Source organism: Achromobacter sp., assembly GCF_032113835.1.
GTDB lineage: Bacteria > Pseudomonadota > Gammaproteobacteria > Burkholderiales > Burkholderiaceae_B > Achromobacter.
In genome coordinates this window covers 1-49,937 of record NZ_DAMCTG010000034.1, presented here as the reverse complement: position 1 = coordinate 49,937, position 49,937 = coordinate 1, and the positions used below count along the sequence as shown (strand labels likewise).

39 protein-coding genes are annotated in these 49,937 nt (G+C 65.9%); 18 read left to right on the top strand and 21 right to left on the bottom strand.

Features of this window, described 5'->3' with window-relative positions:
• The 4 genes from RT697_RS14005 to RT697_RS13990 form a co-directional block, all read left to right on the top strand.
• Positions 1 to 874, top strand: an 874-nt coding sequence (locus tag RT697_RS14005) for an iron ABC transporter permease (protein ID WP_313699625.1), incomplete at its 5' end; no start/stop codon positions are given.
• Positions 875 to 904: 30 nt separating this feature from the next.
• Positions 905 to 1,357 carry an azurin gene (azu, locus tag RT697_RS14000; protein ID WP_279971035.1) on the top strand — a complete coding sequence of 151 codons (453 nt, stop codon included), beginning with the start codon at positions 905 to 907 and terminating at the stop codon, positions 1,355 to 1,357.
• A gap of 2 nt (positions 1,358 to 1,359) precedes the next feature.
• Positions 1,360 to 2,151, top strand: coding sequence for an ABC transporter ATP-binding protein (locus tag RT697_RS13995; RefSeq protein ID WP_313699623.1), 792 nt, complete (start codon positions 1,360 to 1,362; stop codon positions 2,149 to 2,151).
• 286 nt (positions 2,152 to 2,437) lie between these two features.
• Positions 2,438 to 3,382 carry a hypothetical protein gene (locus tag RT697_RS13990; protein WP_313699621.1) on the top strand — a complete coding sequence of 315 codons (945 nt, stop codon included), beginning with the start codon at positions 2,438 to 2,440 and terminating at the stop codon, positions 3,380 to 3,382.
• A 134-nt stretch (positions 3,383 to 3,516) separates the two neighbouring features.
• Here the strand turns inward: RT697_RS13990 and ilvA are convergent, their stop codons facing one another.
• Complete coding sequence (gene ilvA / locus RT697_RS13985) at positions 3,517 to 5,088, bottom strand: threonine ammonia-lyase, biosynthetic (RefSeq protein WP_313699619.1); 1,572 nt, start codon at positions 5,086 to 5,088, stop codon at positions 3,517 to 3,519.
• A 555-nt stretch (positions 5,089 to 5,643) separates the two neighbouring features.
• Here ilvA and RT697_RS13980 point away from each other — a divergent pair.
• Positions 5,644 to 7,872 carry an NADP-dependent isocitrate dehydrogenase gene (locus RT697_RS13980; protein ID WP_313699617.1) on the top strand — a complete coding sequence of 743 codons (2,229 nt, stop codon included), beginning with the start codon at positions 5,644 to 5,646 and terminating at the stop codon, positions 7,870 to 7,872.
• A gap of 327 nt (positions 7,873 to 8,199) precedes the next feature.
• On the opposite strand, the gene RT697_RS13975 is transcribed toward RT697_RS13980, so the two are convergent.
• From RT697_RS13975 to pgi, 8 genes are all read right to left on the bottom strand, one after another.
• Entirely contained in the window at positions 8,200 to 9,012 is an 813-nt protein-coding gene (locus RT697_RS13975) for an ABC transporter permease (protein WP_313699616.1), read from the bottom strand.
• Positions 9,003 to 9,647, bottom strand: a complete 645-nt coding sequence (locus RT697_RS13970) for an ABC transporter ATP-binding protein (RefSeq protein ID WP_313699615.1) — start codon at positions 9,645 to 9,647, stop codon at positions 9,003 to 9,005. Before RT697_RS13970 ends, RT697_RS13975 begins: the two co-directional genes overlap by 10 nt.
• A gap of 65 nt (positions 9,648 to 9,712) precedes the next feature.
• Positions 9,713 to 10,465 carry an amino acid ABC transporter ATP-binding protein gene (locus RT697_RS13965; protein WP_175185461.1) on the bottom strand — a complete coding sequence of 251 codons (753 nt, stop codon included), beginning with the start codon at positions 10,463 to 10,465 and terminating at the stop codon, positions 9,713 to 9,715.
• Between the two features lie 31 nt (positions 10,466 to 10,496).
• Positions 10,497 to 11,150, bottom strand: a complete 654-nt coding sequence (locus RT697_RS13960) for an amino acid ABC transporter permease (protein ID WP_175121427.1) — start codon at positions 11,148 to 11,150, stop codon at positions 10,497 to 10,499.
• Positions 11,151 to 11,280: 130 nt separating this feature from the next.
• Complete coding sequence (locus tag RT697_RS13955) at positions 11,281 to 12,072, bottom strand: amino acid ABC transporter substrate-binding protein (protein ID WP_056561484.1); 792 nt, start codon at positions 12,070 to 12,072, stop codon at positions 11,281 to 11,283.
• Positions 12,073 to 12,908: 836 nt separating this feature from the next.
• Complete coding sequence (locus RT697_RS13950; protein WP_313699614.1) at positions 12,909 to 13,625, bottom strand: Crp/Fnr family transcriptional regulator; 717 nt, start codon at positions 13,623 to 13,625, stop codon at positions 12,909 to 12,911.
• A 20-nt stretch (positions 13,626 to 13,645) separates the two neighbouring features.
• The gene (locus RT697_RS13945) at positions 13,646 to 14,374 is read right to left on the bottom strand and encodes a Crp/Fnr family transcriptional regulator (RefSeq protein WP_313699613.1); all 729 of its coding nucleotides are present in this window, start codon (positions 14,372 to 14,374) and stop codon (positions 13,646 to 13,648) included.
• A gap of 186 nt (positions 14,375 to 14,560) precedes the next feature.
• The gene (pgi, locus tag RT697_RS13940; protein WP_313699612.1) at positions 14,561 to 16,237 is read right to left on the bottom strand and encodes a glucose-6-phosphate isomerase; all 1,677 of its coding nucleotides are present in this window, start codon (positions 16,235 to 16,237) and stop codon (positions 14,561 to 14,563) included.
• 132 nt (positions 16,238 to 16,369) lie between these two features.
• On the opposite strand from pgi, the gene RT697_RS13935 reads away from it, so the two are divergent.
• On the top strand, positions 16,370 to 25,096 hold the full coding sequence (locus RT697_RS13935) for a GH36-type glycosyl hydrolase domain-containing protein (protein ID WP_313699610.1): 8,727 nt from the start codon (positions 16,370 to 16,372) through the stop codon (positions 25,094 to 25,096).
• 251 nt (positions 25,097 to 25,347) lie between these two features.
• On the opposite strand, the gene RT697_RS13930 is transcribed toward RT697_RS13935, so the two are convergent.
• The 4 genes from RT697_RS13930 to RT697_RS13915 all read right to left on the bottom strand — a co-directional run bounded on the left by RT697_RS13930 (position 25,348) and on the right by RT697_RS13915 (position 28,929).
• Positions 25,348 to 25,956, bottom strand: a complete 609-nt coding sequence (locus tag RT697_RS13930; RefSeq protein WP_175183540.1) for a hypothetical protein — start codon at positions 25,954 to 25,956, stop codon at positions 25,348 to 25,350.
• A gap of 46 nt (positions 25,957 to 26,002) precedes the next feature.
• Complete coding sequence (locus RT697_RS13925; protein ID WP_175183541.1) at positions 26,003 to 26,665, bottom strand: hypothetical protein; 663 nt, start codon at positions 26,663 to 26,665, stop codon at positions 26,003 to 26,005.
• Position 26,666: 1 nt separating this feature from the next.
• Entirely contained in the window at positions 26,667 to 27,599 is a 933-nt protein-coding gene (locus RT697_RS13920) for a hypothetical protein (protein ID WP_313699607.1), read from the bottom strand.
• 142 nt (positions 27,600 to 27,741) lie between these two features.
• Positions 27,742 to 28,929 (bottom strand): alpha-hydroxy acid oxidase, encoded by a 1,188-nt coding sequence (locus RT697_RS13915; protein WP_313699605.1) that lies wholly within the window; start codon positions 28,927 to 28,929, stop codon positions 27,742 to 27,744.
• Positions 28,930 to 29,087: 158 nt separating this feature from the next.
• On the opposite strand from RT697_RS13915, the gene RT697_RS13910 reads away from it, so the two are divergent.
• The 4 genes from RT697_RS13910 to RT697_RS13895 all read left to right on the top strand — a co-directional run bounded on the left by RT697_RS13910 (position 29,088) and on the right by RT697_RS13895 (position 32,890).
• Entirely contained in the window at positions 29,088 to 29,987 is a 900-nt protein-coding gene (locus RT697_RS13910; RefSeq protein ID WP_313699603.1) for a LysR family transcriptional regulator, read from the top strand.
• Between the two features lie 132 nt (positions 29,988 to 30,119).
• Complete coding sequence (locus RT697_RS13905) at positions 30,120 to 30,788, top strand: RraA family protein (protein ID WP_313699602.1); 669 nt, start codon at positions 30,120 to 30,122, stop codon at positions 30,786 to 30,788.
• A complete protein-coding gene (locus tag RT697_RS13900) occupies positions 30,788 to 31,828 on the top strand; it encodes a hydroxyacid dehydrogenase (RefSeq protein ID WP_313699600.1) in 1,041 nt (346 codons plus the stop codon). Before RT697_RS13905 ends, RT697_RS13900 begins: the two co-directional genes overlap by 1 nt.
• Positions 31,829 to 31,900: 72 nt before the next feature.
• Complete coding sequence (locus tag RT697_RS13895; protein WP_313699599.1) at positions 31,901 to 32,890, top strand: tripartite tricarboxylate transporter substrate binding protein; 990 nt, start codon at positions 31,901 to 31,903, stop codon at positions 32,888 to 32,890.
• 63 nt (positions 32,891 to 32,953) lie between these two features.
• Here RT697_RS13895 and argC read toward each other — a convergent pair whose 3' ends face one another.
• Positions 32,954 to 33,886 (bottom strand): N-acetyl-gamma-glutamyl-phosphate reductase, encoded by a 933-nt coding sequence (argC, locus tag RT697_RS13890; protein ID WP_313699597.1) that lies wholly within the window; start codon positions 33,884 to 33,886, stop codon positions 32,954 to 32,956.
• A 190-nt stretch (positions 33,887 to 34,076) separates the two neighbouring features.
• Between argC and RT697_RS13885 the strand changes: the two genes are divergently transcribed.
• Positions 34,077 to 34,985 carry a LysR family transcriptional regulator gene (locus RT697_RS13885; RefSeq protein WP_313699595.1) on the top strand — a complete coding sequence of 303 codons (909 nt, stop codon included), beginning with the start codon at positions 34,077 to 34,079 and terminating at the stop codon, positions 34,983 to 34,985.
• On the opposite strand, the gene RT697_RS13880 is transcribed toward RT697_RS13885, so the two are convergent.
• Entirely contained in the window at positions 34,986 to 36,770 is a 1,785-nt protein-coding gene (locus RT697_RS13880) for a chloride channel protein (RefSeq protein WP_313699594.1), read from the bottom strand. It lies immediately after the preceding gene.
• Between the two features lie 83 nt (positions 36,771 to 36,853).
• On the opposite strand from RT697_RS13880, the gene RT697_RS13875 reads away from it, so the two are divergent.
• The 5 genes from RT697_RS13875 to RT697_RS13855 all read left to right on the top strand — a co-directional run bounded on the left by RT697_RS13875 (position 36,854) and on the right by RT697_RS13855 (position 41,299).
• Complete coding sequence (locus RT697_RS13875) at positions 36,854 to 37,306, top strand: helix-turn-helix domain-containing protein (protein ID WP_313699592.1); 453 nt, start codon at positions 36,854 to 36,856, stop codon at positions 37,304 to 37,306.
• Positions 37,307 to 37,423: 117 nt separating this feature from the next.
• Positions 37,424 to 38,587 (top strand): HPP family protein, encoded by a 1,164-nt coding sequence (locus RT697_RS13870; protein ID WP_313699590.1) that lies wholly within the window; start codon positions 37,424 to 37,426, stop codon positions 38,585 to 38,587.
• A gap of 56 nt (positions 38,588 to 38,643) precedes the next feature.
• Positions 38,644 to 40,083, top strand: coding sequence for an ATP-binding protein (locus tag RT697_RS13865; RefSeq protein WP_313699588.1), 1,440 nt, complete (start codon positions 38,644 to 38,646; stop codon positions 40,081 to 40,083).
• A complete protein-coding gene (locus tag RT697_RS13860) occupies positions 40,080 to 40,694 on the top strand; it encodes a response regulator transcription factor (protein WP_105239080.1) in 615 nt (204 codons plus the stop codon). Before RT697_RS13865 ends, RT697_RS13860 begins: the two co-directional genes overlap by 4 nt.
• A gap of 116 nt (positions 40,695 to 40,810) precedes the next feature.
• Positions 40,811 to 41,299, top strand: coding sequence for a heme-binding protein (locus RT697_RS13855; protein WP_313699586.1), 489 nt, complete (start codon positions 40,811 to 40,813; stop codon positions 41,297 to 41,299).
• On the opposite strand, the gene RT697_RS13850 is transcribed toward RT697_RS13855, so the two are convergent.
• From RT697_RS13850 to RT697_RS13825, 6 genes are all read right to left on the bottom strand, one after another.
• Positions 41,292 to 42,467 carry a YeeE/YedE family protein gene (locus RT697_RS13850; RefSeq protein WP_409517438.1) on the bottom strand — a complete coding sequence of 392 codons (1,176 nt, stop codon included), beginning with the start codon at positions 42,465 to 42,467 and terminating at the stop codon, positions 41,292 to 41,294. The two genes, RT697_RS13855 and RT697_RS13850, sit on opposite strands and share 8 nt — an antisense overlap.
• Before the next feature lie 36 nt (positions 42,468 to 42,503).
• Positions 42,504 to 43,430: a sulfurtransferase gene (locus tag RT697_RS13845; protein WP_313699583.1), complete on the bottom strand. Its 927-nt coding sequence runs from the start codon at positions 43,428 to 43,430 to the stop codon at positions 42,504 to 42,506.
• A 163-nt stretch (positions 43,431 to 43,593) separates the two neighbouring features.
• On the bottom strand, positions 43,594 to 45,159 hold the full coding sequence (locus RT697_RS13840) for a hypothetical protein (RefSeq protein WP_313699582.1): 1,566 nt from the start codon (positions 45,157 to 45,159) through the stop codon (positions 43,594 to 43,596).
• Positions 45,160 to 45,296: 137 nt separating this feature from the next.
• Positions 45,297 to 45,836, bottom strand: a complete 540-nt coding sequence (locus tag RT697_RS13835; protein WP_313699581.1) for a DsbA family protein — start codon at positions 45,834 to 45,836, stop codon at positions 45,297 to 45,299.
• The gene (locus RT697_RS13830; protein ID WP_313699580.1) at positions 45,833 to 46,336 is read right to left on the bottom strand and encodes a redoxin domain-containing protein; all 504 of its coding nucleotides are present in this window, start codon (positions 46,334 to 46,336) and stop codon (positions 45,833 to 45,835) included. The genes RT697_RS13835 and RT697_RS13830 overlap by 4 nt, the downstream gene beginning before the upstream one ends.
• A gap of 64 nt (positions 46,337 to 46,400) precedes the next feature.
• Positions 46,401 to 46,919, bottom strand: a complete 519-nt coding sequence (locus RT697_RS13825; protein WP_313699578.1) for a DNA starvation/stationary phase protection protein — start codon at positions 46,917 to 46,919, stop codon at positions 46,401 to 46,403.
• Positions 46,920 to 47,159: 240 nt separating this feature from the next.
• On the opposite strand from RT697_RS13825, the gene RT697_RS13820 reads away from it, so the two are divergent.
• On the top strand, positions 47,160 to 49,124 hold the full coding sequence (locus RT697_RS13820; protein WP_313699577.1) for an ATP-binding protein: 1,965 nt from the start codon (positions 47,160 to 47,162) through the stop codon (positions 49,122 to 49,124).
• Positions 49,121 to 49,771 (top strand): response regulator transcription factor, encoded by a 651-nt coding sequence (locus tag RT697_RS13815; protein WP_313699575.1) that lies wholly within the window; start codon positions 49,121 to 49,123, stop codon positions 49,769 to 49,771. Before RT697_RS13820 ends, RT697_RS13815 begins: the two co-directional genes overlap by 4 nt.
• Positions 49,772 to 49,937: the final 166 nt, after the last annotated feature.

The window sequence follows — 49,937 nt, the reverse complement described above, 5'->3', positions numbered from 1 at the left end:
GCCGGCCGTCGCCATCGTGGGCGGGCACCGGATGGCCTTCAAGAGCGTGGTGCTACGCGTGTTCCCGCACGGCGTGGCGCTGGGCCTGGGCGGCGCCGAGATGCAGACCATGCTGGACAATCCGCTCGCCAGCCCCTACACGCTGGGCGTCTCCGCCGCGGCGGCGTTTGGCGCGTCGCTTGCCATCACACTCGACTGGCATCTGCCCGCGCTGCCGGCCGGCATGACCGTTTCCGTATCGGCCTTCGCCTGCACCCTGCTGTCCGTGCTGGTGCTGGAACGCGTGGCGCGCTGGCGCGGCGGATCGACGCTGGGCGTGGTGCTGTTCGGCATCGCCCTGGTGTATTCGTTCCAGGCGCTGGTGATGCTGCTGCAGTTCGTCGCCAGCGAGGAGGCCCTGCAGGGCATCGTGTTCTGGACGATGGGCAGTTTGGCGCGGGCCAACTGGACCACCGTCGGCGTGATGGCAGCGGCGCTGGTCCTGGCCATTCCGTTTTCGATGCGTGACGCCTGGAAGCTCACCGCCGTGCGGCTGGGCGAGGAACGCGCGGCCAGTTTCGGCATCGACGTCAAGCGGCTGCGCCTGGTCAGCCTGCTGCGCGTCAGCGCGCTGGCGGCGCTGGCCGTGTCGTTCGTCGGCACGATCGGATTCGTCGGCCTGGTCGCACCGCACATCGCCCGGCTGCTCCTGGGCGAAGACCACCGCTACTACTTGCCGGGCAGCGCGCTAGCCGGCGCGCTGATCCTGTCGCTGGCGTCCGTGGCGTCCAAGACCGTGCTGCCCGGCGCGCTTATCCCGGTCGGCATCGTGACCTCGCTGGTCGGCATTCCCTTCTTTCTCACCATCGTCGTGCGCGCCCTCAAGCGCGCGTGACGGCACTTTCCGCAACAAGGAGACACCCCGATGAAATTCCGCCTGACGCTGACGCTCGCGGCCCTGACGATTGCCGGCACGGCCCATGCCGCCCCCGCTTGCTCCATCGACGTCGAAGGCCGTCCCGGCAAGCAATTCGGCCCCGACCACATCGTTGTGCCCGCGACCTGCCAGGAATTCACCGTGCGCCTCATCCACACGGGCAAGAACAGCAAGGAAAAGGCGGGCCACAACTGGGTGCTGACCAAGACGGAAGACATCGACGCCGTGATGGTCGACGGCATTAAGGCCGGCGCGAGCAGCGACTTCCTGGCGCCGGGCGATGCCCGCATCCTTGCCAAGACGCCCATGCTGGGCGGCGGCGAGACGGCCACCGTCACCTTCCCCGTCAGCCGCCTGCGCGCGGGCCAGTCGTACACCTACTACTGCTCGTTCCCCGCGCACGCGCAGCACATGCGCGGCACGCTGGTGCTGCAACCCTGACGATGACGCAGCTCCGCATCCAGGCCCTGTCCGCCGGCTACGGCGGGCGGCCGGTGCTGCGCAACGCCAGCGCCGGCCCCATGCCCGAAGGCGCCGTCACCGCGCTGCTGGGGCCGAACGGCAGCGGCAAATCGACGCTGCTCAAGACGCTGGCGGGTCTGCATCCCGTGATGCAAGGCGCCATCTGGCTGGACGGCGAGGACCTCGCAATCGCCAGCCCGGCCCGCCGCGCCGAATGCGCGATGTACATGCCGCAGGCCCTGCCCAAGGGCGTGCACATGACCGTCTTCGAATCCGTGCTGGTGGCGGCGCGATCCGGCCGCCACGGACAGCCTGGCCATGCGCTGATGGAAGACGCCATGGCGGTCATCACCGAGCTGGGCATCGCATCGCTCGCCAGCCGCCATCTGGACGAACTGTCCGGCGGGCAGAAGCAGCTGGCCTCGCTGGCGCAGGCGCTGGTGCGCCGTCCACGCCTGCTGCTGCTCGACGAGCCCTTGTCGGCGTTGGACCTGAACTACCAATTCCACGTCATGGACGTGCTGCGCCGCCAGACGCGTATGCACCGCCTGATCACGTTGGTGGTGCTGCACGACCTGAACATCGCGCTGCGTCACGCCGACCACGCGCTGCTGCTGCACGCCGGCGCGATCGAAGCCGAGGGGCTGCCGGGCGACGTCGTAACGCCCGACACGCTGCGCCGCGTGTACCGCGTGCGGGCGCGCGTCGAACATTGCCCCCAGGGCCAGGCGCAGATCCACGTGGATGGCCTGGCCGAACAGTCAGCAACGTAGGTGTCTCAGCACCATAGGTGTCTGACACCCTTGCCGCAGCCCTCCAGTGCGCAGACCATCTCACACGGGTGTCAGACACCGGGCAACATGCGCCGGCCTTCACCATAGGTGTCTGACACCCCTGCCGCAGCCCTCCAGTGCGCAGACCGTCTCACACGGGTGTCAGACAATGCGCAAACATACGCCGGCCTTCACCGCAGGTGTCAGACACCGGGGCGGCACCTCGAACCGAGCGGCGTACTCAACGGTATATATTCACCGGTCAAGCCATTCCGAGAGTTCGCCCATGCCGACCCGTCGCGCCCTCGCGTTTCTGTTGACCGTGCTTGCCGCGCCCTCCGGCGCCGCCATTGTCTACGACAATCACGGCCTCGTCGTCGACGTGGCAACCGGCAGCCGCAGCGACTGGAACACGGGTCAGCGCCAGACCACGCGCGCCACCACCATCACCTTCCAAGGCAAGCCCCTGTGCGGCGCCGACGTCGGCGCGCTGCTCTATCCCGGCAGCAATGCGCCGCAGGCTCGCGCGTTCTTCTGCCCCGGTCCGGTCGCCATGCTGGAAACCGATGCGGTGCTGGCGTTCTTCACCAGTTCCAGCGCCAGCACCGTGCTCGCGCATCTGCAGGTCGTCAACGGCGCTCTGCGCGTGCAGCGCTTGCCGCTTTCCGACAAGCCGGACCGCGACAGCATCCACGGCACGCGGTTCGAGGACGCGCGCCTGCCCGGCTGGACGCGCGTGAACTCGGCCTGGAACGAAACCGTGATGATCCGCCATGCGCCGCTCAAGGCACAAAACCTCGGCCCCGGAAAGCTGCTGGACATTGCCGGCGACGTGGCCTATCTGGCTATCCCGCCGGGCCGTAAGGTCGTCGTGCTGCAGCCGGCCACCCGCGTGAAGGACGCGCATGGCGACCTGCAATACGTGCCCGAGATCACCAAATTCGTGGATGCGCCCCTGGCGTTCCGCGCGGTGCGCCTGACCGATAGGCGCGAACTGGCGCGGCTGGATTTCGACGACACGTGCGTAGGCCTGCCGCCCCTGCAATTCGAAAGGCCCGATGCGAAAGCCGCTTTCAGCGCCACGCCCGCCATCGCGTTCGACGACGTGCCGGCGTGGCGCGCAAGCGCCTTGGAACTGACCCAGACGCAGGGCCGCGCGACGCTGCGCTTGAAACCGGGCGTGCAATTACCGCGCAAGCCCGGCTGCCACGCCGGCGGAACGCCCGGTTAGAGGCTCGGCTGGCCGCTCTTAGACGCCAGGCTGAACGCTCGGTTAGAAGCCTGGTTGAAAGCCTGGTTGAAACGCCGGTTCAGGCTCCGGTCGAAACTCCCGATTGAAACTCCGGTGGGTCGCTCGGCCGGACTTCAGATCAGAAACTGCCGGTAAGCCTCGTTACCCGTTTCCTCGGCGTGCGCATAACCGAGCTGCCGCAAGAACCCATCCAGCGCCGCATCGTCCGCCACCGGCGCCTGAATGCCCACCAACGCCGAGCTGAAATCCGTGCCCTGATTGCGGTAATGGAACAGGCTGATGTTCCAGTTGGGCGCCATCGCCGACAGAAACTTCATCAGCGCGCCCGGCCGCTCGGGAAACTCGAACCGGAACAGGCGCTCGCCACCCGCCAGCGGCGAACGCCCGCCAACCATGTAGCGAATGTGCTGCTTGGACACCTCATTATTCGTCAGGTCGGACGCCGAAAACCCCTCCGCCAACAACGCCGCCAGGATATCGGCGGACTCGCCGCGCCGCGCAATCTGCACGCTCACAAAGATGTGGGCGGTGCGCGCGTCGGCGATGCGGTAATTGAATTCCGTCACACTGCGCTGCCCGATCACGCGGCAGAACCGGCGGAAGCTGCCGCGCTCTTCGGGGATGGTCACCGCGAACACCGCCTCGCGCGCCTCGCCCACCTCGGCGCGGTCCGCCACGAAACGCATGCGGTCAAAGTTCATGTTCGCGCCCGACGTGATCGCCACCAGCGACTGCCCGCGCGCACCTTCGCGCTCCACGTACTTCTTCAGCCCGGCCACAGCCAGCGCACCCGCGGGTTCCAGCACGCTGCGCGTATCCAGGAACACGTCCTTGATCGCCGCGCAGACCGCGTCCGTGTCCACCAGGATCACTTCGTCCAGATACTCGCGGCACAGGCGGAACGTCTCCTCGCCCACCAGCTTGACGGCCGTGCCGTCCGAGAACAGGCCGACATCAGCCAGGATCACCCGCTCGCCCACCCGCAACGATTGCGCCATCGCGCAGGAATCCTCGGTCTGCACGCCGATGACCTTCACGCCGGGATGCACCGCCTTCACATACGTCGACACGCCCGCCGCCAGACTGCCGCCGCCGATCGGCACGAAAATGGCGTGCAGCGGCTCGGGGTGCTGCCGCAGAATCTCCATGCCCACCGTTCCCTGCCCCGCGATCACGTAGGGATCGTCGAACGCGGGAACGAAGGTCAGCCCCTGCTCCTGTGCCAGCGTCTGCGCATGGGCGTATGCGTCGTTGTACGAATCGCCGGCCTGCACCACCGTCACGGTCGGTCCGCCGTGGGCGCGCACCGCGTCCACCTTCACCTGAGGCGCCGTCTGCGGCACGACGATGATGGCCCGCACACCCAGCTTGGCCGCCGAAATCGCGACGCCCTGCGCATGGTTGCCGGCCGACGCCGTGATGACCCCGCGCTCCAGCGCGGCGCGCGGCGTGTTGCGCATCTTGTTGTAGGCGCCGCGCACCTTGAACGAGAACACCGGCTGGTTGTCTTCGCGCTTGAAATGAACGGTGTTGCCCAGCCGGGTGGACAGCCCACGCGCCAGGTCCAGCTCGGTTTCACGGGCAATGTCGTACACCCGGGCGGTCAGGATCTGCCGCAGGTACTCCATCGGCGTGGCGGCGCCGGCCTGGAATTCCGAGGGTGCGTGGGAGGATGAATCGGACATGGTTTCTCTGCTTTGGGTTGCTTGCCCGACAGAGGCGGCCACAAAAAACCCGCCTCGTGGGGCGGGTGGCTTGTGACTGTTGCGGTCGCGCGCTAACCCACCATTCCAGGAATGATGGTAATAATCAGCGAAATGCGGACGGCGCGGAAATTCATGGGGCGTACTGTCCTCTCATCGCGCGGCTTTGTCAAACGGGGCGGCTGGCCGTTTCGATGCCGGTTTCCGCCCGCCTTCCGCAATGCGTCCCCCAAAATTCCGCATAAGCATATTGCGGCGCCATCAAGAAATAGAACCATTTCCCGGCGCAATGCGTAGCACGGTATTACAATGGAAGGTTCGTGGCGGTCGCACCTTCCAAGGCGGACCCGGATACGGCCCTTTCATCGGCCGGCCGGTCCAGCCAGACAATAGGACGGGCGGCGGTCATGTTGGTGGGACAGCTTGCCTCGCGCGTCCCTCCATACGAACCCACTCTCGACAACATCTACCGGCGTACGCCGCATAGCATGTTCGGGTTTGCGCGTTAATCGCCTGAGCCGAACAGATTCAAGGATCATGTCTCTTACTCCGAAGATTATCTATACCCTCACCGACGAAGCTCCGGCACTGGCAACCCGTTCGCTGCTGCCCATCGTCCAGGCATTCGCCAAACCCGCAGGCATCACGGTCGAGACCCGCGACATTTCGCTGGCAGGCCGCATCATCGCCCTGTTCCCGGATTACCTCGAAGACAGCCAGAAGCTGTCCGACGCCCTGGCTGAGCTGGGCGCCCTCGCGGTCAAGCCCGAAGCCAACATCATCAAGCTGCCCAACATCAGCGCCTCGATGCCCCAACTGAAGGCGGCCATCAAGGAACTGCAAGACCAGGGCTACAAGCTGCCGGACTACCCGGACGCCCCCGCCAACGACACCGAGCGCGACGTCAAGGCGCGCTACGACAAGGTCAAGGGCAGCGCCGTCAACCCGGTCCTGCGCGAAGGCAACTCCGACCGCCGCGCCCCGCTGTCGGTCAAGAACTACGCCCGCAAGCACCCGCACAAGATGGGCGCCTGGTCGTCCGACTCCAAGTCGCACGTCGCCCACATGAGCGAAGGCGATTTCTACGGCACCGAAAAGTCGGCCCTCATCGCCGACGCCGGCGACGTCAAGATCGAACTGACCGCTGCTGACGGCACCAAGACCGTCCTGAAGGAAAAGACCCCGGTCAAGGCCGGCGAGATCATCGACGCCGCCGTGCTGTCGACCGCCAAGCTCAAGTCCTTCCTGCAGGCCCAGATCGACGACGCGCGCGCCAACGGCGTGCTGTTCTCGGTCCACCTGAAGGCCACCATGATGAAGGTCTCCGACCCCGTCATCTTCGGCCACGTGGTCTCCGTGTTCTACAAGGACGTCCTGGCCAAGCACGCCGACGCCCTCAAGCAGGCCGGCTTCGACCCCAACAACGGCATTGGCGATCTGTACGCCAAGATCCAGTCGCTGCCCGCCGACCAGCAGGCCGCGATCACGGCCGACATCGACGCCGCCTACAAGACGCTGCCGCAACTGGCCATGGTGAACTCCGACAAGGGCATCACCAACCTGCACGTGCCCAGCGACGTCATCGTCGACGCGTCCATGCCCGCCATGATCCGCGACTCCGGCAAGATGTGGAACGCCGAAGGCAAGCTGCAGGACACCAAGGCCGTCATCCCCGACCGCAGCTACGCCGGCGTCTACCAGGCCGTCATCGACGACTGCAAGCGCAACGGCGCCTTCAATCCGGTCACGATGGGCAGCGTGCCCAACGTCGGCCTGATGGCCCAGGCTGCCGAAGAATACGGTTCGCACAACAAGACCTTCGTCATCCCGGCCGCCGGCACCGTGCGCGTCACCGACGCCTCTGGCGCCGTGCTGCTCGAGCAGGCCGTCGAAGCCGGCGACCTCTGGCGCATGTGCCAGACCAAGGACGCCGCGATCCAGGACTGGGTCAAGCTGGCCGTCTCCCGCGCCCGCGCCACCAAGACGCCCGCCGTCTTCTGGCTGGACGAAAAGCGCGCCCACGACGCCCAGGTCATCGCCAAGGTCAAGCAGTACCTCAAGGACCACGACACCAGCGGCCTGGACCTGCGCATCCTCGACCCGGTCGAAGCCACCAAGTTCTCGGTCAAGCGCATCCGCGAAGGCCTGGACACCATCTCGGTCACCGGCAACGTGCTGCGCGACTACCTGACCGACCTGTTCCCCATCATGGAACTGGGCACCAGCGCCAAGATGCTGTCGATCGTCCCGCTGGTCGCCGGCGGCGGCCTGTTTGAAACGGGCGCGGGCGGTTCGGCCCCCAAGCACGTGCAACAGTTCCTGGAAGAAGGCTTCCTGCGCTGGGATTCGCTGGGCGAATTCATGGCGCTGGCCGAGTCCCTCGACCACCTGGGCCGCACGTACAAGAACCCCACCGCCCAGATCCTGGCCAAAACGCTGGATCAGGCCACGGCCAAGTTCCTGGACGAAAACAAGTCGCCCGAGCGCAAGGTCGGCGGCCTCGACAACCGCGGCAGCCACTTCTACCTGGCGATGTACTGGGCCCAAGCCCTGGCCGCCCAGACCGAAGACCGCGCCCTGGCCGCCCAGTTCGCACCGGCCGCGATCGCATTCTCCGAAGGCGAGAACAAGATCCTGGACGAACTGAAGGCCGCCCAAGGCAAGCCTCTGGACATCGGCGGCTACTACCAGCCGAACGAAGCCAAGGCCAGCCAGGCCATGCGCCCCAGCGCCACGCTGAACAAGGTGCTGGCCTCGATCGGCTAAGCCCCCTGCCCTTGCCGGCCAGTGTTTGCTGGCTGGCGGGCATGTGAAAAACCGGCAGTCCCGTTGGGGCTGCCGGTTTTTTTATGGGGCGCTCTCCGGATGCCTGCGTCCTCGGATGGGTGTCTGACACCCTATGAGATACCGCTACAAGTTGGCGGCTGTCTCCCGAGGGTGTCAGACACCATGCGGCGTTCGCTGACCCAAGCTTCGGCAAGGTGCGGCAAGGTGTCTGACACCCGCACGAGCCGCCCTTGGCATTTCCGCGCTAATTGTCGGGTGTCTGACACCGTCTGGGTAAATATCCAGGGACCTTACTCGGAAGTCACCTCACCGCTTCGCAACCGCTCCCGGCATCAGCCTGTCCAGCCGCAACCTCCCCCGCTCGTCCGTCAATCGGCGCATCGCGCCATAAGCCGCACCCATCGCCGCCATGGCGCTCGCGCCGCACAGCAGAAACATCAACAGGATCTGATACTTGGCCGCGTCAACAGGATCCATGCCCGCAATGATCTGCCCGGTCATGATGCCCGGCAACGTGATGATCCCTGCCGCCGACATCTGGTTGATGCTGGGCACGATGCCGCGCCGCACGGACTCGCGCAGCAACGACGAAAACGCCTGATGCACGGTCGCGCCCAGCGCCAGGCGCGCCTCGATGCCCAGCCTTTCGCGGCGCACGCCCGACAGCATTCCGTCCAATGCCAGACTGGCCGCATTCAATACGCTGCCCAGCACGATCCCGACCAACGCAATCGTGTAGCGCGGATCAAACCAAGGGTCCGGGCGCAGCGCCGTATTCAGGATGAACAACGCAGTCACGAGCGTCGTGCTGACCACCGCCAATGTCCCGACCCAGCCATTGCCATGCCCGATCAGGCGCGCCTTGGGCCGCGCCGCAACCTCACGCGCGGCCAGCGCCATCATCACCGCCACCACCAGCGCCGTCAGCCACGGCGCGGCATGGGCGAACACGATGCGCAGGATCTGACCCACGAGCAGCAGTTGCACCACCGTGCGTACCGCCGCCCACAGCACCTGCCGTTGCAGGTTCAGGCGCAGCGCAAAGGAAATGCCGGCGCTCAGCAGCACCAGCAACGACGCGATCACTAGATCCAGCGCCTGCAGCTTGATCACGTCCATAGCGGCTCCATGTGGCCTTGCGTCATCCGCCAACGCCGGCGCGCCAGGCGCTCGGCCTGCTCGTCGCTGTGCGTGACGAGCAGAATGCCTGCCCCGGCCGCCAGAAAGCGCGACAGTTCCGCCTCGACCAACGCCGTCGCTCCCTGATCCAGCGCGGCAGTCGGCTCATCCAGCAGCAGCACGCGCGGGTTCTGCATCAGCGCCCGCACCAAGCCCATCCGCTGGCGCTCGCCCGTGGACAGCTCATGGACCAACGCGTCGAACTTGGCCTCAGCCAGCCCAAGGCGCTCCATGATGGCGATCGCGCCGGCGCGGTCCGCGTAGTGCGCGGACACATGGTCATCCCACCATCCGGCCTCGGCCTGGCAATACACCGCCAGACGCCGCCACTCGAAACCGCGCATGGCCGACCGGCGGCGCCCGTCGAGTTCCGCTTCCCCATGCCCGGGGTCCAGATCCGCAATCTGCCGCAACAGCAACGACTTGCCCGATCCCGATGCGCCGACCACGGCCGCGCACTCGCCCGCGGCCAGATCCAGGCTCACGGGCGCGAGGCGCTCGCTGTACAGGCCTCGCAGCCTGAGCAGCGGCGGAGCGTCAGAAACAGCTTGCAGGGAAACCGGCGCGGATTGCATGGGTAGGCATCATATAGAAAAGCCCGCGGCAAGGCGGGCTTCACTGTGTGCGGCGGCGGCTCGGATCAGAGCATATGCGCCAGGAACTCGCGGCTGCGCGCATGCTGAGGCGCGGCAAAGAACTCGGCGGACGGCGCTTCCTCGACGATGCGGCCATCGTCCATGAAAATGACCCGATGCGCCACTTCTCGCGCAAACCCCATTTCATGGGTCACGACCAGCATCGTCATGCGCTCGTCGGCCAGCTGCTTCATGGTGCGCAGCACTTCGCCCGTCAGCTCCGGATCCAGCGCAGAGGTCGGCTCATCGAACAGCATGATGTCCGGCTCCATCGCCAACGCGCGCGCAATGGCCACACGCTGCTTCTGGCCGCCGGACAGCCGCGTCGGATAGTTGTCGCGCTTGTTCGACAGCCCCACCTTGCGCAGCAGCTCTTCCGCCTTGGGCACGATCTCGGCGCGCGACATGCCCTTCACGGTGATCGGCGCCTCGATGATGTTCTGCAGCACCGTCATGTGCGGGAACAGATTGAACGACTGAAACACCATCCCCATCTTGCGGCAGATACGGCGCACGTCCGCGTCGCTGGCGTACTGGCTGCGACCACCAGGCACGGCGGCGGCCATCGTCTCGCCTTCGATCTCGATGTTGCCTTCGTCGATGGTCTCAAGATGATTCAGGCAGCGCAGGAACGTGCTCTTGCCCGATCCCGACGGCCCGATCACCGCCACCACTTCGCCCTGCTCCAGGGTCAGGGACACATCATCCAGCACACGGTTGGCGCCAAAGGATTTGACGATATGGCGGGCTTCGATCATCACCGGACGCGCGCCGAGTCCGGCCGGAGAATTACTGGTCATATTTTGCATAGCGCTTTTCCATGTGCTGGAAGAACCACGTCAGGAGCAGCGTCATCAACAGATAGAAGGCAGCGGCGACGAGGAACGGCGTGGTCGTGAAATCGCGCTGCACGATGCCCCGCGCCGTGCGCAGGATGTCGTTGAGCGCCAGCACGTAAATCAGCGAGGTGTCCTTGACCAGCGTGATGGTCTCGTTGCTCATCGGCGGCAGCACGCGCTGCACCATCTGCGGCAGCACGATGCGGCGCAGGGTCTGCAGGTACGTCATGCCCAGCACCTTGCTGCCCTCGTATTGCCCCCGATCCACCGACTGGATACCGGCGCGGAAGATCTCGGCAAAATACGCCGCGTAGTTCAGCGCAAACGCCACCACCGCCGCCGGAAAATCCGGCAGCCGGATGCCGATCACCGGCACGAACGGCAGCGCGAAGTAGATGAACAGCATCTGGAGCATCAACGGCGTGCCGCGCATCAGCCAGATATAGCCATTGACCGCGCGGCTCAGCAGCGGCCACTTCGAGATGCGCGCCAGAGCCAGCACCAGCCCCAGCGGCACGGCCAGCGCCAGCGTGATGAAGAACAGCGTCAAGGTCACTTTCGCGCCTTCCGCCAAGGGCCCCAGAAGGGAGAGTACGTAGTCCATGCAGTGGGTTCGCGCCGCGAGGGCAAGAGAGAATCATGGGCAAGCCCGCCTGGCCTTGCGGCGCTGCGGCGGGCTGCAAACTGCAACGGCAAAGGCGCCGCGGCCGGCTAGGCCGCAGGCGCCTTCGCGCTTACTTGATGATGTTGGCGCCGAACCACTGGGTGGCGATGCGGCCGGCGGTGCCGTCCTGCTTCATCGAATCCAGCGTCTTGTCCAGCTTGGCCAGCAACTCGGTGTCGTCCTTGCGCACGCCAACGCCGTAGTCTTCCGTGCCGAAATTCTCTTCCAGCACGCGGTACTCGCCCGCACGCTTGCTGATCAGGTAACGGCCCACGACCTCGTCCACGACGATGGCGTCCAGACGGCCGGCGGCCAGGTCCATCAACGCGGTCACGTTGTCGCCGAACTTCTTCACTTCCTTGATCTGCGCGGCAACCGGATCCTTCGCGATCGCGTCCGTGGCGCTGCTGCCGTCCTGCGCGCCGATGACCTTGCCAGCCAGATCGTTCTTGACCTTCACCGGCGACGTATTGCCCACGATGATGATCTGGTGGTTGGCCATGTAGGGCGCGGTGAAGCTGATGTTCTTCTTGCGCTCTTCCGTGATGGTCAGGCCGTTCCACAGCACGTCGACGCGCTTGCCGTTCAACTCGGCTTCCTTGGCGCTCCAGTCGATCGGCTTGAATTCCACTTCGATGCCCAGACGCTTGCTGGCTTCCTTGGCCATGTCGATGTCGAAGCCGACGATCTGGTTGCTGGCATCGCGAAAGCCCATGGGCGGGAAGTTGTCGTCCAGGCCAACAACGACCTTCTTGGGCGTGGCCGGCGCTTGGGCGCCAGCGGCGGGCGCGTTGTCGCTGGGACCGCAGGCCGTGAGCAGAGCGGTTGCGGACACAAGCAGTACAGCAGTCAGTTTTTTCATCGTTGTGAGGGCGCGAGGCGCAGGATTGAAGAAAGCCGGGAGGGCTGGCAGTCAGCCGCGAGGCGGTATTTTAGCGTTGTTGGGGGGAATTGCTGGCGGGGCGGAGTTCCCGAGCAGTCCCACTACTGGACGGGAGCTTGGTGCCGTAGGTGGACGACTTGCCTCCATCGGTGGAACAGCCAGATGCGGTCTGTCGTCGTAGCCGGCTCCAGACCAAGATCGGCCATCGCACGAGCGTCAAGCGACGGCCGTTGTAGGCTGAGTGCGGTGCGGCCGGTCAGCGGCATAATCCGCTATCCACCAGCCGACTTGGTCGAGTCGATCGACACAGTGCGGCCTCCTGCAGGTCCGCCCCTTCTCACGAGGCGTTTCGGTCGTATCCTGTGTCCGTACCTACACTGCGCCAGATTTGATCTGAGGATCCGTAGAGACTGCCGCCACCCCCAACTTTCAATCCCAGCCGCACAAGCGGAACGGCAAGCGGGATGATCTTTCTCGAACAAATATTCAACCTGGATGCACTTTATGGCTAGAAAACCAACATCCATGAACCGAGAGCCGGAACGATAGCCAAAACTCAGTCAAGGCTCGCCGGATCACCTTTTTGGGACCTCAGCTGCCGAAATCCGTTGCGGCCCGTATGAATTGGGCGTCTGCACATCCAGGCACCGTCAAAATCATTGAACCAAATTCTCAAGTTCAATGAACTTCGACATTTGAGCTATATGCCCCCTGCCCTGGCCCACTCGACAGTTGCCGCGCTGAGGTATCCGGACCACATCGCTTTTACGCGGGATTACCCGCTAATTGTGTAGAAATTTTCGTCCTACCGGGTCTTAGTTGGGGCCGCTCCTGAGTTGGCCGTAGCTGAGCTGGTCCGCGGCGTAGCAATCGCACGCCACCTGCTCAAGGCCTGGCCTGTTCAGGATCTCGATGTTTCCGCGGCGATACGCGATCAGCTTGCGGTGCTGAAGGGCCGAGGCCGCCACCGTTACGCCGACCCGCCGCACACCCAGCATATAAGCCAGGTATTCATGAGTGAGGTGAAAGCTGCCCGAATGCGCGCGGTCTTGCGTCATCAGCAACCAGCGCGCAAGCCTGCCCTCGAGGACATGGAAATGCATGCAGACCGCGGTCTGGGCGAGCTGCTGCAGGATTACTACGGTATAGCGGCTGATTAGGCCGCGCAACGCTGCACTGGCGTCCAATTCCTGCCGGAACAGATTCGCTTTCATGCGCAAGGCCGACCCGGCTCCCTGCACGACGGCGCGCAATTGCGAGGTATCGGCGCCCAATGAAACGTCGACGCTCCACATCCCTTCATTGCCGACCAGGCCCACCTCCAGGCAAGCACCGTGCTTCTGCGGCAGAATCAAGGAGATATAGCTCCCGCGCGGAAAGTAGACGTCGTTGATGCGGTCGCCGGGCTGAAGCAGGCATTGCCCGAAGTCCAGGTCAACGGACTCGAAGCGATCCAGCAAACGGGGCCGCTCCCGGCTGGGCAACGCGTCGAGCAGGCGGTTGGGAACATCGGCGATCGCGGGGCGCGGCAAATTCTGCTCCAGGTTCTATCTCAGGCGCGCACCGCGCCGCCAGTTTGACTCAACAGGCGCTGATACTCCTGCCGCACGACCATATAGCATTCGCAGACACGTGCCTCCAGCGCTGCGCGGTCCACCACGGTGATATGGCCGCGGCGATACCGGATCAGACCGGCCTCCTGCAGATGGCCGGCCGCCTCGGTGACGCCTTCGCGCCGCACACCCAGCATGTTGGCGATCAGTTCCTGCGTCATGGCGAGTTCGTCGGATTGCAGTCGGTCCAGGCTGAGCAGCAGCCAGCGGCAAAGCTGCTGGTCCAGCGAATGATGTCGGTTGCACACCGCTGTCTGGGCCATTTGCGTGAGCAGCGCCTGGGTGTATCGAAGCAGCAGGTGCTGCATGGTCCCACCACGGTCGAACTCGTCTTTCAGCGCCTGACCCTTCAACTGATAGGCCGACCCCGCGCTTTGGACTATCGCGCGGCTGGGCGTGGTTTCTCCGCCCATGAACAAGGAAATGCCAACGATGCCTTCATTGCCGACCACGGCAATTTCGGTGGAGGCGCCATCTTCCATGACACACAGCAGCGAGACAATGCAGTCGATCGGGAAGCAGACATGCCGCATTCGGCCGCCCGGTTCGTACAAGGCTTTTCCCAACGGCAGGGAGACGCGTTCCAGAAGCGGAAACAGTCGTTCCATATCCTGCAGGGGCAACGCCGCCAATAGTTGATTCTGGGGGGGATCGTGTGAATCAGGCATATGAGTCCCTCCAACAAGCCCAATTGCAACGGCCCTATCCGGGGCCGCAATCCGAAAATCCTCCGGCACACTTTGCCCACTCGGCAGGGGCAATCGCCACGCGCTATGTGCGGTGGCGAACGGAGTCCTGCCCAGAGTAGCGCACTATTGGGCGCTTACCCCTGTCACGCTATGGGAAGCCCAGACTCAAGTCCGTTCGCTGGCGCACATAGCGCCAACGGTCTTGGCATCCAGGTATTTCTGCACCAACGCGCGCGTGGAGCTGTCCAGCCCCTGCGCGCGGGCCTGCCCGGTCCCAATCGCTTGCGCGATATGCGCGGCTAGCGTCTTGCCAAGCTCCACGCCCCATTGATCGAAGCAATCGATGTCCCAGATAACGCCCTGGGTGAACGCGCTGTGCTCATAGAGCGCGACAAGCGCGCCCAATGTCCGGGGCGTGAGCTTCGCGGCCAGGAGCGTATTGCTGGGGCGGTTCCCCTCCACCCGCCGGTGCTTACCTCGAGCCTGCGCATCGCCTGGCCCGCCCCCCTCGTCCAGGGGGCGTCCGAAGGCCAGGGCCTGGGCCTGGGCGTACATGTTCGCCAGCAGTTCTTCATGGCCGCCCGCCGATGACGGCATCGGCGCAAGGAACCCGATGAAGTCGCAGGGCACGATCTGGGTGCCCTGATGCAACAACTGATGGAACGAATGCTGGCCATTGGTCCCGCAGGCGCCCCAGTAGACCGGACTGGTCATGCTGCCGACCGGGGCTCCGTCTTGGGTTACGGACTTGCCGTTGCTTTCCATCATCAATTGCTGGACATAGGAGGGGAATCGTCTCAGATCGTGGGCATAAGGCAGAATCGCAACGGATCGCGCCCCGAGAAAATTGTTGTTCCACACACCCATCAAACCAAGCAGGACGGGAAGATTCTGTTTCATCGGCGCGGACAGGAAATGGGTGTCCATGTCGTGGAAGCCGGCCAGCATCTCGCGGAACGCGGTGGACCCGATGGCGGTCAGCAGTGCCAGGCCCATGGCGGAACACAATGAATAGCGGCCGTTGACCCACTCCCAGACGTCGAACACATGCTCCGGCGCGAAACCAGCCTCAATGGCAGCGTCGCGATTGCCCGTAACAGCCACGAAATGCGCCCGCAGCGCGCCTTCGTCCTGGATGTCTTCCATGCACCAGGCCCGCGCGGCGGCCGCGTTTCGCAAGGTTTCGGGTGTGTGGAAGGTTTTCGAGCAGACGATGAACAGCGTTTCGCGCGGATCCAGATCACGCGTTGCCAGAAAGAAGTCGGCGCCGTCCATGTTGGACACGAAACGGAACTGCATGTCCCGCCGTCCGTAGTGCTGCAGGGCCGCGCAGGCCATTCCTACGCCGATCGCGGAGCCGCCTATGCCCAGGTTCACGATACTCCTGATCTTTTTGCCGGTCCCGCCGAACCAGGTGCCGCTGCGCACCTTGCCGGCGAAATCTTCCATGTGGCGCAATACGCGCTGAACGTCCGGCACCACATCCCTGCCATCCACCCGCACGCTGGCATCGGCCGGCATGCGCAATGCGACGTGCAATGCCGCGCGACCTTCGCTGGAATTGACCGGATCGCCATTGAACATGGCATCTATCTTCGCCGGCAGACGGCTCGCGCAGGCCAGGCGCAACAACAGCTCGAGCGTCCTGCCGGTGATCCGGTTCTTGGAGTAATCCAGGTACCAGCCGGCGGCCTCCTCGCTGAAGCGCTGCCCGCGCTCCGGGTCAAGCTGGAACAGGTCGCGAAGATGCCGCGGCCGCACTTCGTCCGAGTGCCCGGCCAGCGTCTGCCAAGTGTGGGTGAGCGACACGTTATTCGGGCCGCCCGTTGCTCGTCTGACCATTGCGCTATTCCTCCAAGCCGTTCGACCGGCCCCGCGGGAATGCGGAACTCGGGTCGCTTTTGCCACAGGCCGTGAACGGCGTCCGTGCGGTAGCGTACAGAGCCTGCGGTCGTGCTTGGTCAATCTATGGCCATGAAACCCATTGATTGGCCCTCGCTCGAAGCCGCGCCCGAATGGATAGACCTGTTTACCCGAAGCAAGGCCACGCCGCACTCCGCCGAAAGCGAGCCGCCGTTGCGCGCGGAGTTATTCAGCGCCCTACAGATGGAGCAGCACGGCCAGGCCTTGGCGGGCGCGCATCTGGTGGGCACATCGCGACCGCCGGACACTTTGCTGCCTCGGTTGACTGAAAACCAGACGTTGCTGGCCCAGGCCTGCGCGCTGCTGATGGAGTCCATGCGGCAGAACCGCCGGATCACGCCGGCCGACGAATGGCTGCTGGACAATTTCTACCTGATCGAAGAGCAGATCCGGCTGGCCAAGCGGCACTTGCCCAAGGGCTACAGCCGCAGTCTGCCAAAACTGGACGCGGGCCCCTCCAAAGGGCTGCCGCGGGTGTATGACATTGCGCTGGAGATGATTTCCCATAGCGACGCGCGGATCGATGCCACGGGCATCCAGGCGTTCGTGGCCGCCTATCAATCAATTGCGCCGCTGCAACTGGGGGAATTGTGGGCGGTCCCCATCATGATTCGCCTGGCCCTGATCGAGAACCTGCGCCGCGTCGCCATCCGCCTAGCGTACGCGAACATGAACCGCGGGCTGGCGGACACGTGGGCCGACACCATGCGCAAGTCTGCCGAGGAGGATCCCACCGGTCTGATACTTGTCATCGCCAACATGGCGCGATCGAATCCCCCCATAGACGGTTCGTTCGTCGCGGAACTGGTCAGACGGCTCCAAGGGCACGGCCCGGCGCTGGCGCTGCCCCTGACGTGGTTCGAACAGCGGCTTGCCCAATCAAACCTGACCATTGAGCAAATGGTCCTAGCCGAGAACCAGCAGCAGGCCGCCGACCAGGTGTCGATCAGCAACAGCATCGGCAGCCTGCGCACTTTGTCGACGACGAACTGGAACGACTTCGTGGAAGCCGTCAGCATCGTGGACCGGACCCTGAGCCGGGATCCCGCCAACGTCTACCGGAGCATGGACTTTCCCACCCGAGATCACTACCGCCATCGGGTGGAGCGGATGGCGCGCAATTCTCACCATGCCGAAACCGAGATCGCCGCCATGGCGATCGATCTGGCCGCCGCAGCGGCGGCCGACCCGACCCCTGGCGTCGATCCGCGGCGCGGGCACGTGGGCTTCTACCTGATCGACCAGGGCCAGGACGAGCTGGCGAAACAGGCCAAGGTTAGATCCAGCATGGCGGAAAGGCTGGCCCGCATCTCCCCCCGCGCCGCGCTGCGCCTATATGCGGGCGCCATCATCCTCCTGACGGGCGCGGTCAGCGCGCTGCTGCTGGCGATGGCCCATGGGACGGGACCCGGCCTCTGGGCCATGGCGTGTTTCGCCTTGCTGTCCGTGCTAGCCGCCAGCCATCTCGCCGTGGCGATCGTCAACTGGTCCTTGACATGGCTGGTGCGCCCCCAGCGCCTGCCGCGCATGGATTACGCCAAGCGAATTCCCGACGATGCCCGATGCCTGGTCGCCGTCCCCACGATGCTGATCGACCTGGATGACGCGGACACGCTCGCCGAAGCGCTGGAGATCCGCTTCCTGGCGAATCCCGGGGACAACCTGAGCTTCTGCCTGCTGACGGATTTCGCGGACGCCGCGTCGGAGCATCTGCCGTCGGACGCCCTTCTGCTCGAGCGCGCGAAGGCGCAGGTCCAGGCGCTGAACAAGAAATATCGGGCGCTGGGACGCAGCCCGTTCTACCTCTGCCACCGCCCCCGCCGCTGGAACGAACAGGAACGGATCTGGATGGCCCACGAAAGAAAAAGAGGAAAGCTGGCCGATCTGAACGGCCTGCTTCGCGGCGAGGGCGCGGACGCATTTTCCTGCGTGGTGGGCGACTTGGCGGCGCTCGCCGGCACCAGGTACGTCATCACGCTGGACACCGACACCGACTTGCCTCGGGAAACCGCCTGGAAGCTGGTTGGCGCGATGGCCCATCCCCTCAATCAGGCGCAGTTCGACCCAGCGACGCGTCGGGTAACGCGCGGCTACGGCATCCTGCAGCCCCGGGTGACGGTGAGCCTGAACGACCTGACGGCGTCGCCGTATGCACGACTCAATGGTGGCGATCCGGGCATCGATCCCTATACCAACACGGTCTCGGACGTTTACCAGGACATCTTCAAAGAGGGGTCCTTCATCGGCAAGGGCATCTACGACGTGGACGCCTTCGATGCGGCACTGAAGGAATGCTTCCCGGACAACCGGATCCTGAGCCACGACCTGCTGGAAGGCTGCTATGCACGCTCGGGTCTGCTAAGCGACGTCCAACTATTCGAAGGGCAGCCCGCCCGCTACGTCGCGGACGTCAGCCGCCGGCACCGTTGGATACGCGGAGACTGGCAGTTGCTGGGCTGGCTGTTCGGCCGCGCGCCGGCAGCCCCGGGCGCGGAACGCGGACCGTCCCTGCCAGCGCTGGCGCGCGCGAAGATCCTGGACAATCTGCGCCGCAGCTTGGTCCCGGCCAGTCTTGTGCTTTTGCTGGCGCTGGGCTGGATGCTGTTGCCGACCCCGTACCTGTGGACGGTCGCCTGTGTGATTATCCTGTTCCTGCCCGCCCTGTTCGCCTCCGCCTTGAGCGGGGTAAGGAAAGAAGAAAACGTCGAGCTGTCACGGCATCTGGTCGGCTGGTTGGCGCCCACGCTGCAGCAATTCACGCGGGCGGCGTTTTCCTTGACCAGTCTGGCTCACGAAGCCTTGTACAGCCTGGACGCGGTCATCAGGACGCTGTACCGGCTGATTTCGCGCCGGCGGTTGCTGGAATGGAAGGCGTCAAGCATTACCAACCGGGACGGCGGGACGCGTTCCGGTCCGTTCCTGCTTTCCGTCTGGGGCTCGCCCGTGCTCGCGGCCACCATCGGCGCAGGTGTGGTGCTGCTGAACCCATCGGCCTGGGTGGCCTCCTTGCCGGTTCTGGCACTTTGGGTGGCGATGCCTGCCATCGCCTGGCGCTTGAGCCGCCCGCCGGTGCTTGCCCCGATCGATTTGTCCCTCGACCAGAACCAGTTCCTGAGAATGCTGGCGCGCAAGACCTGGTCATTCTTCGACGGCCACGGCGGCGCGGAAGACAACTGGCTGATACCCGACAACATCCAGGACCAGCCGTCCCCGGCAATCGCCCACCGCACCTCGCCCACCAACCTGGGGCTGGCGCTGCTGGCCAACCTGGCCGCTTACGACTTTGGTTACCTGCAGGCGGGCCGCCTGCTGCAAAAGACGCAGGCGTCGCTGGGCACCATGGCGACGCTTGAGCGCTATCTGGGCCACTTCTACAACTGGTACGACACCGTCACGCTGAAGCCGCTGGCCCCGCTCTACATTTCGACCGTTGACAGCGGCAATCTTGCCGGCCACCTGCTCACGTTGCGCCCCGGCCTACTGGAACTGGCGCAGGCGCCCATCCTGCATCCCCGGACATTCGAGGGTTGCGCCGACGCATTCGCGGTCTTGCGGGAAGCCGTCCCGGCTGACGATTCGCCCGAACTGGAGGCGCTGGCCGACGCACTGGCGTCCGCCACCCTGTCAGGTCCCGTGACCTTGGGCCAAGCCAGGCAGCATCTCGACCGGCTATGCCAACTGGCCGCCGGCCTGACCGCACGCTACGCGGCGCCGGAATTCGCGCAGGCGCTGTGCCACGGCGACGCGTTGCTGCGCCAATGCGAGGCCGCGCGTGACGAGCTGGCTCTGCTGGCGCCCTGGCGAGGCTCGCCCGCCGGCGCCGCATGGGGGGACATGCCCGAATTGAACGCCATCCCGACCTTGCAGCAGGTCGCGGGTCAGGCCACGGGCTTGCTGCCCGCCCTGCGCGAGCGGCTGTCGCTGCCGGAGACTTCCGCCGACGAGCGGGCCTGGCTGCTGGAGACCGAACTTTCCGTGGTCGTGGCGGGCGAGCGGGCCCGCGAACGCCTCGCCTTGATTGCCCTGCTGGCCGACACGCTGGCCGAGATGGCGGTGGCCGATTACGGGTTCCTGTACGACAAGGGCAGCCGCCTGCTGGCCATCGGCTACAACCTGACCGAGCGCAGGCGCGACGAGGGCCTGTACGACCTGCTGGCCTCCGAGGCCCGCCTTTGCAGCTTCGTGGCAATCGCGCAAGGCCAGCTCCCGCAGGAAACGTGGTTTGCCCTGGGCAGGCAGCTCAGCAGCGCCGCGGGCGGCACGGTGCTGTTGTCGTGGAGCGGCTCGATGTTCGAATACCTAATGCCGCGGCTCGTCATGCCGTCCTACGCGCATACTCTGCTGGAGCAGACCTGCAAGTCGGCCGTTCGCGCCCAGATCGAGTACGGCGACAAGCTCGGCATTCCCTGGGGCATGTCCGAAAGCGCGTACAACCTGTTCGACATTGGCATGAATTACCAATACCGGGCGTTCGGCGTGCCGGGCCTCGGTCTGAAGCGGGGGCTTGCCGATGACGTGGTCGTGGCTCCGTACGCATCCATTCTGGCGCTGATGGTGTCACCCGACGAGGCGTGCCGGAACCTGCAGCGCTTGGCCAAGGAGAACCTGCTGGGTCGCTACGGATTCTACGAGGCCATCGACTACACGCCGCGCCGCCTGCCGCCGGGCAAGACCGGCGCCATCATTTATGCCTACATGGCGCACCACCAGGGAATGGGGTTCCTATCGATCGCAAGCGTGCTGCTGGGACGCACGATGCAGGCGCGCTTTGAAGCTGATCCGTCCTTCCAGGCCACCCTGCTCCTGCTGCAGGAGCGGATCCCTCGCGCGGCGGCGTCCTACACCAAGGCCGTGGAACTATCGGTCATCCGCAGCACCGCGTCGGGACTGCCAGAAGCGTCGGTGCGCGTGTTGGATACCCCCGACACCGCCATTCCCGAGGTGCAACTCCTGTCCAATGGACGCTATCACGTCATGGTCACCAACAGCGGCGCGGGCTCGAGCCGTTGGCGAGACCTGGCCGTGACCCGCTGGCGCGAAGACGGTACCTGCGACAACTGGGGCACGTTCTGCTACCTAAAGGACAAGGACAGCGGCGCCATTTGGTCCACGTCGCACCAGCCTACCCTGACGCGGCCGGACCACTATGAAGTCATCTTCTCCGAGGGACGGGCCGAGTTCCGCCGCACCGACCATCAGATCGACACGCACACCGAAATCGTCGTGTCCCCGGAAGACGATATCGAGCTGCGGCGCTGCCACCTGACGAACCGGAGCCGCGAACGGCGGACCATAGAAATCACCTGCTATGCCGAGGTCGTCATCGCGCCGCCCATGGCGGACGAACTGCATCCGGCGTTCAGCAATCTCTTTGTGCAGACCGAGATCGTTCCGTCCGAACGCGCCATCCTGTGCTCGCGCCGGGGCCGCAGCCCAGCGGACAATCCGCCCAGGATGTTCCAGCTACTGGCCATCCATGGCGGCAATCCCGGCACGGCGTCCTATGAAACCGACCGGTCCATCTTCCTGGGCCGAGGCCGCTCGGCGGCTGATCCCCAGGCGCTGGAGGGCGACGCGCCGTTGACGAACAGCCAGGGGTCGGTGCTGGACCCGATCTCCGCGATTCGCTGCGAGATCACCCTGGAGGCGGAGGAATCCGCGGTCATCGATCTGGTGCAGGGCGTGGGCGACAGCCGCAGCGCCTGCATGAACCTGATCAGCAAATACCGGGATCGCCACCTGGCCGACCGGGCCCTGGAACTGGCGTGGACGCACGCGCAGGTAATCGTGCGCCAATTGAACGCCACCGAGGCGGACGCCCAGCTCTATGCGCGGCTTGCCAACGCCATCGTCTACCAGAACCCGGCCATGCGCGCGGAGGCGGCGACGCTGCTGAAGAATCGCCGCGGACAATCGGGTCTGTGGGGATACGCCATCTCGGGCGACCTGCCCATCGTGCTGCTGCGGATCAAAGATCCGGCAAACTTCGAGCTGGTTCGCCAACTGGTCCAGGCGCATGCCTACTGGCGGCAGAAGGGCGTGGCGGTGGATCTGGTGATCTGGAACGAGGACACGGGCAGCTACCGCCAGGCGCTTCAGGACCGCATGATGGGCCTGATCTCCGCAGGCGTGGAGGCGCACATCATTGACCGCCCGGGCGGCATCTTTGTGCGCCCCGGCGACCAGATATCGGAAGAAGACCGCACGCTGCTGCTGGCGGTGTCGCGCATATCGCTCAGCGACGCGCTGGGAACGCTGGCGAACCAGGTGAACCGTCTGGGTCTGCCGGAGATCCGCACTCCGCCCATGGTGATCTCGACGCCGCCCCTGCCGCCTGCCCCGCAAGCAGCCGCCGCGCAGGAGCAGTCCGAGCTACTACATCACAACGGGCTGGGCGGTTTCACGCCCGACGGAGAGGAATACGTGATCACCACAAGCCGGGGCCAGCGCACGCCGGCGCCCTGGGTGAACGTCATCGCCAATGCCGGCTTCGGCACGGTGGTGTCCGAAAGCGGACAGGCCTATAGCTGGAGCGAGAACGCCCACGAGTACCGGCTCACTCCGTGGCACAACGACGCGGTTAGCGACGCTTGCGGAGAAGCCTTCTACCTACGCGACGAACTCAGCGGCCACTACTGGTCCCCCGCGCCCTATCCGGCGGGCGGCGAGTCCGCCTATGTCACGCGCCACGGCTTTGGCTACACAGTGTTCGAACACTTGGAAGACGGCATCGAATCCGAACTGTGCGTCCATGTCGCCCAGGATGCGCCGGTGAAGCTCTACGCGTTGACGCTGCGCAACCGGTCGGGGCGGCGCCGTCGCCTGTCGGCAACCGGCTACGTGGAATGGGTGCTAGGCGACCTGCGCGCCAAGACCTCCATGCACATCACGACCGAGATCGATCCGGACACCGGCTCACTGCTGGCACGCAACAGTTTCAATACCGATTTTGCCAGGCACATCGCGTGGTTCGACACCAGCAGCGCGAGCCGGACCATGACCGGCGACCGCAAGGAGTTCATCGGCAGGAACGGCACCCTGCGCCACCCGCAAGCGTTGCGCCGCAGCCGGCTCTCGGGCAGGACGGGCGCGGGACTCGATCCCTGCGCGGCCATCCAAGTCCCGGCCACGCTGGAGGACGGTCAGGACGTGCGAATCCTCTTCCACCTCGGCGCGTCGGCGCAGGGAATCGAACAAGTCAGGCGACTGGTGCGCCAATACAGCGAGCCGGGCGCGGCCAGCAGCGAACTCCAGACGGTCAGGCGGTATTGGCGGGACGCGCTGGGTGTCGTGCGCATCGACACCCCGGACACGGCCGTCAATACGCTGGCCAATGGCTGGCTGCTCTACCAGACGTTGGCCTGCCGGCTGTGGGCACGCAGCGGCCACTACCAGTCTGGTGGTGCCTACGGCTTTCGCGACCAACTGCAAGACGTCATGGCGCTGGTGCTCGCCCGCCCCGCCCTGGCACGCGACCACCTGCTGCGCTGCGCGGCCCAGCAATTCGTGCAGGGGGACGTGCAGCATTGGTGGCACCCGCCCACGAACCGCGGCGTGCGCACGCGCTGCTCGGATGACTACCTGTGGCTACCGTTCGCCACCTGCCACTATGTGAAGGTGACGGGGGACACAGGCGTGCTGGCGGAAGAAGTGAACTTCATTGAAGGCCGCCTGCTTAACCCCGGCGAGTCGTCCAACTACGACCACCCCATTGCGTCCAGGGAGTCCGCAAGCCTGTACGCGCACTGCGCCCTTGCCTTGTCGCACGCCTTGAGCGCCGGCGGCGCGCATGGCTTGCCGCTGATCGGCTCCTGCGACTGGAACGACGGCATGGACAAAGTCGGAGAAGCGGGACGCGGCGAAAGCGTCTGGCTCGGCTTCTTCCTTTACGACACGCTGACGCGGTTCGCGCCAGTGGCCCGTGCGCAGAAAGACCTGGCGTTCGCCGCGCACTGCGAATCGGAAGCCGCCCGGCTGCGCGTGTGTCTTGAAGCGTCCGGCTGGGACGGCGGGTGGTACAGGCGGGCCTATTTCGACGACGGCAGCCCCTTGGGGTCCGCCGAGAATCCGGAATGCCAGATCGACGCCATCTCCCAAAGCTGGGCCGTGCTGTCGGACGCCGCCCGGGAAGACCGCGCACGCCTGGCCATGCAGGCCGTGGACGACCAACTGATCGACAACGCGCGCGGACTGATACGGCTGCTGGATCCGCCTTTTGATTCCTCTGGCCTGAATCCCGGCTACATCCGAGGCTATGTGCCTGGCGTGCGCGAGAACGGCGGCCAGTACACCCACGCCGCCATCTGGACCGCCATGGCATTCTGCGGCCTTGGCGAAGATGCGCGCATCGGCGACCTGCTGACGATGCTAAACCCCATCAGCCATTCCGACTCCCCCGCAAAAGCCGCCGTCTACAAGGTGGAGCCTTATGTCATGGCCGCCGATATCTACACCACGCCCGGGCAGCGAGGCCGTGGCGGCTGGACCTGGTACACCGGCTCATCGGGCCTGATGTACCGCCTGATCCTGGAATCGGTGCTGGGGATGCGCCGGCGCGGCGCATCCATGAGCTTTCACCCCTGCCTGCCCGCAGACTGGAACACCTTCAAGCTGCACTACCGGCACGGGGCTACGGTGTACTCGGTGACCGCCGTGCGCGGACAATCCGAGAATGGCGCGGGGTACGTGACGCTTGATGGCGTGCTGCAGAAATCGGGTGAAATCCCCTTGCTGGACGACGGAAGGGATCGCGAGGTCATGATCGTATTACAGGCGTGATGTCAGCGCCCAGAATCAAGACCTGAAGCCCGATTCCCGTCCTGAGCTACATGTAAAGCCGATCACAACGAACTCTTGTCGCCGTCCGATCCAGGACAGAGATCGACCGGCGACATAGGCTGCTCCCTGCTGCTTGCCGATCACCTTACCGCTGCCTGGATACGTTGACGCGCTCAAAACGGTTGATGGCTCAATCACTTGGGATGAGCCGCTTCATTCCGGGCCATGTCGCGCGCACAACGACGGGCCGCTTAGGGCTCCAAACCCGCCACCGGCAAAGCGAACAGCACGATCGCCGGATTCGCCACGACAAACCCCGTCCCCGCCAGGAAGATCACAGGCGACAGCGCGCGCGCCATGTCCGCGCTACCTTGCGAGTCTTGCACCGTAATGCGATACGACTGGTCCAGCGCCGTCTGCGTGGATCCGCCCGCCCCCGCCGCACCCGGTGTCGCCGGGCCGGCAAGATAGCGTTTGCCCTTGAGGTGGTGGGTGTAATAGACCATCCCTTCCTTTGTGGTCTGAAAGTGCATGGCCAGCGCCTGTTCCCGATCACGCGGCGTGGCATTGTCCATCAGTTGCAAGCGAACGTAGCCCCACGTGAAGCCGTCGGCCCCGACATAAAAGTTACGCGGAATCCCTGCGGTCAGCCGGGTGCGAAAGTCAGCTCTCATCGCCTGCGCCATCGCGGGCGGCATGTCGAACAGATAGTGATACTGCGGGCCCAGGACCGCAAACGTCTTGCCGTCCGACGACACCATCAAAGTGGAGACGTTTTCGGTGTAGGTCTTGGTCGAAGCGCAACCCGCCATCAGGAGGGCAAGCGCGGAGAGAAGCAGCAGGGTCAGAAAGCGTTGCATGGTTGATTGAACGACTGAAATGGGGTCGAAAGGGGTCTGTCGGGGCTTACTCAACACCAGAGAAAAACGCACACTGCCCCGGATACCCAGGCCGAGCATCACACGCCTTCAGGCAGCCCGCCTTTCCTCCAGGGAATCCAGCCGCAACCGACATCCCAAACCCATAAGTCGGCGTAGTCACATCAAACCGGCTCTCGCAAACCTTCTTAGTGCTGTAAGCGAAAGTCATCCCTTCGCGCCGCCCATTGACCGCAAACGAAACCTGGAAGCTATTCGTACTGCTCCATCCCGCCCGTGGCAACACCACAAACCGGTACTGCGTAGCGTCCAGACGCTCACCAAAGATCTTCAATTGCGCAGACGTCGTCCGAGTCGTGGGCGACGGGTACGGCACGGCCAGCAGTGTCCTAGGATCACCCAACACGCCCAAGTCAAACCCCACGCCCTTCTGATAAAACGGAACCTCGATACTGGGATAGCCCGAATACTCCACCCGCTTCACCGTCGACCCGTACTCTAGCGTCCGAGGCTCGTAATCCGGCGCCCGTGCGAACGCCACATCCAGCGTCATCACCACGTCCGCCGGATTGGCATCTTCGGTACGCACATGCTTTTCATACACGTCGGCGGAACTTGCGCAGCCGGCAAGGGCCACTACGCAAGAAAGCGCCAGCCACCGAAACCCATTCACCACGGAAATCGGCGTCATCTCATTGCTCCTTTCGCGGTTGAACCGGCAGCGCAATGGGCTTCAACCCCTGCCCCACAAATTGCCAACCGCCCTTGCCTTCCAACCATCGAAAATTCCGGTTGATCCATTCCGCCCTCATGTTGTCGTAGAGCCGGCGCTGATCGATGTGTTTGCCTTCGTCGAGCGCCTTGCGCGCACGTGCAGCGCTTTGGTCCCACGCCGGTTTGAAGGCATCGCGCTGCATTGCCCTGGTGAACGGGACGGTGGCATACGGACCCTCGTCCGCGACGCTCAGGCGGATCTCGTTGTCGAGCAGCACGGCGCCGTGGCGATTGTCTGGCGACACCGACACCAGTAGCGGGGTCGACTGCAGGCGCTCCTTGGGCTGCAGGTGTTCAAACCACAGGACCTTTCCCGTCGACGTCACGAGCGCCCGCGAACCGGCGGTGAAGAGCAGCAGGTCCTGACGTCCGGGCTGCGCCAGACCCATGTCCGGGTCGCGCACATCGACGGAGGGGCTCAACACGCGCGCGAGCGGTGTGCCGATCTGGACCGCGATCAGAATGGTGCCCACGCCCATGAAATCGTTCGAGACCGCCAGGAGGATCGGCTGACCGCCCTGGGTCGGGCCCAGCGCCCTGACGTGCGCAAACTTGTACGCGTTCAGGGGCCGGTATGGCTTGCCGCGGAATTTGAGCTGTTGGAGGGTCGAACCCGAATCGCCTTCCAGTTCAAAGTCGCCGCCCAGCGGCTGTACGGCGTTCGCGGAGGAAGCCGGGACCGTTGCTGGCCCGGTCTGCGCGTGCGCCAGCGTCGGCAGCGTCATGAATAGCGACAGCCCCAGCGCGAAGGTCGTGCATATGCGCGCAATGCGCGAATCCGGCGGAACAGTTTTCGTAGGAGGCAGCAACACGGCATCGGCGGCGGCGCCGCAGGAAAGTGGTGCCGGCATTCTAGGTCAAATGCACTATTCGAAGCAGATCGCCGCCCAATGCCGCCGCTTTACCTTCCGCCCGTCTGTGGCCAGGCGTGCGAATCGGCTGAACGCGCAACGGTACGCCGTACCCATCTCGCATAGGCCAACGCCAGGCGATTTACGTATTGGTGCTCCCGCGCGGCACATCACCCCCCGCGCGCTGCAGAAACCCCGCGCTCAATTCCTTCAAATCAACCACCCCCAGCAACCCCATGTTGCGCCGCACTTCCTCAGTGATCAGCCCTATCGCGTGCGCCACGCCGCGTTGGCCGGCCACCGTCGCGGCATAGTTGAACGGACGGCCGACGAAGACGCAGCGCGCCCCCAGAGCCATCGCCTTCAATACGTCCGTACCTCTCCGCACGCCGCTGTCCAGCATCACTTCCATGGGGCCCGCGGCATCCATGATGGCGGGCAAGGCGTGCAGGGGCGACACACTGCCGTCCAGTTGGCGCCCACCGTGGTTGGAGACGATGATCGCGTCCATGCCCAAGGCGCGCGCGGCGCGCGCATCGTCCGGATGAAGAATCCCCTTCAACACCATGTGCCCCTTCCAGCGACGGCGGATGGCCGATACATGCTGCCAGTTCAAGTGTCCTCGGTCGGAGAAGTCCCGCAGCACGCTGGACGACATGATGGGCGCGCCGCGTGTGGCGTAGTTGTTCTCGAAGTGCGGCATGCCGTGGCGCGCTAGCGTTCGTAGAAACGTGCCAAACAGCCATCGCGGATGCGTCACCCCCTGCCAGGCAAGGCCGAGACTGGGTCGTAGCGGCGTGGAGAAGCCTGCCCGCACATTGTTCTCGCGGTTGGCGGCGACGGGCGTGTCGACCGTCAGGACCAGCGTGTTGACGCCGGCGGCCGCCACGCGGTCGATCAGCGCGGCGATCTGCGCATCGTCGCCGGGAAGATACGCCTGGAACCAGGTGTCAGGCGCCGCCTCCACGACGGTCTCCAGGCGGATGAGCGACGAGCCGCTCATGATGCAGGGCACGCCGGCCTCGGCCGCCGCGCGCGCCAGGACCACATCGCCGCGATAGCTGGAGATCGCGGAGATGCCCATGGGAGCCACGCCTACGGGTGCCGCATAGTCGCGGCCGAGCACCGTGCACCGTGTGCTGCGTGCGGACACGTCCACCAGCACCTTCGGCCGGAAAGCAAATTCGGCAAATGCCTCGCGATTGCCGCGCTCCGATTGGCCGTCCTCCACGGCGCCCGATACGTATGCGTAGATGGGCGCGGGCAGAAGCGCTTTGGCCGCGGCTTCGAAGTCGTGCAGGCTGAGCATTCGGCGCAAGGGATCGGACATGTCGGGCTCCTCCGGCGGCCGCTGTGGCGAGCGGCCGTCTATTGTTGTCGGTATCGGCGGGGACTATAGGCGCGCACGCCGTTTGAATAAAGTGACTTTATCGATGGCCTTTCATACACTTTTGTTCACTCTCGATATCGCCCTGCCTGCCGCCCCCCATGACGCTAAAGCAACTTGAGGCCTTTTACTGGGCCGCCACGTGCAAGAATTTCGCCATTGCGGCGAATCGCCTCAATATTTCGGTTTCTTCATTGTCCAAGCGCATTGGTGAACTGGAATCGTCCATTGGCGCCGAGTTGTTCAGCCGCAGCGCGCGCAGCGCGACGTTGACAGCACTGGGCGAACAGCTGGTGCCGCACGCCAAGGATCTGTTGCGCAACGCCGACCAGTTCATGCAGCAGGCCAGCAACAACCTCAGCTACTCGGGTCGCTGCCGGTTTGGCGCGGGCGAACTCACGTCGCTGACCTGGATGTCCCAGCTGATCGAGGTCATCCAGCGCGCCCATCCCAACCTGCTGGTCGAGCCATTCGTGGGCGTCGGGGAACTGGTCGAGCGCGGTCTGGAGGAAGGCGAACTCGACTTCGCGGTGATCGCGGGTCCCTCGTCCCGCCCTTCCATCGCGTCGCGCGTTATCGGTAGTGCGCAATTCGAATGGGTCGCTGCGCCAAGCGCGGTGCCGAATCCGGCCGCTATCACGCCGGCGGACCTGCCGGGCCTGACGCTGATAACACTTCCGCAAAGCTCGGGCGCCATCCGCATTCTCGATGACTGGCTCACCGAGCAACGCGTATCGCCCGGCCGCAACCAATGCTGCAACGGCTGGGGCGGCATCGCGGCGATGTTGCAGCAAGGTCTGGGGCTGGGTTTTCTGCCGTCGGCGTGGGCGCAGATTCTGATCGAACGGGGTCACTTGCAATCCCTGCCTGCCTTTCCGCCGTTACGCCCCCTCACCTATACCTTCCAATGGCGCCGTGACGATACCCGGCCGATGCTTGAGACGTTGCGCGTGCATGCCGAGGCCTGCCTGGATTTCCACGCGCCCACCGGCATGATTTGAGTGCGAGCCACGCCGGCTGCACCTCCCTACTGTTTCCGAAAAGCGTTATTTCCGCTGTCAAATTATTCGCTTTATCTCCGGAATTTGCGGGCGTAGAGTCGCCACAAACAACCACTCTGGAGACAAGGCGACATGCCGGATTTTGGATTCACCTTGCACGACTGCCCCCCCGGCCCCAGCCGCGAGACGCTTGCGGCTTACCAAGACCTGGCGGTGGCAAACATCAGCGATGCGATGAGCCGCAGCACGGGCACGTCGTCGCTGCGGCCGATTCACCGGACCCGCCGGATCCTGGGTCGCGCCTTCACGGTGCGCACCCGGCCGGGCGACAACCTGATGGTGCACAAGGCGATTGATACCGCACTGCCCGGCGACATCATCGTGGTCGACGCGGGCGGCGACATGAGCAACGCCATCATCGGAGAAATCATGGTGGGCTGGGCTGCCAAGCGTGGCCTTGGCGGCTTTGTGATTGACGGCGCCATCCGCGACAGCGAAACCATCGGCGAGGGTGACTTCCCCGTCTATGCCCGCGGCGTCGCGCATCGTGGGCCTTACAAGGACGGCCCCGGCGCCATCAACGTGCCCGTCACCGTGGACGGCATGGTCGTGATGCCTGGCGACCTGCTGGTGGGCGACGCCGACGGATTGCTGGCCATCCGCCCGGACGAGGCGCCGGCCATCGCAGAACGCGTTCGCGCCATCGCCCAAACCGAGGCGCAAGTCCTGAAGGACATCGAGCGCGGCACGCTGGATCGCAACTGGGTCGACGCGGCCCTCAAGTCGCGAGGCGTGCTGTGATGGCCGCAACGCCCCGCCACACGGCACGCCTTTGCAGGCTGGACCTCTGGCTCAATCCGGTGTTCGACGAGATCATCGGCGCCACGCCCGGGATCACGTTGTCGGTGCTTCCTGCGAACGGCGACGACGCCCGCACGCTGGCCGGTCTGAAGACCGCGCACGCCTACCACGTGTCCGCGGCCAAGGACGAACTGCCGCGCCAGTGGTTCGTCAACGCCGAGTTGATCGCGCAATGCCCGGATCTGGTGTGCGTGTCGTCGGGCGGCGCGGGTTACGACACCATCGACGTGGCGGCCTGCACCGCGGCCGGCATCGCGGTCGTGAATCAGGCCGGCGGCAACGCGGAATCCGTGGCCGAACACACGTATGCGCTGCTGCTGGCCGTGCAACGGCGAATTGTCGAATCGCACAACCGCCTGCGCCAGGACACGGGATTCTCCCGCGAAGATCTGATGGGCCATGAAATCCACGGCAGCGTGATTGGCCTGGTGGGCATCGGCAAGATCGGCACGAGCGTCGCCCGCATCGCACAAGGCTTCGGCCTGCGCGTCATCGCCCACGATCCGTTGCTGGACGCCGCGACCATCCGCAGCCGGGGCGCCGAACCCGTCGGGCTGGACGAGTTGCTGTCGCAATCGGACATCGTGTCGCTGCATTGCCCGCTCGACGCATCCACGCGAGGACTGATCGGCGCGAAGGCCTTTGCGGCGATGAAGCCGGGCGCGGTGTTCGTTTCGACGGCTCGCGGCGGCATCCACGACGAGAATGCATTGCACGACGCGCTGCGTAGTGGGCATCTGCGGGGCGCGGGGCTCGATGTCTGGGAACAGGAGCCGCCCGATCGCTCGGCCCCGCTGCTGGCCCTGGACAACGTGGTCGCCACCTTCCACACCGCAGGCGTCACGCACGAGGCGCGCCGCAGCGTCGCGCGTTCATCGGCGACGCAGCTAGCCGCGATGCTGCGCGGCGAGCGGCCGCCGCAACTCGTGAATCCGGAGGTGTGGCCGCAGGCCGCCAAACGTATCGCCACGCTGACATAACAACGCGGCACACGCGCCGGTCCAGGTAAAAAGGCCGGCGCGGTGACCGCCAGAACCACTGAGGAGACAACCATGCAACAACAAAACAAGCGCCGCACGCTGCGCACCCTGGCCACCCTGCTTGCGGGCGCCGCATTGTTTTCGGGCGCCGTGCAGGCCGCCGGCTATCCGGACCGTCCGATCAACCTGATCGTGTCTTACGGACCGGGCGGCGGCACCGATCTGGTCGCGCGGATGATGGCGCCTTACCTGCAAAAGCATCTGGGCGGTGACGCGCGCATCGTCGTGCTGAACCGGCCGGGCGCGGGCGGCGCGATCGGCTTCGCGGAATTGGCGCGCGCCCAGCCGGACGGCTACACCATCGGTTTCATCAACACGCCCAACCTGTTGACGATTCCCATCGAACGCAAGACCGCCTTCACCTGGCAGAGTTTCGACCTGCTGGGCAATCTGATCGATGATCCTGGCGCCTTCACGGTCCTGAAGGACAACTCGATCAAGAACCTTGCGGAACTGTCCGACTACGCGAAGAAGAACCCGGGCAAGGTCACCGTCGGCACCACGGGCACGGGTTCGGACGACCACCTGGCCATGCTCCGGTTCGAGCGCGCGTCGGGCACGAAGCTCAGCCACATCCCGTACAAGGGCGCGGGCGAGGTGCGCGGTGCGCTCGCAAGCGGCGAGATCACGATCGGCGCCATCAACGTGGGCGAGGCGCTTCAATACCAGAAAGGCGGCACGCCGCTGCGCTTCCTGGGCCAGATGGGCAACACGCGCTCGGCCGCGCTGCCGGACGTGCCGACGTTCAAGGAACAGGGATTCGATTTCGAACTGGCTTCGCTGCGCGGGCTGGCCGCGCCCAAGGGCTTGCCGGACGACGTGCGCACGAAGCTGGTCACGGCGGTCAAGCGTACGGTCGACGATCCGGAATTTCAGGCCAAGGCCCGGGAGATGTTCGCACCGCTGCGTTATTTGCCGCCCGCTGAGTATGCGAAAGAGCTGAAGGCGGGCGAAGCGCAGTTCCAGCAGCTTTGGAAAGAAGCGCCCTGGCTCGACAAGTAGACTTGTGTTTTCAGGGCGCCTGATCTGTCACGGCCGCCGGAGGATTCCGCGCGGCCGGCGACATCAACGCATCGCGGCCAGCATCAGATCCAGATTCTGCACCGCCGCGCCCGAGGCGCCCTTGCCCAGGTTGTCGAATACGGCCGTCAGCAGCACCTGGCCGTGCTGCGCATTGCCGTAGACGCCCAACCGAAGATCGTTCGTGCCGTTCAGCGCCTCGGGATTCAGGTTCGTGTGCGTGGCGGCCTCGTCGCGCGGCACGACCTGCACATGCGCCGCGCCGGCGTAGTGCTGTTGCAGGCATTCGTGCATGTTCTCGGCATCCACGCCAGCGGGCAGCAGCCGCAGGTGCAGCGGAATGGTCAGCACGATGCCCTGGCGGAAAGCGCCATAAGACGGCACGAAAACCGGGCGCTGCGTGAGCCCCGCGTGCCGTTCGATCTCGGGCGTGTGCTTGTGCGCCAAGCCCAGACCATAGACCTGAAACGCCGGACCGCGCGGGCCATCCGCGCCTTCATAGGCCTCGACGCTGGCGCGGCCGCCGCCCGAGTAGCCGGACACCGCGTTGATGACCGCCGGATAGTCGGCAGGCACGAGGCCCGCCTGGACCAGCGGCCGCAGCAGCGCGATGGCGCCGGTGGGATAGCAGCCGGGATTGCTGACCCGCAGCGCGTGGGCGATGCGCTCGGCCTGGCCGGCGCTCATTTCCGGAAACCCGTACACCCAGCCCGCATCCGTGCGGTGGGCGGAACTGGCGTCGATGATGCGCACCTTGGGATTGACGACGGACGCCGCCGCCTGACGCGCGGGTTCGTCGGGCAGGCAAAGAATCGCGATGTCGCTGGAATTGATCGCGTCGGCGCGGCGCTGCGGATTCTTGCGGTCGGCTTCCGGCAGCGTCAGCAGTTGCAGGTCGCTGCGGCCATTGAGCCGTTCGTGGATCTGCAGACCGGTCGTGCCCTGGTCGCCGTCGATGAAAACAAGAGGTTGGGTCATGATGCTGTCCGGGTGGTTCGGCGTTGCCTGATTCGTTCAGGAGTGGACCTTATCTTCGATCTACGAGCGAGATAAGAAAAGTCGAATATCATGATCGCTTGGTTCAGATTTTCTGAACGATGCCGACGCGTCTGCGGCGCGGGCGCTTTGGAACACCGCATCCGCAACCTGAATCCAACCGGAAACTGCCATGCGCGAAATCAGCCTGGACCGACTGCGCACCTTGGTCGCCATTGCCGACCTGGGGTCATTCGCCGACGCCGCGCGCGCCCTGCATCTGGCGCCGCCCACGGTCAGCTTGCACGTGTCGGACCTGGAAACCCGCATCGGTGCGCCCCTGCTGACGCGAAAGCGCGGCCAGGTCCGCCCCACTTCCATCGGAGAAACCTTGCTGGAACGCGCGCGCCGCTTGCTCGCGGAGGCGGACCAGGCGCTGGACGACGTGCAGCGGCAGGTGCAAGGATTGGCGGGCCGCGTGCGGCTTGGCGCGTCGACCGGCGCCATCGCGCACCTGCTGCCGCAGGCGCTGGAAACGCTGGGGCGCGACCACCCCGGCATCGATGTGCAGGTGGCGGTGCTGACTTCGCAGGAAACGTTGTTGAGGCTGGCGGACGGCACGCTGGACGTGGGTCTGGTCGCGCTGCCTCAGCCGCCCATTGACGGTTTGGTGCTGCGTCCGTGGCGCCGCGACCCGGTGATGGCCTTTCTGCCTGCGTCTTGGAAAGCCCCGGCGCGCCTCACGCCCGCGTGGCTGGCCGAACGGCCGCTGATCCTGAATGACGCGAGCACGCGGCTGTCGCGGCTGACCGGAGAATGGTTTGCAGCCGCCGGGCTCAACCCGCGCGCGCGCATTCAGTTGAACTACAACGACGCCATCAAGAGTCTGGTGGCCGCGGGTTACGGCGCAACGCTGCTGCCGCACGAGGCCACCGCGCCGCAGCCCGATCCGCGCATCGTCATGCGGCCGGTGCGGCCCGCGCTGTGGCGTCCCCTGGGAATCGCGCATCGCGCGGGGCAGGTGGAAGCGGCCACGCAGCACGTGCTGGACGTGCTGTGGGAATTGCGTGCGTCGGGCGGTAAAGGCGGCGTGGAGGTGTAGTCAATTCGGCGTCTGCGCCCGGCGGAAGAACGCGGCACGCTGGCTCTCCTCCCGCAATCGCCGCGCGCGCGACCGGAACAGATCCTTGCGTCCCACGATCCCCAGCAACCGACCGCTATCCCGATCGACGATAGGCACCCGCCCCGCGCCGGACAACGCCATCCGGTCCGCGATCTGACTGGCCAATTCATCAGCGTGCCCATACACCAGCTCGCGCCCATCCAGCGCCTGCGCCAGGGTCCGTTCGTCAGGCTCGCCTTGCAGCGCCCACGCCAGGGTGTCGGCGCGCGTCACTTCGCCCACCACGACGCCGTGCCCGTCCAGCACCGGATAACTCGTATGCACCGGCTGCGCGGTCGTGAAATGCGCGACCGCCTGCGCCACCGTCATCGTGTCCGGCAGCGTCTGCACCGGCGTCGTCATCACGTCGGCCACGCGCAGCAGATCGAACGGATCCACGCGGTATTCGCGGCTGATGTGGTGGCCGCGGCGCGCGATCTTCTCGGTCAAGATCGACCGCTTGAGCAGCAGCACCGTCACGCCGTAGGCGAACACGCAGGCCGCCAGCACAGGCAGCAGCGCGTGCATGTTGCCGGTCAGTTCGACGGCAAACAGCGTGGCGGTCAGCGGCGCGCGCATCGTGCCGCCCATCATCGCGGCCATGCCGACCAGCGCCCAGAAGCCGGGATCGGCCTGCGGCAGCACGGGCGATGCCAGCGCACCCAGCGCGCCGCCAAAGATCAGCAGCGGCGCGAGCACGCCGCCGGACGTGCCGGAGCCCAACGCGATCGACCAGATGGCGACCTTGACCACCAGCAGCACCAGCACGGCCTGAAGGGCGAAATCGCCCGCGAGCATGTGCCGGATGTTGTCGTAACCCACGCCAAGCGCGGCGGGCTCGATCAACCCGCCGATGCCGATCGCCAGCCCGCCGATGGCCGGCCACCACATCCAGTGGATCGGCAGCTTCTCGAACAAGTCTTCGGCCGCGTACACCAGCGAGGTCAGCACGCCGGAACCCAGGCCCGCCAGCACGCCCACGGCTGCGCATGCCACCAGGTGCCACGGCGTGAAGGCCAGCGCGCCGGCATACGCAAAGATCGGGCCGGGCTCCATGATGAAGGCGCGCGTCGCGGCCGCCACCAGCGCGGCCACGGCCACGGGCAGGAAACTGCGCGGCTTCCATTCGAAGAGCAGTAGCTCGACCGCCAGCAGCACCGCGGCCAACGGCGTGCCAAAGATCGCGGTCATGCCTGCCGCCGCGCCCGCGACGAGCAGCGTCTTGCGTTCGCCGTCGTCCAGGTGAATGGTCTGCGCCAGCAACGAGCCGATCGCGCCGCCGGTCATGATGATGGGCCCTTCGGCGCCAAACGGGCCGCCGGTGCCGATGGACACGGCCGACGACACCGGCTTGAGCACCGCCACTTTCGGTTGGATGCGGCTCTTGCCGATAAGGATGGCTTCCATGGCTTCGGGGATGCCGTGGCCGCGGATCTTCTCGGAACCGTAGCGCGCCATGAGGCCGATGATGAGGCAGCCGACGACCGGAATGAACACGGAGCCGAGTCCGAGCCGCCCCGTCGTGATGGGCAGGTCGGCAAAGGAAAACAGGCCGTGATAGGCCAGGTTGGTGCACAGTGCGATGAGGCGAAGCAGCAGCCAGGCGGCGGCGACGCTGGCCAGCCCGACCGGAATGGCAAGGCCCATCAAGAGGACGACGCGGCGGTCGGTGGTGAAGTCGCCAAGCCGCAATCCGGGCTTGGCGGAGGAGGAAATGGGGGGCATGGTCAAGGAAGGTTTGGAAGTATTCGCACGAAGTTTGCGAAAAGTCATATATATCGTAGCACGATATATATTAGAATCGCCGGGTGAACGCCTCCACGACCCCCACTCGCCTGTCTCCCGCCGACTACGAATTGCTCGCGGATTTCCGCTATGCGCTGCGAAAATTCGCCGCGTTCAGCGAAAGCGCGGCCGCGGGCCTGGACCTGATGCCGCAGCAGCATCAGGCGCTTCTCGCCATCAAGGGCACGCGCAAGAACGTGCCCGGACGGCGCGGACTTTATGTCGGTGAAATCGCCGAACGCCTGCTGATCCGGCCGCACACCGCCGCCGAACTGGTAGGCCGTCTGGCGCGGCTGGATCTCGTCAGTCGCGAAGCCGACCCCGAAGACGGACGCCGTGTCGAGGTCGTGCTGACCGCCAAGGCCGAGCGCATGCTGGAAGACCTGTCTGCCTCTCACCTCGAAGAACTGCACGCCATGCGCCCGCTATTGACGCGGCTGCTGACGCGCATGGGCGCCGAGACCGGCAAGGACTGATCCGCCGCTTTTACACCCTCGCCCCCCTGCGCGGCATAAGCTCATGCCGCCAGGAAATAAGCCTCGTGATAAATTGTCGCCCCGCGACATATCGATGCGTCGCGAGGAGAGATTGTCTTGGGTGTTGCATTCAAGCGCTGGCTGGGGTCGTTCGCGCCAGCGCCCGTGGGCGTCAACGGACGCGAAAAACTTTACGGTGCGGTAGGCGCCCTGCTCGGCCTGTTCTGCACCGAGTGGGTGGGACGCCACGCGCTGGGCGCGGACAATCCGTGGTTCATCGCCCCGATGGGCGCGTCGGCCGTGCTGCTGTTCGCGGCGCCGGCCAGTCCGCTTGCCCAGCCCTGGTCGCTGATGGCCGGCAACCTGGTGTCTGCGCTGATCGGCGTCTTCTGCGCCCAATTCATTCCTGTTCCCGGCATCGCCGCGGCCGTGGCCGTGGCGCTTGCCATTGGCGCCATGTTTTCGCTGCGCTGCCTGCACCCGCCCAGCGGCGCCGTCGCGCTGACCGCCGTGCTGGGTGGTCCCGCGGTCGCCAAGCTGGGCTACGCCTTCGCGCTGTGGCCCGTGGCGCTGAACTCCGTCATCCTGCTGTGCATCGCCGTGGTCTTCAACGGCGCGCTGAAACGCAACTACCCCCGCCGCCACGCGGAACCCGCCGCTGGTCACAACACGCGCGATCCGATCCCCAGCGCGCGGCTGGGCTTTTCGCGCGCCGACCTTGACGAGGCGCTGACCCAGCGCGGCGAGCTGCTGGACATCAGCAAGGAAGACCTGGAAGAGATCGTGCTGGCTGCCGAGCTGCGCGCCAGCGTGCGCCGCTTTGGTGACGTGCGCTGCGCCGACATCATGTCGCGCGACGTGGTGACGGTGATGGAAAAGGACCCGCTGGATTACGCGGTCCGTCTGTTCGACAAGCATCGCGTGCAGGCCCTGCCCGTGCTGGATTCGGCGGGCCGCTACGCCGGCATGATTGCGCAGGGCGACGTGCTGGCGCGGAAGAGCCGCCTGACGCCGGTCGCGACGGATGCCGAATCCGCGCCGGACCTGCTGGTGGCCGACTGCATGCGCAGCGAAGTGCCGTTTGCCACGCCCGGCCTGCCCGTGATCGAACTGGCCCGTCCGATGTCGGACAGCCTGCATTGCGTGCCGGTGCTGGACGAGGCGCGCCATCTGCAGGGGCTGGTGACGCAGTCGGACCTGGTCGCCGCGTTGTATCAGATGGCGGTGTCCGCGAATTCGCAGCCCGCGGGCGGCGCCGGCCCCCACAAGCTGGCCGCCTGACCCTCCGTAGCCCTACGGATTCCGGTGCGCATTTGCCGCAAGGCATAATTGCCGGCGTGAATCCCCTCTCGCGCGCACGCGCTTTCATCTGCTGGCTGGTCCTGTTCTTTCTGGGCGCAATCTGGATCGCGCGGCAGGAACACGTGGACCAGTACGAGCGCTTCTTCCAGAGCACCAGCATCGCCCAGCGCATGCTGAGCCAGAAGACGGTGCAGCACGAAGCCGTCCTGGCCACGCTGGCCGCGTTGTCCCATCCCCCGGCCCCCGAACGCCTCTTTCCCAGCCTGCAGCCCGCCATGCCGCAGTTGCTGGGCCTTGGTCATCTACCGGGCGGCGTCTGGGCGGGCAGCCTGTCCGCACCCGCTGGCCTGACCCAAGCGGTGGAACGCGCGCGGCAGCTCGGCCGCCCCGTCACCATCGCCGTGGACGACGCGCGCTACTGGCTGGTTTCCCCTTCCGGATGGAGCCTGCTGATCGACACACGGCAGTTGGTGCCGGCCGCCGACTTTCCGCCGGGCCTGGGCAACCTGACCCTGACGGTGGATCGCACCCCGCTACCGCTGCTGGACAAGCAGCCCAACAACGCGCTGCCCGGCTGGACGCTGGCGCTGCAAAAGCCGCTGGGCGCGGCCAGCCAGCCGTTTCAGATGCGCAGCACCCGCACGCTCACCCCCGGATTCTGGCCTTGGACCGCCTGGTTGGCCTGGGCAGCGGCCAGCGGCCTGCTGGTGGCCGGCGCCGCCGCCTGGCAACGCTCGCGCGCGGAAGCGCGGCGGCAACAGGAACAGGTGCGTCTGGCCGCCATGGCACGCCTGAGCACGCTGGGCGAGATGGCCGCCGGCATCGCGCACGAACTCAACCAGCCGCTGACCGCCATCCTGGCGCAAACCCGCGCCGCCGCACGCCTGCTGGATGACGAGGACGAGCGCCCGGTCGTGCGCCACGCGCTGCTTGCCAGCGCGGAACAAGCCAAGCGCGCCGCCGACATCATCAGCCGCATGCGTGCGCTGGTGCAGCCCAGTTCCCCCGCGCGGCGCGAAGCGATCGACCCCGACGCGCTGGTGGCCTCGCTGCGCTTTCTGCGCGAACCAGACCTTGCCAGACAAGGCATCCGCCTGACCTGGACCAACGCGAGCCCCGGCGCGCGGCCTCTGGGCGATCGCGTGGCGCTTGAACAGATCTTGCACAACCTCGTGCAGAACGCGGCTGACGCGCTGGACGGCGCCTCAGGCACGCGCCAGATTGCGTTGGAAGGCCGGGCAATCGACGGCAGCTACCAGTTCAGCGTCAGCGATACCGGCCCGGGCATTGCCGCGGATGCCATGCCGCGCCTGTTCGCGCCGTTCTTCACCACGCGCGACCAGGGCATGGGACTGGGCCTGGCGCTGTGCGATACGCTGGCCGGGTCGATGGACGGCCGCATCGCCGCGCGCAACCTCAGCCCGGCGGGCGCATGCTTTACCGTCAGCCTGCCGCAGGCCGGAGCCGCCGCATGAATCCCAACGATCACTCCCCGCTGGTCTATCTGGTGGACGACGACGACGCGGTCCGCGACGGGCTTGGGCTGCTGCTGCGCAGCGTTGGCCTGCGCAGCGCGGGCTTTGCGGACCCGATGGCGTTTCTGGCCGCGCTGGCGCAGCCGGTGATCGGCTGCGTGGTGCTGGATATCCGCATGCCGGGCATCAGCGGGCTGGACGTGCTGGCGCAGCTTGCCGAACGGTCTGACCTGCCCGTGGTCATGCTGACCGGCCACGCCAACGTGGACCTGTGCCGCCGCGCGTTCAAGGGCGGCGCCATGGAATTCCTGCAAAAGCCGGTCGACGATGACGTTTTTCTGGATGCCGTGCAGGCGGCCGTGCGCACGCACATCGCCAGCCGCGAACGCCTCGCCGTCACGCAGGCGGCGGCGGACCGCCTGGCGCGCCTGTCGGGACGCGAGCACGAGGTGCTGGAGCGCATCGTGCGCGGCATGAGCAACAAGGAGATCGCGCGCGAGTTCGACCTGTCGCCACGCACGGTCGAGACCTACCGCGCCAACGTCTTTGCCAAGCTGGAAGCCGAGTCGCTGGCGCAACTGATCCGCCAGTACGCGACGCTGCTCGATTGAAGCTGCGCCTCCGTAACGCTACGGAGGCGCGCGCGTAGTCGGGCGTATACCGCGCCCGCGGCCTTTTGGCCACACTGTCTGCTCCTACCGCAACACCCCCGAAAAGGATGCAGACCATGAAGAAACTGACGCTTGCCGCCCTGCTCTCCACGCTGGCCTTCGCCAGCGCCGCCCACGCTGCCGTGTTGAGCGAGCAAAACTTGTCGATGGCCGATGCGCAGAAGCTCGCGACCGCCACCGTTGCCGCCTGCCAGGCCAAGGGCTACAACGTCAGCGCCTCCGTCGTGGACCGTGCCGGCCTGCTCAAGGCCTTTGCGCGCGCCGACAACGCCGGCCCGCACACCATCGAAGCCAGCCGCGCCAAGGCCTTCACGGCGGTCTCGGCCAAGACGCCCACGCTGACCATGATGGAAAACGCGCAGAAGAATCCCGGCGCGGCCAACCTGACCGACATTCCGGGCTTCCTGTTGCTGGGCGGCGGCGTGCCGGTCAAGGCCGGCAACAGCGTGATCGGCGCCATCGGCGTCGCCGGCGCACCGGGCGGCAACCTGGACGCGCAATGCGCCGACACGGTGCTGGAAGAGAACGCCGCGCTGTTCAAGTAAGAAGCGGCACGGCTGCGGGCGATCTTCCGACCCGCAGCGCTGCCCAAATGCCGGCAAGGCAGGCGGCGCCGAACACCCATCCGGACGCCGCCCCAGCCATCACGCCGGACAGCAGCGTCCCGACCGTGCAGCCCAGCGCCGTCATGCCGCCCCAGCCCATCAGCACACCGCCCGCGAAGTTGCGGGCGATGTCTTTCATGGAAGGCAAGCGCGGCCGGAAGGCGCCCGCCGCCAATGCCGCCGCCCACGCGCCCGCCACCAATGCCATCACGAAGACGCCATTGTTCGACAGCAGCGCGCGCTTGACCACCGTGGCGCAGCCCGCAAAGGTGTCCAGCCCTTCAAGCCTGTCCGGCAGCCATCCAGACGCGGCCGCGGCCGTGCGGGCAAGGCTGCCCAGTTCCGCCGTGACGCCGAGCGGTGCAATGCGCAAGTAAGCGATGACGCCGATGAAGCCGACCAGGAGACCGCCCACCACCGGCGGCCATCGATCCTGAAGCACAGCGCGCCAAAGCGGTGCGGCGGATTGCGAGGCGGATTGTGCAGACGGCTTCGCGGCAGCTCGAAGGGACGGCGCGCGTCGCCCCGCGCGGCTCAATCCCCACGCCAGCGCCACCAGCACACCGCACTGAACCAGCACACTCCCCCCATAGCCCAGATGCCGCGGCAGCCAGACCACCGGCGCATCCTGGATCAGCCCCAGATACAGCGCATTCCACGACGCAAACCCCAGCACAAAGCCCAGCGCAGCACCCAGCAAGGCGAACGGCGACGCCAGCGCCCCCTCGCCCAGACGGTAGAAATGCGCGCTGATGCACGACCCTGAAATCCGCATGCCGACGCCGAACACGAACGCGCCCGCCACCAATGCCAGACTGACCGGCCCGATGTGCGCGCCCGGCGGCAGGCGATCCGCGGACGGGATGGGCAGGAAGGCTCCGAACACAGCTGCGTAGCCCAGCACGCCGGTGCCCAGCGCGATCAGCACCGCATACAGGCCTGCTGTCTCGCGGCGCTCGATGAAGTCCCGCGCGATGCAATAGAAGCAAAAGCGCGACCGCTGCAGCACGACACCGAACGCGGCGCCCAGCAACAGGGAAAGCGACAGGGTGCGTCCGCCCTCGGGCTGCGACGACACGACCCATGCCGCCAGAAAAATGGCCGCCATCACCGCGGCGGCCGATACGAGGCGCAAGGCGTTCACTCAGGTCTTGCCCCACACGGTGCCCGCCGGATTGCTGATGGGCGAGCCGACGCTGTTGCCGTATTCCGTCCACGATCCGTCATAGTTGCGAACGTCGTAGCCCAGCAGCTTGCTCAGCGCAAACCACGAATGGCTGGAGCGCTCGCCGATGCGGCAATACGTGATGATCGGCTTGGTGCCATCCACCCCCGCCGCCTGGTAGATCGCCTTGAGTTCGTCGGCGGACTTGAACGTACCGTCCTCGGCCACCAGCTTGCTCCAGGTGACGTTCACCGCGCCCGGCACGTGGCCCGCGCGCACGGCCAGCTCCGGCACGCCATTGGGCGCGAAGATCTTGCCGTTGTATTCGTCCGCTGACCGGATGTCGACGAGCACGCCGTCCTTCTCCTTGCGGGCCACGGCCAAGACGTCCTGCAGACGCGCGCGCAACGCGGGGTTCGCGTCCTTGACCTTGACCGTGCCGGCCGCGTGGACCTTCACGCTGTTGGACAGTGGCCGCCCTTCGGACTCCCACTTCTTGCGGCCGCCGTCCAGGATCTTGACGTTGTCCACGCCGTAGATGTCGAAGATCCACGCGCCCCACGCGGCGAACCAGTTGTTGTTGTCGCCGTACAGAATGGTCGTGGTGTCCGCGTTGATGCCGGAGCGGGCCAGCAGCGCCTGGAACTGCGGCGGCGGCGCGATGTCGCGGTTGACGGTGTCGACCAGGTCGGTGTGCCAGCTGGCGTTGGCCGCGCCCGGGATGTGGCCACGTTCATACAGCCCCGGATTGACGCTGACCTCCACGACACGCACCTTCAGATCATTGAGGTTCTTTTCCAGCCATTCCGTCGAGACCAGATACTTGGCGTGCTGCGCAACGGCCGGCGCGGCGGCCAGGGTTGCCGCTGCGGCAAAGGCGCCGGCCAGCAGAGTGCGTAGGGACATCGGATTCTCCTGAGATGGGCTGCTGACGAGCCCTTGGAATCCGGACGATATCGGGTCGCTCCCTGGGCGGGAACGACATTGTTTTTATATTCTGATTACCGATTCAGGTGATTGTCAGCTCGCGGAGCGGGCAAGACGCGCAGCCTTGCCCGATTCACACCGCTCAGTCCTGCCGGTCCCGCGCCACCGCGCGCGACAGCGCCAGATGCTTGCTCAGCAGCATCGCGTCGGCCGCCGCCGGGTCGCGGCGTTGCAGGCGCTCGCTTTCCGAAGGCTCCAGCTCCGCGGCGCGCACCAGCGACAGCAGGTCGCGCGTCCGGGTTTCGATCACGGGGGTCAAGGTGTCTTCGATCAGCTCGCCCTTCACATACGCCTGCACCCGCGTCGACAGGTTGCGGGTATGCGTGAAGGTCGCTTCGGCCAGCGCGCCCATCTCGTACTGGATGCCGGTCTGGCTGGTGATTTCGTCCTTGATCTGGATGAACTTGTAGTTCTGCGAGTCCTTGTCCTTGGACAGATCAAGCGTCTGCTGCGGCGTCAGTGCGGCATGGTAGCTGGCGTTCAGATTGGCGCGCTGTTCCTGCTTGACGTCCAGGTCGAACAAGGGCCGGCCGCTCATGCTGCTGTTTTGCGAGACCTGATAGCTGAACTGGTCGACTTCGCTGGTCTTGTACGGATTGCTCGCGTCCATGGTCTGCGAGATCGAGGCCGAGAAGTCCGCCACGCCCGACAGCAGGCTGCGGTACGTATAGCCGGCCGCCACGATGCGCGGCGACTGGCTGGACGGGGCGGCGCCCGCTTCGTAGCTCTGGTGCAGCTCGGCGAATGCGTCCTTGAACACCGACATCAAGGCCTCGTCGCCCCGGCCCCGGCTGCGCGCGGCTTCGAACTGCTGCAGATAATCGCTGACGGCCGCGGTGCGCTGCTGCGCGTTGCCAAAGAGCGCCGCCTTGCTCACGTCGACATCGACCTTCACCACGCCATCGGCGTTCTTGATGGTGAGCGACCGCTGCTTGCTGTCCGCCGAAAAGTCGATGGATTGCGAGACGACGCCATCCGTCGTGGTCGTGGCTTGCAGCGACACCGACGACAACACCGCGGAATCAAACTTGGCCAGACTGGACCACGCCATGCGCGGCGGCACCGCCGCCAGGCCGTCCACCGCATCCTGGAATGCCTTGGACAAACCGGCGATGGCCTTGCGCTCGGTCTCGGACAGCTCGCCCTCGGCCACGTCGATCTGCACGCCAATGCCATCCGCGGTGTTGGTCAGGCTGACCTCGACCTTCACACCGCTGGCCGTGGTGATGCGCAGCGTGTAGGCATCCTCGGCCTGCTGGGCCGAACCTGCCTGCACGGTACCCAGGGCGTCGACCTGGCCGGCATTCGGCGCCAGACGCGCAGACTGCGAATAATTGCTGCCGTCGGTCTGAAACCGGTCCAGCAGCGCCGAGGCCACGCCTTCCAGGCGCCCGGCAAGTGAGCGGGTGGAAATCCTATCGGCGATGACGGAAGACACCTTGTCCGCGGCCTCTCGCTCCCAGACCACGCCCGCCGCCGTCGGCTGCGAGGTGTAGGTCAGCGCGGGGGACGACCCTTGGCCGAGCGTGACCGTCGTGGATGCGGGCACGGCCGCAATGTCGGCCTTGTCGCCCACGCGGGTCACGCCGGTGGCGGGGGGCGCCAGACCGATCGTGGTCACGGGGCCGATGGAGGCAACGGATGTCATGGCGTCTCTTCCTCTTGGAGGCCGCGGGGCTTGCCTGCCCCCCGGCCGGGTTTCCTATGAGAAATGTAACGGCAGCAAAACGCCAGACTTAAGCCTCCGGGCAACGCGGCGACCATGCGATGCCGGTCCCTACCCCTTCACGCATGCACCGGCGCGCTGCGCGCCGCCTGCGTCAGGGCGTCGATCAGGCTGTCCGCATCGCGCGGGCCGTCGTACCGTACGCCATTGATGAAGAGCGTGGGCGTGCCGTTCACGCCGCTGCGCACGCCGCCGCTGAAGTCCACTTCGATCTTGGAATCGAATGCCCCGCCGAAGGCGCGGTGCAGCACCTGCGGCGACAGGCCGATCTCTTCGCCGTAGGCGAACAGATCGCTTTCCTTCAGCGCGTCCTGGCGCTCATAAAGCATGTCGTGCGCCTGCCAGAACTTGCCCGCCTGCGCGGCGGCCTCGGCAAATTCCGCCGCCGCGACCGCATCCGGATGCAGTTGCGAAATGGGGAAATTGCGGAAGACGAAACGCAGCCGGTCACCCAGCGCGCGCTGCACCGCCTTCAGCACGGGATAGGCCTCGCCGCAATACGGGCATTCGTAATCGCCATACTCCACCAGCGTCACGGGCGCGGTGTCCGGCCCTTCGACGTGGTCCTGCGCATTCACGGGAATGAAAAGGCGGCTCATGATTTCGCTCCTTGCAAGGCGGGGGCCAGCTTGTCGAGCGCGTCCAGGATGCCGTCGGCGCCCGGATTGATGCCCAGCGGCGACACATAGCTCCACCGAATGACGCCGTCGGCGTCGATGACGAACAGCGCCCGATCGGCGATGCCCTCCTCTTCGCGGTACACCCCGTAGCGCCGGGAGACCTCGCCCTTGGGCTCGAAGTCCGCCAGTAAGGGGAAATGCAGCTTGCGGTCCGCGGCGAAGGCGGCGTGGCACCAGACGCCGTCCACCGAAATGCCGACCAGCTGCGCGCCGGCCTTGTGGAATTCGGGAAGGATCTGGTTGTACAGCGCCATCTGGTCGCCACAGACGGGACTCCAGTCCGCGGGGTAGAACGCCAGGATCAGCGGCCGGCCGCGCAATTCTTCCAGCGCAACCGTCTGGTCCGGCGTGGCCGGCAAGGCGAAGGACGGTGCGGTCGTGCCGGCAGGCAGGACGGCCGCGGGATAGTCGTATGACATGAAACGTCTCCTGGACGCGCCGCGCGCGGCGCTAGGATCGGGACAGCAATTGGCCGGCGCCGGATCAGCGGGCGGCCCGGGTCGATTCGTAGAGGAACCAGGTGCGGCGCTCGGCCTCGTCGATCCAGTTTTCGATCAGGCTGGTCGAGGCGACGTCGTTGTGCTCTTCGCACACGGCGTGCGTGGCGCGCAGAAAGCCCGTCAGACGGCGGTTGTCATCGGCCAGTTCGGCCAGCATGTCTTCGGGCGTCACGTAGTCCGCGTCGTTGTCCAGCAGACGCTGCAGGCGCTGGATGTGACCGATCGAACGCAGCGTCGTGCCGCCCACCTTGCGGGCGCGCTCGGCGATCACATCCGTGGTGGCATAGATTTCGTCGCCCTGTTCGTCCAGCATCAGGTGGTAGTCGCGGAAGTGCGGACCCGACATATGCCAGTGAAAGTTCTTCGTCTTCAGATACAGCGCGAACATGTCGGCCAGCAAACCCGTCAGGGCGGCGGCGATGTCGACCCTGGCCTCGGCGCCCAGATCGGTGGGCGTGCGCAGGGGAGCGGTGATGCGGGATTGAAGCGAAAGATCGTTCATGGAATTTCTCCGGGTTGGCTTCAGGGGTTGGCTTCACGATTCGGGTATCGATTCCCGATGGAAACCAGAATAGCCACGGCGCGCCGCCAGCAAAATCGGCTCATCGTTTTCTCGGGTCATACCAAGGTTTACCCAGGAAATACGCGTGTCTTCTTCCAAAGATCGCTGATAATGTGCGGGTCTCATTGCGTGCCGCCGGCGTTCCTGCTCGGCCCGCGCGCCCTTACCCAGAGGTGGATCTTGCTCACGTCGACACTCGGCCCCGCGCCAGGCCAGCCGCCGCAGCAGGCGCGTCCCGGCGCTCCGGAGACCGCGGGCCCGCGCCGCATGCAGTTGCTGTTTCGCGCGGCCGCCCTGCTTCTGGCGCTGGTCATTGCGTTGGTGGACACGTTCACCGACTTCGACGGCGCGGTGGCCGTGCTGTATGTCGTGGTGGTGCTGCTTGCGGCGCGTACGTTCCGGCGCCTGGACATCATCGTGGCGGGCACGGGCGGCATCGTGCTCACCATCGCGGCGTATCTCAATTCCCACGGTCTGAACCATGTGGGCTCGCCCACCGCACGTGCGCTGGTCAGCCTGGCGGCCATCGCCATCACTGCGCTGCTTGCGCTGCAGTTCCAGAGCGCCACCCGCAGGCTTGCCTCGCAGGCGCGCCTGCTCAATCTGTCGCACGACATGATCTTCGTGCGCGACGATCAAGGCGTGATCACCTTCTGGAACCGCACCGCCGAAGACGCCTACGGCTGGCCCGCCAGCATGGCGCTGGGCCGCGTCGCCGATGACCTGCTGCAGACCCGCTACCCGGACCGGCGCGAGGCCATCGAGGCCGAACTCCTGACTACCGGTAGCTGGGACGGCACGTTGGAACAGAAGACGCAGGCCGGCGCCACGCTGGTGCTGGAAAGCCGCTGGGTGCTGCAGCGGGACCATCATGGCCGCGTCACCGGCGTCATGGAAACCCATCGCGACGTCACCGACCGCAAGGCCGCCTACACCGCGCTGGTCAGCAGCGAAAGACGCTACCGCCGCATGTTCGACGCCAGCCGGATCGGCGTCATCCAGGAAGACTGGCGCGCCGTGCGGGCCGAGTTGACCGCCCTGGGCCTCATGGACGGCGCCGCCCTCACCGCCCACCTCGCCCGTCACCCCGAGTTCATCGGCCAGGTCCGCAGGCTGACCGACGTGGATGACATGAATCCCGCGTTCCTGGCCATGGTGGGCCGGCCGGCCGCCCCCAGCGCGCCCTACTCCGTCGACGACATCCTGTGCGAGGACGACCGCATGTTTGCGCGGTCCCTGACGGCGTTCGCCCAAGGCGACGCCTTTCACGAAGGCGAGACCGAAGTCGTGCACGCGGACGGCTCGCGTGTGCCGGTGCTGTTCACGATCACCTTCCCGCCGGCCGACGACGTGGACGGTTCCGTGCTGGTCTTCGTGGTGGACATCACCGAGCGCAGGCAGGCGCAGGACGCGCTGCTGCTGGCGCAGACCGAGCTCGCGCACGCGGCGCGTGTCGCCACGCTGGGCGAGCTGACGGCGTCGATCGCGCACGAGGTCAACCAGCCCTTGATGGCGGTCGTCACCAGCGGCGACGCGGGCATGCGCTGGCTGCGCCGTCCCCAGCCCGATCTGCACGAGGTCGAGATGGCCATGGAACGCATCATTTCCGAAGGCCGGCGCGCCAGCGAGATCGTCAAGCGCATCCGCGCGTTTCTCAGCAAGGCGCCCGTGCAACAGGCCCCGCTGGATATCGGCGCCGTCATCGAGGAAGCCACCCGCCTCGTCGCGCACGAGCTCACGCGCGAGCGCGTGGCGCTGCACGTGGACATCCAGCCGGGCCTGCCGCTCATCATGGGCGACCGGATCCAGCTTCAACAGGTGCTGGTCAACCTGATGGTCAACGCCAGCCAGGCCATGTCCGGCCAATCGCAGGCCCGCCAGTTGTCGGTCAGCGCCCGGCGCCATGACGACGGCCTGGTCGCCGTCACCGTGGGCGATACCGGCCCGGGCATCTCGCCAGACGACCTGGAACGCCTGTTCGACCCTTTCTTCACCACCAAACCGCAAGGCATGGGCATGGGCCTGCCGATCTGCCGCACCACGGCGCAGGCCCATGGCGGCAGCCTTACCGTCGACAACATGCCTGGCGCGGGCGCGGCCTTCACGCTGACGCTCGCCACCACGCAGGGGAACCCTTCCACATGAACCACCGCACCGCCACCGGCGCCGCGCCCGCCGCCCCGCAATCCCAGGTCATCGTCGTCGACGACGAGGCCAGCGTGCGCGCCTCGCTCGACAGCCTGTTCCGCTCGATCGGCCTGCGCACCACCCTGTGCGCGTCGCCCGCCGAACTGCTGCAGACGCAGATCCCCGACGCGCCCGGCTGCATCGTGCTGGACGTGCGGCTGCCGGGCATCAGCGGCCTGGACTTCCAGGATCAGCTCATCCGCCAAGGCATCGACCTGCCGATCGTGTTCATCACCGGCCACGGCGACATCCCCATGACGGTGCGCGCCATGAAAGCGGGCGCGGTCGACTTCCTGTCCAAGCCCTTCCGCGAACAGGACATGCTGGACGCCGTCTCCGCCGCCATCGAGCGCGACACCCAGCGCCGCTCCCGCGATGCGGCCATGGACGGCCTGCGCGCCCGCTACGAGACCCTGACCCCGCGCGAACGCGAGGTCATGGCGCACGTGGTGTCGGGCCTGATGAACAAACAGGTGGCGGGCCTGATCGGCCTGAGCGAGATCACCGTCAAGATCCACCGCGGTCACGTCATGCGCAAGATGGGGGTCAGATCGCTTGCCGATCTGGTCCGCCACGCCGAGGCGCTGGGCATTTCCGCGCCCTGACCCGTGCATGGGACAAACCTCCGTATGATTTTCGAGGCCGGCGCAAAGGTTCATAAAGGAACCTGCCGGGCATCGGATGCGTATCGTGATCCGACAGGCCCGAAGGATTTTCTTACATGAACCACACTCCCACTATCGCGGTTGTCGACGACGACGATGGGGTCAG

What these genes read in the sequence shown, in the direction of transcription:
- azu (WP_279971035.1), top strand. Translation starts at nt 905, where the DNA reads ATGAAATTCCGCCTGACGCTGACGCTCGCGGCCCTGACGATTGCCGGC.
- RT697_RS13995 (WP_313699623.1), top strand. Translation starts at nt 1,360, where the DNA reads ATGACGCAGCTCCGCATCCAGGCCCTGTCCGCCGGCTACGGCGGGCGG.
- RT697_RS13990 (WP_313699621.1), top strand. Translation starts at nt 2,438, where the DNA reads ATGCCGACCCGTCGCGCCCTCGCGTTTCTGTTGACCGTGCTTGCCGCG.
- ilvA (WP_313699619.1), bottom strand. Translation starts at nt 5,088, where the DNA reads ATGTCCGATTCATCCTCCCACGCACCCTCGGAATTCCAGGCCGGCGCC.
- RT697_RS13980 (WP_313699617.1), top strand. Translation starts at nt 5,644, where the DNA reads ATGTCTCTTACTCCGAAGATTATCTATACCCTCACCGACGAAGCTCCG.
- RT697_RS13975 (WP_313699616.1), bottom strand. Translation starts at nt 9,012, where the DNA reads ATGGACGTGATCAAGCTGCAGGCGCTGGATCTAGTGATCGCGTCGTTG.
- RT697_RS13970 (WP_313699615.1), bottom strand. Translation starts at nt 9,647, where the DNA reads ATGCAATCCGCGCCGGTTTCCCTGCAAGCTGTTTCTGACGCTCCGCCG.
- RT697_RS13965 (WP_175185461.1), bottom strand. Translation starts at nt 10,465, where the DNA reads ATGATCGAAGCCCGCCATATCGTCAAATCCTTTGGCGCCAACCGTGTG.
- RT697_RS13960 (WP_175121427.1), bottom strand. Translation starts at nt 11,150, where the DNA reads ATGGACTACGTACTCTCCCTTCTGGGGCCCTTGGCGGAAGGCGCGAAA.
- RT697_RS13955 (WP_056561484.1), bottom strand. Translation starts at nt 12,072, where the DNA reads ATGAAAAAACTGACTGCTGTACTGCTTGTGTCCGCAACCGCTCTGCTC.
- RT697_RS13945 (WP_313699613.1), bottom strand. Translation starts at nt 14,374, where the DNA reads ATGCCTGATTCACACGATCCCCCCCAGAATCAACTATTGGCGGCGTTG.
- pgi (WP_313699612.1), bottom strand. Translation starts at nt 16,237, where the DNA reads ATGGTCAGACGAGCAACGGGCGGCCCGAATAACGTGTCGCTCACCCAC.
- RT697_RS13935 (WP_313699610.1), top strand. Translation starts at nt 16,370, where the DNA reads ATGAAACCCATTGATTGGCCCTCGCTCGAAGCCGCGCCCGAATGGATA.
- RT697_RS13930 (WP_175183540.1), bottom strand. Translation starts at nt 25,956, where the DNA reads ATGCAACGCTTTCTGACCCTGCTGCTTCTCTCCGCGCTTGCCCTCCTG.
- RT697_RS13925 (WP_175183541.1), bottom strand. Translation starts at nt 26,665, where the DNA reads ATGACGCCGATTTCCGTGGTGAATGGGTTTCGGTGGCTGGCGCTTTCT.
- RT697_RS13920 (WP_313699607.1), bottom strand. Translation starts at nt 27,599, where the DNA reads ATGCCGGCACCACTTTCCTGCGGCGCCGCCGCCGATGCCGTGTTGCTG.
- RT697_RS13915 (WP_313699605.1), bottom strand. Translation starts at nt 28,929, where the DNA reads ATGTCCGATCCCTTGCGCCGAATGCTCAGCCTGCACGACTTCGAAGCC.
- RT697_RS13910 (WP_313699603.1), top strand. Translation starts at nt 29,088, where the DNA reads ATGACGCTAAAGCAACTTGAGGCCTTTTACTGGGCCGCCACGTGCAAG.
- RT697_RS13905 (WP_313699602.1), top strand. Translation starts at nt 30,120, where the DNA reads ATGCCGGATTTTGGATTCACCTTGCACGACTGCCCCCCCGGCCCCAGC.
- RT697_RS13900 (WP_313699600.1), top strand. Translation starts at nt 30,788, where the DNA reads ATGGCCGCAACGCCCCGCCACACGGCACGCCTTTGCAGGCTGGACCTC.
- RT697_RS13895 (WP_313699599.1), top strand. Translation starts at nt 31,901, where the DNA reads ATGCAACAACAAAACAAGCGCCGCACGCTGCGCACCCTGGCCACCCTG.
- argC (WP_313699597.1), bottom strand. Translation starts at nt 33,886, where the DNA reads ATGACCCAACCTCTTGTTTTCATCGACGGCGACCAGGGCACGACCGGT.
- RT697_RS13885 (WP_313699595.1), top strand. Translation starts at nt 34,077, where the DNA reads ATGCGCGAAATCAGCCTGGACCGACTGCGCACCTTGGTCGCCATTGCC.
- RT697_RS13880 (WP_313699594.1), bottom strand. Translation starts at nt 36,770, where the DNA reads ATGCCCCCCATTTCCTCCTCCGCCAAGCCCGGATTGCGGCTTGGCGAC.
- RT697_RS13860 (WP_105239080.1), top strand. Translation starts at nt 40,080, where the DNA reads ATGAATCCCAACGATCACTCCCCGCTGGTCTATCTGGTGGACGACGAC.
- RT697_RS13855 (WP_313699586.1), top strand. Translation starts at nt 40,811, where the DNA reads ATGAAGAAACTGACGCTTGCCGCCCTGCTCTCCACGCTGGCCTTCGCC.
- RT697_RS13850 (WP_409517438.1), bottom strand. Translation starts at nt 42,467, where the DNA reads ATGGCGGCCATTTTTCTGGCGGCATGGGTCGTGTCGTCGCAGCCCGAG.
- RT697_RS13845 (WP_313699583.1), bottom strand. Translation starts at nt 43,430, where the DNA reads ATGTCCCTACGCACTCTGCTGGCCGGCGCCTTTGCCGCAGCGGCAACC.
- RT697_RS13840 (WP_313699582.1), bottom strand. Translation starts at nt 45,159, where the DNA reads ATGACATCCGTTGCCTCCATCGGCCCCGTGACCACGATCGGTCTGGCG.
- RT697_RS13835 (WP_313699581.1), bottom strand. Translation starts at nt 45,836, where the DNA reads ATGAGCCGCCTTTTCATTCCCGTGAATGCGCAGGACCACGTCGAAGGG.
- RT697_RS13830 (WP_313699580.1), bottom strand. Translation starts at nt 46,336, where the DNA reads ATGTCATACGACTATCCCGCGGCCGTCCTGCCTGCCGGCACGACCGCA.
- RT697_RS13825 (WP_313699578.1), bottom strand. Translation starts at nt 46,919, where the DNA reads ATGAACGATCTTTCGCTTCAATCCCGCATCACCGCTCCCCTGCGCACG.
- RT697_RS13815 (WP_313699575.1), top strand. Translation starts at nt 49,121, where the DNA reads ATGAACCACCGCACCGCCACCGGCGCCGCGCCCGCCGCCCCGCAATCC.